This is a genomic window from Pseudomonas parafulva NBRC 16636 = DSM 17004 (genome assembly GCF_000730645.1).
Lineage (GTDB): Bacteria > Pseudomonadota > Gammaproteobacteria > Pseudomonadales > Pseudomonadaceae > Aquipseudomonas > Aquipseudomonas parafulva.
Window position 1 is genome coordinate 1 of record NZ_BBIU01000040.1, and the last position, 56,030, is coordinate 56,030.

Genomic DNA, 56,030 nt, shown 5'->3' on the forward strand with positions numbered 1-56,030 from the left:
GTGGGCTAGAAACTCCCCAGCCCCGTGATATCGTTCCCCATCACGTCACCCGCGCCCGCCAGAGACCTGCCGATGTCCAACAGCTGCCTGCACCCCGGTTTCATGATCGTCCATGGCAACCACCTCGACGACCTGCGAAGCTTGGTCGTGAGCTGGATGCGCCGTTATCCCCTGGCGCCGCTGGAGAATGAAATCGCCCTGGTGCAAAGCAATGGCATTGCCCAGTGGCTCAAGCTGGCCCTGGCAGAAGACCCGCTTGAAGACGACCAGGGCGGTTGTGGTATCGCCGCAGCCATTGACGTGCAGCTACCCGGCAGCTTCATGTGGCAGTTGTACCGCAGCGTGCTGGGCCGCGAGGAAATCCCCGAGGTTTCACTGCTCGACAAGTCACCCTTGACCTGGCGCCTGATGCGCCTGCTGCCAACGCTGGTGGAGCAACAGCACTTCGAGCCACTGCGGCGCTTTCTGACCGACGACAGCGACCTGCGCAAGCGTTATCAGCTGGCTGAGCGCCTGGCAGACCTGTTCGACCAGTACCAGGTTTACCGAGCCGACTGGCTCAAGGCCTGGGCTGCTGGCGACCACATCGTCATCACCGCCCGCGGCGAGCGCAAGCCACTGCCGGCGGGCAACCGTTGGCAGGCCGAGCTGTGGCGCGCGCTGCTGGAAGACGTCGGCCAGCAAGGCATGGCCCAGAGCCGCGCCGGTGTGCACCAGCGCTTCATCGAATGCATCGATCAGTTGCAGCAGGCACCTGCCGGGCTGCCACAACGGGTAATCGTGTTCGGTATTTCCTCGCTGCCCGCCCAGGCACTGGAGGCATTGGCCGGCCTGGCCAGGTTCAGCCAGGTCCTGCTGTGCGTGCACAACCCCTGCCGGCACCATTGGGCTGACATCGTTGCCGACAAGGACCTGTTGCGACACCAGTACAAGCGCCAGCAGCGCAAGCAAGGCATGCCCCTGCAACTGGACGATCAGTCGCTGCACCAGCACGCCCACCCGCTGTTGGCGGCTTGGGGCAAGCAAGGCCGCGACTACATCAACCTGCTCGACAGCTACGACGACCCCGGCAGCTATCAGGGCGTATTCAGCGACGGCCGCATCGACCTGTTCAGTGATGGCAACCCCGCCACAGTGCTCAACCAACTCCAGGACGACATCCTGGAACTGCGCCCGCTCGCTGAATCTCGCGCATTGTGGGGGCCGGTGGATCCAGTCAGTGATCGCTCGGTGCGCTTCCACATTGCCCACAGCCCGCAGCGTGAAGTGGAAATTCTTCACGATCAGCTGCTTGCCCGGTTCAGTGCCGATGCCACTTTGCGCCCGCGCGACGTGATCGTCATGCTGCCGGATATCGACACCTACGCGCCGCACATCCGCGCGGTGTTCGGCCAGTTGCCCCGCAAAGACCCCCGTCATATCCCCTTCACCCTGACCGACCAAGGCCAGCGTGGACGCGAGCCGCTGTTGATCGCCCTGGAGCACCTGCTGAAACTGCCGGAGAGCCGTTTCGCCGTGAGTGAGGTGCTCGACCTGCTGGATGTGCCGGCAGTGCGTGCCCGCTTTGGCATCCGCGAAGCTGACTTGCCCACCCTGCACCGCTGGATCGAGGGTGCAGGTATTCGTTGGGGGTTGAATGCTGAACAGCGGGCCAGCCTTGGTTTGCCCGGCGGCCTCGAGCAAAACTCCTGGCGCTTTGGCCTGCGCCGCATGCTGCTGGGTTATGCCGTGGGTATCGGGGAAGCGTGCGACGGCATTGAGCCCTACGACGAAATCGGTGGCCTGGACGCGGCGTTGATTGGCCCGCTGGTCGCCTTGCTCGATGCGCTTGAGGTTGCCTGCGAAGCGTTGGCCACGCCGGCTACCGTCGAGCAGTGGGGCGAGCGCCTGAATGCCCTGTTGCAGGTGTTTTTCGTTGCCGACGACGAACGTGACGAATTTCTGCTGATGCAGTTGCAGGACCTTCGCGAAACCTGGCTGCAGGTGTGTGAAACAGTGGGCCTGCAAGACCCGTTGCCGTTGACGGTAGTGCGTGAGGCTTGGTTGTCTGGGCTGGATGAAGGCAAGTTGTCCCAGCGCTTTCTGGCCGGCTCGGTAAATTTCTGCACCCTCATGCCCATGCGCGCCATCCCGTTTCGGGTGGTCTGCCTGCTGGGCATGAACGACGGTGACTACCCGCGTGCGCAGCAGCCGCTCGACTTCGACCTCATGGCCAGTGACTACCGCCCCGGTGATCGCTCCCGGCGCGAGGACGACCGCTACCTGCTGCTTGAGGCACTGCTTTCAGCCCGGGATCAGCTGTATGTCAGTTGGGTCGGGCGCAGCATTCGCGACAACAGCGAGCGCCCCGCTTCGGTACTCATCGGCCAGTTGCGTGATCACATTGCTGCCGGTTGGCGCCTGCCTGGCGCCGAGCAGCACGACCTGCAGACCGCAGGTGAGCAGTTGCTGCATGCCCTGACCCAGGAACACCCGCTGCAGCCATTCAGCCCGCGCTATTTCGAGCGCGGCAGCCCGCTGTTCAGCTATGCCCACGAGTGGCAGGTGCTGCATCAGCAGGCTCCTGTGGACAACCCGGCCGAAGCGCTGGAGCCATTCATCGATGATGAACCGCTCAGCCTGAACCAACTGAGTGACTTTCTGCGTCACCCGGTCAGGCACTTCTTCAGCCAGCGACTGAAGGTTTACTTTGAGGCGTTGGAAGCCCCAACACCGGACGAAGAGCCCTTTGTGCTCGATGCGTTGCAACGCTACGCCGCCAGCGAAAGCCTGCTGGGCGCAGCGCTGGCCGACCCGGCCAACGCGCAGCACGCCCTGCACACTCAGGCCCGACGCCTGCAGGCCTGCGGGCTGCTGCCGCTGGCAGGCTTTGGCCAGCTGTTGCAGGATGAATTGATCGAGCCGTTGCCCAACCTGCTGCAGCGTCACCAACAGCTCCTGGCCCGGTGGCCGACGCAGGTGGACGGGGCCTTGCCGGTGCATTTCGAGCAGGGGCCGCACCGCCTGGAAGGCTGGCTTGGCCGGGTGTTCCAGTCTGACGACCAGAGCCTGTTGAGCATCACTACCGTGCCCAATACCCTCAGCGCCGGGCGAAACAGCCTCAAGTGGCACCGCCTGATCGCGCCCTGGGTCACCCACCTGGCGGCGTGCGCCGCCGGGTATCCCTATCACAGCGCCCTGGTAGCCAGTGACCTGACCTTGCTACTGCCCCCGCTTGACCCGCAACAGGCCGCGCAACGGCTCGGCGAGCTGATGGTGGCTCGCCAGGCAGGCATGAGCGCGCCGTTGCCGGTTGCGCCGAAAACAGCCTTCGCCTGGCTGGGCCAGGACGACAGCGATAAAGCCCTGGCGGCGGCAGCCCGCGCCTATGAAGGCGATGAGCGCAACAGCGGTGGCGAGCGTGACGAGAGCGTCGCCCTGGTCCGTCAGTTCCGCGACTTTGCCGCGCTGACTGCTGACGAAACCTTCGAAGGCTGGTGTGAAGCCTTGTATCGCCCCCTGTTCGATGCCCCCTGGCAGACCCTGGGCAACCCGGAGACAGCCGCATGACCCAGGACCGCCCACTGGCCTTGACCTTCCCCCTGCACGGCAGCCAACTGATCGAGGCCAGCGCCGGCACCGGCAAGACCTTCACCATCTCTGCGCTGTACCTGCGCCTGATCCTTGGCCACGGTGGCGAGCACGGCTTTGCCCGCGAACTGCTGCCACCTCAGATCCTGGTGGTGACCTTCACCGACGCCGCTACCAAAGAACTGCGCGAGCGTATTCGTACGCGCCTGGCGGAGGCGGCGCGGTTTTTCCGGGGTGAACTGGTAGCCGCCGACCCGCTGCTGGTGCAACTGCGTGATGACTACCCGCAGGACGCCTGGCCCCGCTGCGCCGGGCGCCTGGAAATCGCCGTGCAATGGATGGACGAGGCCGCTGTCTCGACCATTCACGGCTGGTGCCAGCGTATGCTGCGTGAACACGCCTTTGACAGCGGTAGCCTGTTCACTCAGACCCTGGAAACCGACCACAGCGAGCTGCTGGGCCAGGTCATGCGCGACTACTGGCGGCGTTTCTGCTACGGCATGCAAACCCAGGCACTGGCCTGGGTGCGCAGCCATTGGGGCAGCCCTGATGCCTTGCTACCCCGCATCCGGCCCCTGTTCGGGCGGGTGCGCACCGAACCGTCAGGGCCTGACCCTGAGGCCCTGATCGACGCCGCGCTGCGTGAACGCGACGGGCAACTGGCCCAGCTGAAAGCGCCGTGGGCAGCCTGGGCCGAAGAGCTGCGGCAGGTTTGCCGTGATGCCCTGGCAGCCAAGCAGGTGGACGGGCGCAAGATGCAGGCCCGCTATTTCGAACCCTGGTTCGACAAACTCGCCCTTTGGGCCGCCGACCCGCAGTGCGTTGAGCTGGACCTGGGGACCGGCTTCACCCGCCTGACGCCTGCGGGCATGGCCGAAGCCTGGAAGGTCGGCGAGCCACCCACGCACCCGGCGCTGGACGCCATGCAGACCCTGCAGCAGAACCTGCAGGCCCTGGCCACCCCCGACGCCGCGTTGCTTGAGCACGCGGCGGGGTGGGTGGCTGCCAGGTTCGAGGTGGAGAAACGCCGCCGCGCCGAGATGGGCTTCGACGACATGCTGCTGCGCTTGCAGCACGCCTTGAACGGTGATGCCGGGGAACGCCTGGCCAGCCTGGTGCGCGAGCAGTTCCCGGTGGCGCTCATCGACGAGTTTCAAGATACCGACCCCGTGCAATACGGCATTTTCGAACGCATCTACCAGATCGGTGAAAACCGCGCCGAAACTGGCCTGTTCATGATCGGCGACCCCAAGCAGGCCATCTATGCCTTCCGCGGCGCCGATATCTACACCTACCTGGCTGCACGGCGCGCCACCCATGGGCGCTTGCACAGCCTGGACACCAACTACCGCTCCAGCAAGGCCATGGTCGCGGCGGTGAACCAGGTGTTTCTGCAGGCCGAAACCCGCGCGGCAGGGCGGGGCGCGTTTCTGTTCCGTGAAGCCGAGGACAACCCGTTGCCCTTCATTGCCGTGCGCGCCAAGGGCCGCAGCGAGCAACTGATGCTCGACGGGCAGCCGTGCGCCGCCTTGCAGTGCTGGCAACTGGCAAGTGATGCACCCGTTTCCGGGAGCCTTTACCGCAAGGAAATGGCAGCCAGTTGTGCCAGCCATATCGTCTCGCTGCTCAACGGCGGCCAGCAGGGTATGGCAGGCTTCCTGAACGCACAGGGCGAGCTGCGTCCCTGCCTGCCGTCAGACATCGCCATCCTCGTGCGTGATGGGCATGAGGCGCAGCTGGTGCGTGCAGAGCTCGCTGCACGGGGTGTGCGCAGCGTCTACCTCTCCGACAAGGACTCGGTGTTCAGCGCACAGGAGGCACACGACTTGCTGGCCTGGCTGAAAGCCTGTGCAGAGCCAGATTCGGAGCGCTTGCTCAAGGCGGCCCTGGCCAGCGTCACCCTCGGCCTGTCGCTCACCGCGCTGGACCGCCTCAACCAGGATGAGCGGGTTTGGGAAGACTGGGTCATGCGCTTTCGCGCTTACCGTGAAACCTGGCAGCGCCAGGGCGTGTTGCCGATGCTGCGGCACCTGCTGCACGACTTCGAGCTGCCGCGCACGCTCATCCGCCGCACTGACGGCGAGCGGGTGCTCACCAATCTGCTGCACCTGGCCGAGCTGCTGCAACAGGCAGCCGGTGAGCTGGACGGTGAGCAAGCGTTGGTCCGTCACCTGGCCGAGCAACTGGCCAATGCCGGCCAGGCGGGCGAGGAGCAGATTCTGCGCCTGGAGAGTGATGAGCAACTGGTCAAGGTGGTGACCATTCACAAGTCCAAGGGGCTGGAATATCCCCTGGTCTACCTGCCGTTCATCTGCACCAGCAAGCCGGTGGACGGTAGCCGCCTGCCGCTGGCCTGGCATGACGGCCACGGCAATGCCCACCTCACCCTTACCCCCGATGCGCAGCAGATCGAGCGCGCCGACGACGAGCGCCTGGCCGAGGACCTGCGGTTGCTGTACGTAGCCCTGACTCGCGCCCAGCATGCCTGCTGGCTGGGTGTCGCCGACCTCAAGCGCGGTAACCACAAGCGCTCACAGCTGCACCGGTCGGCCTTGGGTTACCTGTTGGGCGGGGGCGCTGAACTGGCTGATTCCCAGCAATTGACGGTATGGCTGCAAACACTGGCAGACACCAGCCCGCACATCACCTGCCCAGGCCTGCCAACGGCTGAAGCCCAGCATTACCGCATGCCCCACGCCCAGCGTGAGCTGGCGGCGGCGCGCACCCCGCGGCGCTCGGCAGCCGAGCACTGGTGGATCGCCTCCTACAGCGCCTTGCGCATCGGTGACCAGGCGTTGGGCGCCGACAGTTCCCAGGCCCAACAACTGCTGGATGACGAATGGGTTGATGCCACGGCCCTGCGCGAAGTGGCGGCAGGCAGTGGCGATATCCACCGTTTCCCCCGCGGTCCGAACCCGGGTACCTTCCTGCACGGGCTGCTGGAATGGGCGGGCCGTGAAGGCTTCGACAAGGTGGCCAGCGACGCCAGCCTGATCGAACGTACGGTCGGGCAACGCTGCAATCGCCGTGGCTGGGAAGGGTTCATACCCACATTGACCGAATGGCTGGCCCGCCTGCTGACCGAACCTTTGCCGCTGGCAGCAGGCGGCCTCAGCCTGACCCTGGGCCAACTGAGCCGCTACCAGGTAGAGATGGAGTTCTGGTTCGCCAGCCATCAGGTCGATGCGCAGCAGCTCGACCGCCTGGTAGCACACCATACCCACCCTGGGCAGCCGCGCCCGGCGGCTCAACCCACGCTGCTCAACGGGATGTTCAAGGGTTTCATCGACCTGGCGTTCGAGCTGGACGGGCGCTACTACGTCACCGACTACAAGTCCAACTGGCTGGGCCCGGATATCCAGGCCTATGACCACGCGGCCATGCAGCGCGCCATCCTCGAACACCGCTACGACCTCCAGTACGTCCTCTACCTGCTGGCTTTGCACCGCCAACTGCGGGCTCGGCTGGCGGACTACGACTACGACCGCCACATAGGCGGTGCGCTGTTCATTTTCCTGCGCGGGGCCAGCAGCAGCGGGCATGGCGTGTACCACACCCGGCCCCCGCGTGCGCTTATCGAAGGCCTTGATGCGCTGTTCCGGGGCGAGCATCCGCCCGTGCAGCAAGACCTGTTTGCCGGAGTCGAGCCATGAGCCGCACCTTGATGGACCTGTTACCCACGCCCCTGCAGGCCGAGCACTTGCTTGCACTGGCGCCCCAGCGCAACAGCAATGACCTGTTGCAACTGCTCGACCGTTGGGTGGAGCGCGGCTGGCTGCGTGCCCTGGACCGCGCGTTCGTGTCATTTCTCGAGGAGCGCGCGCCGGGCAGCGACCCACTGCTGTTGCTGGCCGCTGCCCTGGCCAGCCATCAACTGGGCCACGGGCATGTCTGCCTGGACCTGCAGCAGACCCTCGCCGAGCCAGACTTCGCGCTGTCGTTGCCACCCGAGGGCGATGCCCTAGTCGGGCCGTTGCTGTTGCCATCACAGTTGTTGGCCAACCTCGACCTGCACGCTTGGCGCCAGCGCATCGCCGCAAGCCCACTGGTTGCGGCCGGCAATGCGCCCGGCCAGCACACCCGGCCACTGGTGCTCAGCGGCGAGCGCCTGTACTTGCGCCGTTACTGGAGCTACGAACGGCGGATCGATCACAACCTGCGCCTGCGGCTGACCCAGGCAGAAGCCTTGCCCGCCGACTTGCCCGCTCGCCTCGCCCAGTTGTTCGAGGCGGGTGAGGCACCCGGGCAGGTTGACTGGCAGAAGCTGGCCTGTGCCCTGGCGACGCGGGCCGGTTTCAGCATCATCACCGGGGGGCCCGGCACCGGCAAGACCACCACGGTGGTGCGCCTGCTGGCCTTGCTGCAGGCGCCGGCGGTGGAGCAGGGCAGGCCGCTGCGCATCCGCCTGGCCGCCCCCACCGGCAAGGCTGCTGCGCGGCTTACCGAGTCCATTGGCCAGCAGGTCGAGCGCCTTCAGGTGAGTGATGAGGTGCGCGGGCATATCCCCACCGAGGTCAGCACCGTCCACCGCCTGCTGGGAAGCCGCCCTGGGTCGCGGCACTTCCGCCACCATGCTGGCAACCCGTTGCCGCTGGACGTGCTGGTGGTCGATGAGGCCTCCATGATCGACCTGGAGATGATGGCCAACTTGCTCGATGCCCTGCCGCCCAAGGCACGGCTGGTGCTGTTGGGGGACAAGGACCAGTTGGCGTCGGTAGAGGCGGGCGCGGTGCTCGGCGACCTGTGCCGGGATGCGGAGCAGGGCTGCTATTCCCCGGTCACCCAGGCATGGCTCGAAGGCATTGGCGGCCAGTCGCTGGCAGGCAGCGGCCTCACAAGCGGTGATGCCCACCGTCACCCACTGGCACAGCAGGTGGTGATGCTGCGGTTTTCCCGGCGTTTCGGCGAGGGTAGCGGCATTGGCCAGCTGGCACGGCTGGTCAACCGCCAGGACAGCGACGGCGCACGCAACCTGCTGGCCAAGCCCCCGGCCGATGTTCACAGCCTGGCCTTGAAACAGGAGCACGACCGCGGCCTCGACCGGCTGCTGCTCGATGGCCTCAACCTGGGCGTCGACGGCCCCCAGGGCTATCGAAGCTACCTGCGCACCCTCGGCCGCTATCGGCCGGCCCTGGGCACCGCATTCGATGACCCGGCCTGGGAACACTGGGCTGCCCGGGTACTGCATAGCTTCGAAGACTTCCAGCTGCTGTGCGCCGTGCGCCGGGGTGCCTGGGGTGTCGAGGGCCTCAACGAGCGTGTGGCGCGGGTGCTGCACACTGCCGGCCTGATCGACACCCAGCAGCCTTGGTACGAAGGCCGCCCGGTGCTGGTGACCCGCAATGACTACGGCCTGGGCCTGATGAACGGTGACATCGGCATCGCCCTGCGCCTGCCGGACGAGCAGGGTATGCCCCTGCTGCGTGTGGCGTTCCCGCGTAACGATGGCAGCGGTGGCGTGCGCTTCGTGCTGCCCAGCCGGCTGAACGAAGTGGAAACCGTGTTCGCCATGACCGTGCACAAATCCCAGGGTTCGGAGTTTGGCCATACCGCTCTGGTGCTACCCGATGCACTGAACCCGGTACTGACCAAAGAACTGGTGTACACCGGCATCACCCGGGCCAAGCATTGCTTCACCCTGGTCGAGCCACGCCAGGGGATCTTTGAAGAGGCGGTGGCGCGTAAGGTGCGGCGGATTTCCGGGTTGATGCTGGAAGAGGTTTAGGGCCAGACAAAGGTGCAGGCAATCGTCGGCGATGGGCTGCCACGCAGCCGCACCAACGCCCAGCGGTGCCACCCGCTCACTCCAGAAACTGACAAGTGTGCGTCTCCCCCAGCAACATTGAACGGTTCAGCTCTGTGACTTCACGGATGTAATCCCACAGCAGGGTAATACGCTTCAACTTGCGCAAGTCCTCCCGGCAGTACATCCAGAATTGCCGCGTCACCTCTACCTGCTCCGGCAGCACCGTGACCAGCCTTGGGTCTTGTGCGGCCAGAAAACACGGCAGAATTGCCATGCCACGGCCCTGCAAGGCCGCCGTGTACTGAGCGATCACGCTGGTGCTGCGCAGGTGCGCCGTGGCGCTGGGTATCAGGTTGGCCAGGTACAGCAGCTCCGAGCTGAACGCCAGGTCATCGACGTAGCTGATGAACGGGTGCCCCGCCAGGTCCGCTACCTGCCTTATCGGCGCGTGGCTGTCGAGGTAGGGCTGGGTGGCGTACAACCGCAAACGGTAGTCGCAAAGCTTGCAGCATACATAGGGCCCGTGCTCTGGTCGCTCCAGGGCGATGACGATATCCGCCTCGCGTTTGGACAGGCTGATGAAGTGCGGAAGCGGCAGGATGTCCACGGAGATCGCCGGGTAGGCCTCAACGAAGTGGCTGAGCTGGGGGGTGATGAAGAAGCTGCCGAAGCCTTCTGTACAGCCCATCCGCACATGCCCGGACAGCGCCACACCCGACCCCGATACCTGCTCGCACGCCATGTGCAGCGTGCTTTCGATGGTCTCTGCATAGCTCAGCAGGCGCTGGCCCTCCGCGGTCAGTACGAAGCCTGTGGTACGCGACTTCTCGAACAGCAAGGTGCCCAGCGCCCCCTCCAGTGAACTGATACGCCGGGACACCGTGGTGTAGTCCACACCCAGGCGTTTGGCGGCGCTGCTGGCTTTGCGGGTTCGGGCGACTTCAAGAAAGAACTTCAGGTCGTCCCAATTCAATGCGCTGAGGGATGTGAGGTCTTTTTGCATGATGATCCGGTTTTTTTGTGCGTTCTTGTTGGATGTTTGCACATCTATACTCGAAACATGCCTTTCAACGCCACCCCGCGTTTGCCCGGCGCTGGCGATCTCGTCCTGACAATAATTCCAAGGAGAACGCAGATGAATGCACCGCAATCCCCCGACCAGGCCAAAGTCGAGCAGGTAAAGCTGCTGATCGACGGGCAATGGGTGGCGTCCAGCACCGGGGAGTGGCGTGACGTCGTCAACCCGGCCACCCAGCAAGTGCTGGCACGTGTGCCGTTCGCCACGGTGCAGGAGGTTGACGCTGCGGTGGCAGCAGCCCAGCGCGCCTTCGTGAGCTGGCGTGACACCCCGATTGGTGCGCGCATGCGCATCATGCTCAAACTGCAGGCGCTGATCCGCGAGCACAGCAAGCGCATCGCCCAGGTGCTCAGCGCCGAACAGGGCAAAACCCTCGCCGATGCCGAGGGCGATATTTTCCGTGGGCTGGAGGTTGTGGAACACGCGGCGTCCATCGGTACGCTGCAGATGGGCGAGTTTGCCGAGAACGTGGCCGGCGGCGTGGATACGTACACGCTGCGCCAGCCGATCGGCGTGTGTGCGGGTATCACCCCGTTCAACTTCCCCGCCATGATCCCCCTGTGGATGTTCCCCATGGCCATCGTGTGCGGCAATACCTTCGTGCTCAAGCCTTCCGAGCAGGACCCGCTTTCCACCCTGTTGCTGGTGGAACTGGCGCTGGAAGCCGGTGTGCCGCCTGGCGTGCTCAACGTGGTGCATGGCGGCAAGCAGGTGGTGGACGCCATCTGCACGCACAAGGACATCAAGGCGATTTCGTTTGTGGGCTCAACCGAGGTGGGCACCCATGTGTACAACCTGGCCAGCCAGCACGGCAAGCGCGTGCAGTCGATGATGGGGGCGAAGAACCATGCGGTAGTGCTGCCTGACGCCAACCGCACGCAAACCGTCAATGCCTTGGTCGGCGCCGCATTTGGGGCAGCCGGGCAGCGTTGCATGGCCACGTCGGTGGCGGTGTTGGTGGGCAAGGCCCGGGAGTGGCTGCCGGACATCAAGGCGGCTGCCAGCAAGCTGAAGGTGAACGCCGGCAGCGAGCCTGGCACCGACGTCGGCCCTGTGGTTTCCAGGCGCGCCAAGGAGCGTGTGCTTGGCCTGATCGAAAGTGGCATCCGCGAGGGGGCGAAACTGGAGCTCGATGGCCGCGATGTGAAGGTGCCCGGTTACGAGCAGGGCAACTTCGTCGGCCCCACCCTGTTCTCCGGTGTCACCACCGACATGCAGGTGTACACCCAGGAGATCTTCGGCCCGGTGTTGGTGACCCTCGAGGTGGATACCCTCGACGAAGCCATCGCCCTGGTCAATGCCAACCCCTTCGGTAATGGCACCGGCCTGTTCACCCAAAGTGGCGCGGCTGCGCGCAAGTTCCAGAGCGAGATCGATGTCGGCCAGGTCGGCATCAACATCCCCATTCCGGTGCCTGTGCCTTTCTTCAGCTTTACCGGCTCGCGGGGCTCCAAGCTGGGAGACCTTGGCCCGTACGGCAAGCAGGTCGTGCAGTTCTACACTCAGACCAAGACCGTCACCGCGCGCTGGTTCGATGACGACAGTGTTAATGACGGTGTGAACACCACCATCAGCCTGCGCTAAGGAGTACCGCATGCGTATTGCATTCATCGGCTTGGGCAACATGGGGGCACCCATGGCCCGCAACCTGATCAAGGCCGGGCACGCGCTTGAACTGTTCGACCTGAACAAGGATGTGTTGGCAGAACTTGCCGCACTGGGTGGGCACATCAGCGCCTCGCCCAAGGAGGCAGCGGCTGCCGCCGAGCTGGTCATCACCATGCTACCGGCCGCTGCCCATGTGCGCAGCGTGTACCTGAACGAGGACGGCGTGCTGGCCGGTATCCGCCCAGGCACCCCTACGCTTGACTGCAGCACCATCGACCCACAAACGGCGCGCGAGGTGTGCAAGGCCGCAGCGGCCAAAGGTGTCGACATGGGGGATGCACCGGTCTCTGGTGGCACCGGGGGCGCGGCGGCGGGCACCTTGACCTTCATGGTCGGCGCCAGTGCTGAACTGTTCGCCACCCTCAAGCCGGTGCTGGAGCACATGGGCCGTAACATCGTGCATTGCGGCGATGTAGGTACCGGGCAGATCGCCAAGATCTGCAACAACCTGCTGCTGGGTATTTCGATGATCGGAGTTTCCGAGGCCATGGCCCTGGGCAACGCGCTGGGCATCGATACCCAGGTGCTGGCGGGGATCATCAACAGTTCCACAGGCCGGTGCTGGAGTTCGGACACCTATAACCCCTGGCCAGGCGTCATCGAGACTGCACCCGCGGCACGCGGCTACACCGGCGGCTTCGGTGCCGAGCTGATGCTCAAGGACCTGGGGCTGGCCACGGAAGCTGCGCGGCAGGCGCACCAGCCGGTGATTCTTGGCGCCGTCGCCCAGCAGTTGTACCAGGCCATGAGCTTGCGCGGGGAAGGTGGCAAAGATTTCTCTGCCATCGTCGAGGGGTACCGCAAGAAGGCTTGATGCAAGCAGTGGACTTTCTCGCGGGCCTGGCGCCCCTCCCTCTGTAACTGCGCACCGGAGGGAAGGGCGTGCGGGCCCCGCTTTTTTATCCCGGCCCTATCGCAGGGGGTAGCCCAAGCGGCTGCCCGTCACGCGAAGACGAAGTACTTGCGCACGGTTTCGACCACTTCCCACGTGCCTTTCATGCCTGGTTCGATCACGAACACATCACCAGCCTTGAGGTGCTTGGGCGCTTCACCTTCCGGGGTGATGATGCAGTAGCCATCGAGGAAGTGGCAGTACTCCCACTTGTCGTAGTTGACCTCGAACTTGCCCGGGGTGCAGATCCAGGTGCCCATGATCTTGCTGCCGTCGGCCGACAGGTAGGCATTGAGGTTCACGGTGTGCGGCTCGCCGCCGATACGTTTCCACTTGGTGGCGTCCACGACCGGCGTGGGGCAGGTTTCACGCAGCACGGTGATGAAATCGGACATGGCACAACTCCTGGTGACTGGTTGGATGACCCGTCACCATAGGGTGTATGGCCAGCGTGGAGTTGCCTGAACTCGACGTCGAGGTGCCTGGACGCGCTATGCCCTGCCGGTAGAGCATAAACCGGTTTCTTACTGACTGAGGCGATACGTCCTATAAAGCGGGAGGCCCCATCTGATGGTACTAACGCTGGGAATGCTGTGAAATTCACATCGTTTTTAGTGTGTATAATACACATTAGCTGTCGATGGGAGCGAGAATGCGCAGTCGAGAAGTCATCAAACTCATTGAGGCTGACGGGTGGTATCTGGTGGAAGTGAAGGGGAGTCATCAACAGTTTCGGCATCCTGTGAAGAAAGGCCGTGTAACTGTCCCGCATCCCAAAGCGGAGCTACCAAAAGGAACCGTGCATAGCATTCTGAAACAATCTGGCCTTACACCTACTCCAGGTGTGTCGAGCCACGCTAATGGAGACAATCAATGAAGTTTCCCGTCGTTTTGCACAAAGACCCCGAGTCGGAGTATGGAGTAGTCGTGCCGGATGTAGCCGGTTGCTTCTCCGCCGGTCCAACTGTCGCCAGAGCGCTTGAAGCTGTACAGGAAGCGCTGGCGCTTCATTTCGAAGGGCTTGTCGCCGACAACGAGCCATTACCGCAGCCGCAGGAAATTGATGTACATGTGGCTAACCCTGACTACCAAGGTGGAGTATGGGCCGTTGTGGATTTTGATGTGACGCCTTACTTGGGCAGGGCGGTCCGTTTCAATGCGACGCTGCCGGAGCACCTGCTTCAGCGTATCGATGAAAAAGTCAGGCACGATCATCGCTACGCTTCCCGTTCAGGCTTCCTCGCTTCTGCCGCCATGCGTGAACTTGCATCGTGAACCTGACCATCGACGGTGGCGCGGCTTATGCCCACCAATACCGCACAAAGTGAAAGAACACCGGCGCGGCAAAGCACACCGAGTCCATGCGGTCGAGCATGCCGCCGTGACCTTCGATCATGTGCCCCCAGTCCTTCACGCCACGGTCGCGCTTGATGGCCGACATGACCAGCCCGCCGAAGAAGCCCATGGCGTTCACGGCCAGGGCCATCAGCGCCGCCTGCCAGAAGTTGAACGGGGTAATCCAGCACAGCAAGGCGCCGATCAGTGTCGCCAGTGCCACACCACCGGCCAGGCCTTCCACCGTCTTGGACGGTGACAGGTTGGGCGCGACCTTGTGTTTGCCGAACAGTTTGCCGCACACGTACTGCAGCACGTCGCTGATCTGCACCACCAGGATCAGCCAGGCGATCAGCAACAGGTTGCGGCCCTCGTAGCCGGGGATATCGAGGGTCATCAGCGCGGGTACCGAGGACACGCAGTACACCGCGATCATCAGCCCCCACTGTACCTTTGACGCCCGCTCCAGGAAGCGCGTGGTGTCGCCGCCGAAGCTGGCCAGGATCGGCAGCAGCAGGAACAGGTAGACGGGGATGAAGATGCTGAACATGCCGTACCAGTCCATGGCAATCAGCACGTACTGCACCGGCAGCGCCACATAAAATGCCGCTACCAGTGCGGGGTAGTCACTGCGCCGGGTGGGGGTGAGGGTCATGAATTCGCGCAATGCATAGAACGACACCCCGTAGAACAGCACGATCACCCCGTACTTGCCGAACAAAAAGGCGATGCCGATCACCAGCACCATCACCCACCAGGCGTTGATACGGGCGTTGAGGTTATCGATGACCGCATGGGGCCCGGGGCCTGCGCGCCATTTCAGCAGGCGGCCGATCACGCTGGCGAGCAGCAGCAGGGCGCCAATGCCGGCGAACAACGAGAGGGTATTGTCGTGCATGTCAGGCATCCTTGGGTGCAAGGTTGAGCAGGGCCTGGCTGGCCCGATCGAGAAACGCCTGCTTGGTCTCATCGGCCTGCAGGTGCATGGGTTCACCGAAACTCAGCGTGCACAGCAACGGCAGCGGCAAAGCCCGGCCTTTGGGCATCACCCGGTTGAGGTTGGCAATCCAGACGGGTACCAGTTCGACCTGCGGGTGGGCGGCTGCCAGGTGGTAAAGCCCGCTTCTGAACGGCATCAAGGGCTCGTCGCCCAGGTTGCGGGTACCCTCGGGGAAAAAGATCAGCGAGTCGCCCTGGGCCACCGCATCCAGTACCGGTTGCAGCGGGTTGCCGCCGCCTTCGTCACGCTGGCGGTTGATCAATACGCCATTGAATACCTGCCGGATCAGGAAGTCGCGGATGCCGGGCTTGGTCCAGTAATCCGCGCCTGCTACCGGGCGTGCACGGCTGCGCAACGCCTGTGGCAACGAAGCCCAGAGCAGCACGAAGTCGCCGTGGCTGCTGTGGTTGGCAAAGTACAGGCGCTGAACGGGCTCCGGTGTGCAGCCCAGCCACAGGGCGCGAGCGCCGGTTATCAGGCGTGCAGCAGAAGTGATGACGTAGGCGGTAAGGTTGGCGAGCATGGGGTGATCATCATCCGTTGAAAGGCAGTATCAGCAAGGTAGCCAGGGCCACCATGATTTGCAGCGCCAGGCACACGCCCTGGCGACGTAGCAGGGCCAGCGCGGCCTTGCTGCGTTCGGGCCAGTTGCGGTGGTCAGGCGCCAGCGGTTTGAGCGAAAGCTCGATGAGCGCCCGGTCCAGCGCCAGGGTATCCGCTGCCAGGTCGTGGCTGTTGGCGAGGTGGGCGAACAATGCAGCATCCAGCCCGACGCGAATCGCCCAGTACTTGTGCAGCACACCCAGGGCGGTCAATACGGCGCAGGCCAGGGTGGCGAACGGGTGCACCGTGATACCGAGCATGGGCGCCATACCATAGGCAAGCGCCAACAGGGTAAGGCCGTCCGAGAAACGCTCCAGTTGGCTACCACGCTGTAGCAGGGTGGCAACGACCCAGAGGCTCATGATGGCTTCCGCAGGTGCGACAGGGCCAGATGGCGTGCTGCTTGGCGTATCAGGCCGGCTTCGCGCGTGGGGTTCATTCAACGTACCCGCTGTGCCAGGCTGACGCTGAAAATACCCCACTCATCGATACGCTGGGTGAGCTTGCGGAAACCGGCCGCCTCCACCAGCTGGTCCATTTCGGCCTGGCTGCGACGGCGCATTACCCAGGCCTGGCCTTCGCGGTGGCTGGTAAGGGCGCGGGCGATCATCTCCAGCTGTGGGTGCCAGGGCTGGCCGGTGTAGACCAGGTAGCTGCCCTCTTCCATCGCATCGGCCAGGCCGGCGAGTGAGTTGCCCACCAGCTGGTTGCTGGCGAACAGCTCATACAGGCCGGAAACCACAGCCAGGGTGGGCGGTTGTTCAAGCGAAGCCAGGCTCTGGCGATCAAACGCATCGCCCTGAACGAAGCGGGCAATGTCGGCCAGACCTTTCTGCTGGATCAACGCCGAACCTTGCTCCACGTTAAGGGGGCTGTAATCACGCAGCAGGATCGAGTCTGGCAATAGCTCCAGCTGCTGCAGCGCTTCCAGAATGTAGCGGCCGTGGCCAGCAGCGATATCGACGATGTGCACCGGGCGCTGAGCCTGATGCAAGCAGCTGATGGCCTGGCGTAGCAGCTCTTCGACGTGCAGCTTGCGCTGGCGAATACCGCGCCAGCCAATGGCATCGAGGTAGTTCTTGTCTATTTGGGCACCCAGCCAGCCTTTGCCGGAAGGCTCGTTGCGGTACACGTAATCCAGGGTGCTGCCAGAGTCGAACCCGGTGTCGAAGCCCAGCTTCACGCCTTCCGACAGCCCGCTGCCAAATCGCAGCCCCGCCCGGGTAGTGCGCCAGTACAGGTCACGCGGGGAGTTGCGCGGCAGCGGAGCGGCCAGGCTTTCAGCCTCGGCGCAGGTGGCGCCGGTCTTGTCCGCATCCAGCAGCGATGGCAGCGGGCAGGGGCTGGCGAAACAGTGCTCCACGAAGCGCTCGATGCGGCGCAAGGCATGTGCCCGGTCGCGTTCGCCCAAGGTGTCGTGGAAGAACCCGGGTAGCACGTGCATTTCCTTGCGGGTGCTGCCCAGGTTGTGGAAGAAGCGCTCCTGCGGCTGGCGCTCAACCACCAGATCGGCACCGGACACCAGCAGTTGAGTTGGTACCTGTATCGCCTGCGCATCGGCAACTACACGGTCGGCAGCGTCGTACAACCCCAACAGCATGGTCACCGAGATCGGCCGGCTGATGAGGGGGTCGGCGGTATACGACATCACCCGTTCCGGGTCATGGGTAAGCAACCCTGGCTTGACGTAACTGTTGACGAAAAAGTTGCCGCGCACAGCCTTGAGCAGTTTCAGGCCAAGGCGGGCGAAGGGCACGTACAGCTTGACCTTGAAAGCCGGTGAGGCCAGCACCAGGCAGCGCACCTTCGGCGCGTAATCATGCGCCCAGGTGGCGATCAGCACAGCGCCGACGCTCTGCGCCAACACCACAAGTTCCTGCGCGGCGATACCGTGGCTGGCGTGAATGTGCTCGATGAACGTCTGTACGTCGCGCACGCTGGTGGCAAAGCCCGGGCTATCACCGCGCGCACCTGGGGAAAGCCCATGGCCCCGGGCATCCCAGGCGAAGAAATCATAGCCCGGCATGTCCAGCTCATCAGCCAGGTGGGCCATGCGGCCGCCGTGTTCGTGGCCGCGGTGGAACATCACCACCGCCCGGCGCGGCTGGTACTCGTTGCGGGTTGCAGGCCAGTGGCGGTAGTGCAGCTCGACGCCATCATGGGTAGAGAAGTGCAGGGTTTGCGCTTGGCGCATGTTCGAAATCCTTTGCGACTGCAAGTTAGGCCTGGCGGGTTTCCGCGAGCCCGCGACGAACGCGGTTGTAAAGGGTATAGAGCGAGAGCACGAGGATGACCAGCAACAGGCCGTTGACCCAGGCAGCGGTAAGCAGCCCCACCGCCACCCCTGCGCCCAGCACGCCGAACGCAAAGGCGCGGTCGCTCTTGCCCATGGGGCCGTCATAGCGCCGCGAAGCCCCGGCCAGCGGGCCCATCACCCCGGCGTACTCGCTGACAGTGGCGAACAGCACCACCAGTACCACCAACACAGGTGACACGCCGGGCAGCAGGGCGAAGGGCAGGTACAGTGCAGCATCCGCGATCACGTCGCACAGCTCGTTCAGGTAGGCGCCCAGGGTGGATTGCTGGCCAAACTCCCGTGCCAGCATGCCGTCGATGGCATTCAGCGCCATGCGCACCAGCATCCATATCGGCACCAGCACGAACAGCCAGGTGACGTGGGGCACCGCGGCTAGCAGCAGGCCCAGCAGTACCGACAGCAGGGCGGCGGATACCGTGACCTGGTTGGCGGTTACGCCGCGATCATGAAGGCGCTGCACCGAGGGGCGCAGCAATGCCTGGAAACGGGGTTTGAGCTGGTAGATTGATGCCACTGGCAAATCCTTTTTCGAGTGGGCCGCATGGGCGTCATTTTGGGTGAGGCTGACACTGGGGTAAAGCCACCTACCTGACGGTGGAGGGTGGATGGCCTTCAGTGTAGGAAGTATCTGATTTGAGGGGCCTGCCGTTTGAAGTTCCTTCCTGGGTGTTAGGTTTTTGGGCCTAAACCAAGGGCAGGGAGCTGCGCGATGCGCGTGAACATTGAAGGCAGGGGCCAGGCAGTAGATGGCGACGTCACCACTACCGGTGCCGTTTGTATTGCCACCGGCACGGGTTACCTGGACAACTCGCGCAACGTGCTACGCGTCGGCGACCCGACCACGGCGTGCCCGGTTTGCAGGCAAGCAGGCGTGGTGGCCGAAGGGGCTGAAAGCTTTATCTCCGATGGCCAGCCTGTCGCCACGGATGGTTCATTGGTGATCTGCGGTTGCTCGCCTGGCAGCAACCGGGTCGTCGCACCGCTCTACGAGGGGCCGCCGAGCAGCCAGCCCGGTACTGCGGGTGGGCCAACTGCCTTGGCTGAGCCAGCGACTGTTTTCCGGGGGGACGGGTTTTCCCGAACCCTTGTCAGCGCGCTGCCCGGTACCCTTGAGCCGGGGTTCTATCTGGTTCCCCGGCGCATGTCGTTTGCGCAGGTCTTGCTGCAGCTCGCTGAACACGATGCCACCTTGCCCATCTCTCGCTTGAAATGGCTCAACCCCACTTATGCACAGGGCTTCAAGGCTGGGGAAATGTTCGTCATCGGCGACCCGGACAACGGCCATGCCTGCACCCGCGAGGAAGGGCAGCTGATGGCCGCCGCGCAGCACGCCAGGCGCGCACTGCAAGCGCTCGACATGGCCGAAGCCGATTTCATGATGGAGCACCAGGCGGAGATTGCAGGGTTACTCGAAAACGCCAGCCAGGCCATGGGCGTGGGCACAGATATGCTCAACCAAGGGCTGAAACAAGTAAGCGGGACCCTGTCGGCGATCGAACAGTTGCATCAGCAGGAGTTTGTCCGCCATGGCCATTTGAACAGCCCAGGCTTCTTTGCCGAGCGGCGGCGCCTTTTGCAGCAGTTGGACGGCCAGTTGAAGGCCGCGTTGCTAAATAAACAACTGAACTTGGGTAACTATGAGCGCCTGAAGAAGCGCCTGAATATCTCCACCAAAAGCCTGGTTCATCACTGGTCCAAAGCTGGCGGGCCGGGGCAGATACCCGGTTATGCGACGCACCTGGATAAGGTGGCACGGCTTAGCAAGTACCTTAAGGCGGGCGGGTATGCAGGAATTGGAATAGGTGGAGGGGCTTCGTATTTGAAAATTCAAGAGGTTTGCAGGGCTGGTGATTCTCGCGAATGTGAGCGTGTCAGGCTAGTAGAGGTAGGAAGCTTTATAGGCGGGACATTTGGTGGTACTGCGGGAGCCACTATTGCCACTCCCGCCGTCTTGTCCATATGTGGTGTAGTCGGATTTAGTACTGCAGGTGTTGGGGCAGCTTTATGTGGTATTGCAGGAGTTGGAGCAGCATCTTACTTAGGTGGCTGGATAGGTGAATTAATAGGTGAAGAGGGCGGTGAGATGCTATTCAGGGGGAGCAATGATTGACGTTGATTCATGGCCGTTGAAAGCGCAGCTTGCTTTCGTAGTATCACCCTTCTTGATAATCATCCTCGGGATGATCGTGAATGGATCTGTGATCTGGTCCCGTGATTTCAAGGTGCTAAACGAGGCTTTCAGGAATAACACGTATGTCGCAGGCGTCAGGGGTGTCATGGGGGACACCAGTATTCGGGCGCGTTGGTTCATAGCATGCACCGTAGCAGGGGCTGTTGTTTTCAAAAAATTCAACTGCCGTATCGGAGTGGTGAGTGAGTCTGAGGTGATGGGCGTTCCTGTACATTTGAGAAAGCGGCTGCGGGTAGCATATTGGCTGAATGCAGTCGGCTTTTCTTGGCTCGTATTAGTCTGTGCAGTGATCAAGTTGGGCAGGTTGCATTAATTCAGCCTGCGTTTCCACTTGGGAGCAGAGAAAAGCCTGCCTATGTGCGGGCGCAGGAGAACCAATAGTTGAATTGATTGATGAGGCGGCGCCAGATGAATTTTGAAGCGTGGCCACCATCTTGAAGTTAGTCTTCCTGCTGCCGCCCATTTTTCATCGGTCTAACATCCCTTCATATCAAGTCAGGGGCTGGTAAACCCAGCAGAGATAAAAAATTTCCCGCCCCGGCTGAGGTCTCGAATACTGATTGCGTCCTGGCTGGAAATCGTTGCCTTTTTATGGTTGGTCATAGGCTATTTCATCATCCGCTAAAAAGGGCTTTTCCCTATCAACGCCACCAACCCCGCCGCATACCCTGGCAACGCTGCAAAATCCCGTGCGCACATCAGCAACCGGCGGTTGGCCCAGGGTTCCTGTAAGCCAGCCCAATGCAATGGCAGCAAGCCCTGCCAGCGCTGTACCGCCGCCAGTGGCACAACGCCGACTCCCGCCCCGCCAGCAACCATGCGGATTACCCCGTCAAACCCCTCGGCCCTTACCCGTACCTGCATGCGCAGGCCGGCACGCAGTGCCAATTCTTCGAGGTACAACGCCAGGGCGCTGGCAGGCCCCAGGCCGACATAGCCGTAGGCCAGGCTGTCGATAAAGCGGGGTGCCGGCATCCGGGCCAGTGGGTGGCCCGGGGGCGTTACCAGCACCAGTGGATCGTCGCGAAAGGGCCGCGTCTGCAGGTGCTCCACCGGGGCGGCACTTGAGACTACGCCCAAGTCGGCAATGCCCTGGGTAATGGATTGCACAATGCGTAAACTCGGCATCTCCTGCACATCCACGCTCACCCCGGGGTGGGTTGCCAGGTAGCTGGCCAGCAGTTCCGGCAGGTATTCGGTGAGGGCTGCGGTGTTGCACAGCAAGCGCACCTGGCCCTGTTGCCCTTGGGCATACTGCGCCAGGTCGAACTGAAGGCGCTCCACCTGCTGGCCGATCAGCCGGGCGTGCTGCAACAAAGCCTGGCCGGCCGCCGTTGGCACAACGCCGCGGCGGTTGCGCTGCAGCAGCGGCACACCCAGCGAAGCCTCCATGGCGCGGATGCGTGCGCTGGCTGCGGGTAGCGACAGATGGCTCCGGCTGGCGCCCGCAGTGATGTTTCCACATTCCAGGGTGTGTTGAAACAGCCTGAGATCAACCAGCTCGAAGTGCATGTGGCTCTGTCCACGCAATAGTCTGGGTGAGTATATGGCAGATGTTCACACGGTCAGGCATCCGCCATCATCGACCCATGAATACAGTCTTCGCGTTTTACCAGGATATCGGCCCAGCCCTGTCGCTACTGGTGGTGCTGACATTTCTCATGGCTGGCGCAGTGAAAGGCGTGATCGGCCTGGGTTTGCCGACGGTGGCAATGGGGTTGCTGGGCCTGGCTATGCCCCCTGCGCAGGCAGCGGCCCTGCTTATCGTGCCTTCGACCCTGACCAATCTCTGGCAGCTGGCCAGTGGCGGACATCTGCGCACGTTGCTCGTGCGTTTGTGGCCCCTGCTGGCAATGACCTTCATTGGCACCCTGCTGGGCAGCGCCTGGCTGGGCATCGACAGCGGCCCCTGGGCCGTGCATGCCCTGGGCGCGGCCTTGCTGGTGTACGCCCTTTATGGCTTGGCCGGGCCGGGCTTCAGCCTGGCACCTTCCCGGGAGCGCTGGCTGGGGCCTATATGCGGGCTGATCACCGGGGTGGCCACGGCCGCTACCGGGGTGTTCGTGATGCCGGCGGTGCCGTACCTGCAAAGCCTGGGCCTGTGCCGTGAGCAGATGATCCAGGCATTGGGCTTGTCCTTCACGGTTTCCACTCTGGCATTGGCCATCGGCCTGGCCGGCCAGGATGCACTTGGTGGTCAGGCCCTGGGTGCCTCACTGCTGATGCTGGCGCCGGCGCTGCTGGGCATGCTCGCCGGGCAATGGCTGCGTCAGCGTATCAGCCCAGTGCTGTTCAAGCGGTGCTTCTTCATTGGCCTGGCCATGCTGGGTGGCCATCTGTTGCTCAACGGCTAGCAGACGATGGGCTAAGCATGTCTACCCGCTGGAACTCGAAATCCTGCGCCAGGTAGTCCATGCGCCGCTCAGCGAATGCAGTCATGTGGGGCAGCGCGGCGTGCACATCCAGCGCTGCTTTGTCAGCCCATACTTCGAAGAATACGAACAGGGTCGGGTCCTGCTGGTCGCGCAGCATATGGTACTCGATGCAGCCAGGTTCCCGGCGGCTGGGCTCCACAAAGGGCCTGAACAGGTTCTCGAAAGCATCGGCCATTTCCGGCCGCGTCTTGGCCTTGAGGATGAATGCGTATTGCTCGGTCATGAAGCGTCGCTCGTGTGAGGGAAGGGCAATGTTAAAGCAATAATAAAACCTGGATTGGTGCTTTTGGATCACATGTATTGTGCGGTAACGAGGCTGTTTGCTGCATCCCACGGCCTATAACCTGCGGCCTCAACTTTTCACTGAGCCGGTCGCCGGCTATCAGAGGCCCAGCATGAAGCACATCCTTTTGCTCAACGGCGGCAAACAGTTCGCCCATTCTCACGGTCAGCTCAACCAGACTCTTCATGATGCAGCGCTGGCCCATCTGGACCATGCCGGGTTCGCGGTGCAGCAGACCTTCATCGACGGCGGTTACGACGTGCCGGCCGAGGTAGAGAAGTTTCTCTGGGCCGATGTCGTCATCTACCAGATGCCAGGTTGGTGGATGGGCGCGCCCTGGACGGTGAAAAAGTACATCGACGACGTGTTCACGGAAGGCCATGGCAGCCTGTACGCCAACGATGGCCGCAGCCGCTCGGACACCTCGCGCACGTATGGCAGTGGTGGCCTGTTGCAAGGCAAGCAGTACATGCTGTCGCTTACCTGGAACGCACCGCAGCAGGCGTTCGATGCCGCAGACGATTTCTTCGAAGGCAAGGGTGTCGATGGGGTGTACTTCCCGTTTCACAAGGCCAACCAGTTTCTTGGCATGACCGGCCTGCCCACCTACCTGGCGGTGGACGTGATCAAGCGCCCGGACGTACCGGTTGCGCTGGCAGGTTACCTGGCGCATCTGGACAAGGTGTTCGGCAAGGCGATCTAATCCCGGCAGCTACCTGCCGCAGGCCTGAATGTGAAAACCCGATCCGAAGAGCTCCAGGTGTTCGTCGCTGTCATCGACTGCGGCTCCCTTTCCGCCGCCGCCGAACAGATCGGCCAGACCCCCTCGGCGGTCAGCCGCACCCTGGCACGCCTTGAGACCAAGTTGGGCACCACGCTGGTGAACCGAACCACACGGCGGATGGACCTCACCGAAGAGGGGCGCTTCTTTCTAGAGCGGGCGCGGCGGATACTGCAGCAAATGGACGACATGGAAGAACGCCTGGCGATCAACCGCCAGATGCCCACCGGGCGCCTGCGCATCAATGCGGCGGCGCCTTTCATGCTGCATGCCATCGTCCCGTGGGTTGGCGAGTTTCGTCAGCACTACCCTGGCATCGAGCTGGAGCTGAACACCGACGACCTGATCATCGACCTGCTGGAGCACAGCACGGATGTGGCGATACGGATCGGTGAGCTGGCCGACTCCAGCCTGCATGCCCGTAGCCTGGGCAGCAGCCCGGTACAGGTGCTGGCCAGCCCTGCCTACCTCGCCCGGCAGGGGGTGCCGCTGCGGGTCGAGGACCTGCCCAGCCACAGCCTGCTGGGCTTCAGCCAACCCGAATCACTCAACCGTTGGCCCCTGCGCCATGCCCAGGGGGAGCAGTGGGGCATTCGCCCGGCGCTCACGGCCTCCAGCGGCGAAACCCTGCGCCAGCTGGCCTTGGCGGGGGAAGGCATCGTCTGCCTCTCGCATTTCATGACCCACGACGACATCCGCGCCGGGCGCCTGCAGGTATTGCTGGCAGATGCCAACAACGGCTATCGCCAGCCCATCCATGCCGTCTATTACCGCAATACCCAGCTGGCCCTGCGCATCCAGTGTTTCCTTGATTTCATCCAGCGCAAACTGGAAAGGTACGCCAGCCCAGTTGCCTGATCACGACATGGCCTGCCCGCCGACGGCGAAACTGCCAGGTGCCGATTGCACACCGGCGGCCCTTCGGCCTTACTGACAACTCGACAAAAACCAACACCAAGGAAGTGTCATGCGTATTGTCCCGTTCCAGTACCTGGCCCTGGCCGCCGCGATTCTCAGCTGCTCTTCGGTGCATGCCGTTGTGTTGGAAGGCGGCGCCGTCGCTGCTCCCGATGAGTACGGTGCAAAGGTGGCCGCCGACATCCTGAAGAAAGGCGGTAATGCGGTGGATGCTGCGGTGGCTACCGCCTTTACCCTGGCCGTCACCTACCCGGAGGCCGGCAACATCGGCGGGGGTGGCTTCATGACCCTGTTCGTCGACGGCAAGCCCTACTTCCTCGATTACCGTGAAGTCGCCCCGCGGGCGGCCACGCGCAACATGTACCTGGATGACAAGGGCGAAGTCATCGAGAACCTGAGCCTGGTTGGCGCCCGCGCAGCAGGTGTGCCGGGGACGGTGATGGGGCTATGGGAGGCACACCACAAGTTCGGCAAATTGCCCTGGAGCGAGCTGCTGACCCCGGCCATCGGCTATGCCAAAAATGGTTTCAAGGTGGCGGAAAAACAGTACCAGTACCGCAACGATGCCCAAGGCATGTTCAAGACCGCCACCAACTTCAACGACTATTTCGGCAACATGAAGGTTGGTGAGCTGTTCAAGCAACCCGAAATGGCACACACCCTGGAACGCATTGCCGACAAGGGCGTGAGCGAGTTCTACCAAGGCAAGACCGCAGACCTGCTGGTGGCGCAGATGCAGGCCGACAAAGGGCTCATCACCAAGCAGGACCTGCAGGACTACAAGGCTGTCTGGCGTGAACCGATGGCCGTGAGCTGGCGCGGCAACGTGGTGTATACCGCGCCGCCGCCCAGCTCTGGCGGGGTCGCCCTGGCGCAGCTGTTGGGCATCAAGGAAGACCGTGCCGCCGATTTCAAAGGCGTGGCGCACAACTCCGCGCAGTACATCCACCTGCTGGCCGAAATCGAGAAGCGGGTGTTCGCCGACCGTGCCGATTACCTTGGCGACCCGGCCTTCACTCAGGTACCTGTGGACAAGCTGGTCGCCAAGGCCTACCTGGCCAAACGCGCCGCCCAGGTCAACCCGAAGGCCATTTCTGATACGGCGCAGGTCAAGCCCGGCCTCGAGCCGCACCAGACCACGCATTTTTCCATCGTCGACAAGCAGGGCAACGCCGTCAGCAACACCTACACCCTCAACCTGGACTACGGCAGTGGCGTCGTGGTCAAAGGTGCAGGCTTCCTGCTCAATGACGAAATGGACGACTTCAGCGCCAAGCCCGGTGCGGCCAACGCGTTCGGCGTGGTAGGCGGCGATGCCAATGCCATTGCCCCCGGCAAGCGCATGCTGTCGTCGATGAGCCCCAGCCTGATGACCCGCGACGGGAAGGTGGAGCTGGTGATCGGCACGCCGGGCGGTTCGCGGATCTTTACCTCGATCTTCCAGGTGATGAACAACCTGTACGACTACAACATGCCGCTGGAAAAGGCAGTGGCCGCGCAGCGCGTGCATCACCAGTTGCTGCCCAAGGACACGATCTACTACGACAGCTATGCCCCGTTGACCGGCCAGGTGGCCGATGACCTGAAGCAGATGGGGTACGTGCTTGAGGACCAAGGCTGGGAGATGGGCGACATCCAGGCGATCCGGGTAAACGGTGCCACGCTTGAAACCGCCTCCGACCCCCGCGGCCGCGGCGTGGGCCTACTGGTCAAGTAACCCCACGCCACGCCCGATCACACCCTGAACCGGCTCACCAACATCTGCAACTCCCCGCCGAGCCGCGCCAGCTCCACGCTGGACGCGGCCGTCTCATCGCTGGCTGCCGCCGTCTGCTCCGACACATCGCGCACATTCAGGATGCTGCGGCTGATCTCTTCCGCCACCGCACTTTGCTGCTCTGCGGCCGCTGCAATCTGCTGGTTCATCGACTGAATGCTCGACACCGTGCTGGTGATGCTCTCAAGCGACGACCCTGCCTTGCGCGCCAGTTCCACGCTGCTGTCGGTCAGCGAGCGGCTGCCCTGCATGGCATTGGCCACCTGCTGGGTGCCGTGCTGCAGGCTGGCGATCAGCTCTTCGATTTCTTCGGTGGATTTCTGCGTACGCTGGGCCAGGCCGCGCACCTCGTCGGCGACCACGGCAAAACCGCGGCCTGCCTCGCCGGCACGTGCCGCCTCGATGGCTGCGTTCAGCGCCAGCAGGTTGGTCTGTTCGGCAACCGACTTGATCACGTCCATTACACTGCCGATTTTCTGGCTTTCCTGCTGCAGCAGGTTCATGGCCTCTGTGGACCGGTGCATGTCATCGGCCAGGCGCTCGATCTGGCCAATCGCTTCACCGACCACGCGATCACCGGCACGGGCTTCGCCATCGGCCCCCGTGGCGGCGTGCGACGCCTGTTCGGCGTTGCGCGCCACTTCCTGAACGGTGGCAGCCATCTCGTGCATGGCGGTGGCCACCTGGTCGGTCTCGACCTTCTGGCTGTTGGCCCCTGCGCTGGTCTGCTCGGTCACTGCCGACAGCTCTTCGGCGGCGCTGGCAATTTGCGTGACGCCATCACGAATTCCGCCAATCAGCTCACGCAGGGTGGTACCCATGCGCGCGATGCCTTGCTGCAGTACACCCAGTTCATCGCGGCGGGTAACCCGCAGCTGCTCGGTAAGGTCGCCGCTGGCAATCCGCTCCACGGCCACCAGTGTGTCCTGCAACGGGCGAGTGATCTGGCGGGTGATCAGCACGGCCGCCAGCACACCGACCAGCAGCGCCAGCAACGTAGCCACGGCCTGCAGGGTGCGGGCCTGGCTGCTTTCGATGTCGCGACGCTCCAGCTGTATCTTGTACAGCGCATCACTGGTCTTGACGATGTCGGCACCTTCTACCGTCATTTCTGCCCGGGCGACGTTGATGGTGGCGACGGCGTCGCGGAACTGGCGCGCAGCGTCACGGAACGCCAACACGGCGCGCTCAAGCGGCTGCAAAGTGGCCCCCTGGCCAGGCAATTCCCGCTTGAGGGTGTCCACCTCGGCCAGTGCAGCGTCCAGCTGACGCAGCGCAGCCTGTTCGTTCTGTGCGGTGTTATCGGCAATGTAGCCGCGCACGTCGATGCGCACCTGCAACAGCTGCTGGCGGGTCTTGCTGATCAGTTGCTGTTGGGCCAGGCGCACGCTGTCGCCCTCGGCGCGTGCCATCACGGCCTGGCTCAATGCGTCCATGGCCTTGTCGGCCTGGGCAGAGGCGTTGTCCATGGCGGCGCGGGCAGTGCGGCCAGCGTCGTAGCCCTGGCGCATCTTGGCCAGCGAGACTTTGTAGGCGCTGATGGTTTCGCCCAGCTCGCCCAGCAACTTCACGTTTTCAGGGCTCTTGAAGGTATGCGCCAGGTAGGCCTGCTGCTTGCTGAATGTATCGAGCTTGGCCTGGGTATTGGCCGCTGCTGCGTCGTCACCGTTGGCGATCATGTATTGCAGCCGCGCGATGCGCAGGTCGGTCAGGTCCTTGTTCAGCTGGCTGATATCGCTCATCCAGTTGCTGCGGTCGATCAGGCTGCCCAGGCTGGTCCAGCCAGTCAGGGCCAGCACGCCGGTCAGGATAAGCACCAGGCCGAAGCCCAGGCCAAGTTTCAGGTTGACGCTGATGTTGGCAAACCAGCTGTTCATGCACGCACTCCAGAAGTTGTTTTCGCTCTCTTGATCTTCGTTCGCGAGGCGTTGTTGTTCTGGATGCCCGCTGAATCGTGCTGGGTGTATCGGCAGCGGAAGGGGAAGCTGAAACGCTTTTTCAGCAAAACCGTAACAGGCGCGGGATAAAGGGGCCGTTTGGCGGCCCCGGAAATCTCAAAGGTTGCGGGCGCTGAAGGTATCGCAGCTGTCTACTTCGCCCTGTGCGAAGCCGGCCTTGAACCAGCGCACCCGCTGCGCCGACGTGCCGTGGGTGAACGAGTCTGGAACCACGCGGCCCTGGCCCTGTTGCTGCAACCGGTCATCGCCAATGGCATTGGCCGCGTTCAGGGCCTCCTCCACATCACCCGGTTCCAGCCAGTTCAGGCGCTTCTGCGCCTGGTAGGCCCACACACCGGCCAGGCAGTCGGCCTGCAACTCCTGGCGCACCAGCAGGCCGTTGTCGCCTTCCATGCGCTGGCCGCTGCGACGGGCGGCATCCACCTTGGCCGAAACCCCCAGCAAGGTCTGCACGTGGTGGCCAATCTCGTGGGCGATCACGTAGGCCTGGGCAAAGTCACCTGCAGCGGCAAAGCGTGTTTCCATTTCACGGAAGAACGACATGTCCAGGTAAACGCGCTGGTCTGCCGGGCAATAGAACGGCCCGACCGCTGCCGAGGCAAAGCCACAGGCCGAATTGACCTGACCGCTGAACAGCACCAGTTTGGGGTCGCGGTACTGTTTGCCGGCCTGCGCGAACAGCGCCTGCCAGGTGTCCTCGGTATCGCCCAGGATGGACGCGACGAACTCGGCCTGCTGATCGTTGGCAGGTGGCGCCTTGCCAGAAGTGGCGGTGGGTGCTTGCTGCTGCATCTGGCCGGTCAGTTGGCCCAGGATCTGCAACGGGTCCTGGCCGGTCAGCCAGCCGATGCCCACGATCAGCAGGATGGCGCCGAGCCCCAGCCCTTTGCCGCCACCAAACCGCATCCCGCCGCCACCTGAGCCCCGGGCGTCGACCACATTGTCGCTACGTCGGCCTTTTCGCCATTCCATGAATGCTCTCCAGAGCCTGAAACAAGAAGATAAAGATTAGTCCACTGCACCGACAGGTGTCAGGCGCTTCTGTCATGCATAACCATTTGGTTAAGCCTCTTCGGCATGAATTCAATATTCATTGCATCCATGCTGCCTGAAACTGTAAGTCCGCCTGCCCCACCCAGGCGTTCCATAATTCCAAGAGAGGAAACCGGCATGCCCGCTCAGGACAACAGCCGCTTCGTGATCCGTGATCGCAACTGGCACCCCAAGGCCCTGACGCCTGACTACAAGACCTCGATCGCGCGCTCGCCGCGCCAGGCCTTGGTCAGCATCCCACAGTCGATCAGTGAAACCACCGGCCCTGATTTCTCCCACCTGGGCTTTGGCGCCCATGACCACGACCTGCTGCTGAACTTCAATAACGGCGGCTTGCCGATTGGGGAGCGCATCATCGTTGCCGGTCGCATTGTCGACCAGTATGGCAAGCCTGTGCCAAACACCCTGGTCGAAATGTGGCAGGCCAACGCCGGCGGCCGCTACCGCCACAAGAATGACCGCTACCTGGCGCCGCTCGACCCCAACTTCGGGGGTGTAGGCCGCTGCCTCACCGACCGCGACGGTTACTACAGCTTCCGCACCATCAAACCCGGCCCGTACCCCTGGCGCAATGGCCCGAACGACTGGCGTCCGGCGCACATTCACTTCGCCATCAGCGGGCCTTCGATCGCGACCAAACTGATCACCCAGCTGTATTTCGAGGGCGACCCGCTGATCCCGATGTGCCCGATCGTGAAGTCCATCGCCAACCCGCAAGCCGTGCAACAGTTGATCGCCAAGCTCGACATGAGCAACGCCAACCCGATGGATTGCCTGGCGTACCGCTTCGACATCGTGCTGCGTGGCCAGCGCAAGACCCACTTCGAAAACTGCTGAGGACCCCGCCATGCCAATCGAACTGCTGCCGGAAACCCCTTCGCAAACGGCCGGCCCCTATGTGCACATCGGCCTGGCCCTGGAAGCGGCCGGCAACCCCACCCGTGACCAGGAAATCTGGAACCGCCTGGCCAAGCCTGAGGCTGCCGGCGAACACATCGTGCTGATCGGCCACGTGTACGACGGCAACGGCCACCTGGTGCGCGATTCGTTCCTGGAGCTGTGGCAAGCCGATGCCAACGGCGACTACCAGGACGCCTACAACCTGGAGAACGCCTTCAACAGCTTCGGGCGCACCGCCACCACCTTCGACGCTGGCGAGTGGACGGCGCACACGGTCAAACCGGGCGTGGTCAACAATGCGGCAGGTGTGCCGATGGCGCCGCACATCAACCTCAGCCTGTTTGCCCGCGGCATCAATATCCACCTGCACACCCGCCTGTATTTCGACGATGAGGCCGAGGCCAACGCCAAATGCCCGGTGCTCAACCTGATCGAGCAGCCCCAGCGGCGGGAAACCCTGATTGCCAAGCGCTGCGAAGTGGAGGGGAAGACGGCCTATCGCTTCGATATCCGTATTCAGGGGGAAGGGGAGACGGTGTTCTTCGACTTCTAAGTGAAGGGGCGCTCGCTCCGTCCAGGCCAAGGTAATGCCTTGACGGAGCGGCCCCTCAAGCAGCCTGGTAATCAGCTGTTTACAGGCTTCAGGTCGAACGCATCGGCCTGGTACTGGAAGAGCAGGCAATCGGCTGCCGCAGTGCACCCGCTTTCGTGTACCAGGTCCGCCGGTAGCTTGTAGTACGACCCCGCCTGGAATTCGCTGCGTTGGCCATCGATCACTGCGTAAAACGTGCCGTGCAGCACAACTGTCGGCAGCGCCTGGCTGTGCTGGTGCAGGCCATTGTCGGTCCCTTTTCTGAACCTGACATAGGCCGAATAAGGCCCGGTGCCAAAGATATCGCCCTCTACGTTCGCGTAACTGACGGCGCCCTGGGTATTGGGCACCGCTTGCCATGCAAGGGCGCTGCTGTCGGGTACTGACACGGTTTTTTCTGCCGCATTGATGCCTGTTGCCAGGGTTGCGAGCGCCATGCCCGCGACTATTTTCTGTAATGCCTTCATGTGAAATTCCTTCGCTGGATAACCCTACAGCCAAGGCTAAAGTAACGCCATTCACACAGATACGGCCCTGCATGGCCAAGACCTGTGCTTATTTTGCACAGATCAAGCTTGCCACCGGGGTTGGGCGTAATAAGCCTGCACATACTCCAGCAGCGCCCGCACCTTGGGTGCCAGGTAGCGGCTTTGCGGGTAGACAGCGTAAAGGTTGCGCGCGGGCAACTTCCAGCCTTCAAGTACTGGCACCAGACGCCCGTCGAGCAGCGCATCGTGCACGATGAAGCGGTCGAAACTGGCAATGCCCAACCCGCCGATTGCAGCAGCGCGCAGGGCCATTGGTGAGTTGGCACTCAGGCGCCTGGGCATGACGATGTCGTGTTGCTCGCCATCCGCGCGGGTGAGCTGCAACCGCTGAGGGTGCGCAAGGTTGCTGTAGCCGAGCAGTGCATGGCTACTCAGCGTGCCCGGTGAGCTGGGCGCACCATGGCGTTTGAGGTAACCGGGGGCCGCGACCAGCATTACCTCGCTGGGCGCCAGCCGGCGAGCCACCAGGCTGGAGTCCGGCAACTGATCGGTGATCCGCAGGCACACATCGACTTCATCTTCGAGCATGTCGATAAAGCGATCGCTGCAATTGAGCTCCACCTGCAGGCATGGGTGTCGTTCCACAAAGTCAGCCAGCCAGCGCCCCAGTTCCAGCTCGCCGAAGGCGGTTGGCACACTCAGGCGCAGGGTGCCTGTGGGTTGCTGCTGATGCTCGGAGAGCTCAAGCGTCATCGCTTGGACCTGCTCAAGGATAGAGACGCAGTGGCGATAAAAAAGTGTGCCCGCTTCGGTCAGGTGCAGGCGGCGGGTGGTGCGGGCAAGCAGTTGTGTGCCCAGTTGGCGCTCCAGCTGCTTCACCTGGCGTGAGAGTACGGTGTGGGACTGGCCTGTACAGCTGGCCGCGGCGCTGAAGCTGCCGAGGTCGACGACCCGGCGAAAGGTGTGCATGGCGGCCAACTGGTCCATCTTCACGGGCTCCTGACAGGGCCGGTGGGCCGTAACGGCCCAACCGGCTGAGGGATCAGCGCCGAACCAGCAATACGCCGCTTTCCATGTGGTGGGTGTAGGGGAACTGGTCGAACAACGCACAGCGTTCGATCCGGTGCGTATCGTGCAACTGGGCGATGTTTTGCGCCAGGGTTTCCGGGTTGCAGGAGATGTACAGGATGCGCTCGAAGCGCCGGGTGAGCTCGCAAGTATCCGGGTCCATGCCGGCACGCGGCGGGTCGACGAACACGGTGCCGAACCTGTAGCTGCCCAGGTCGATGCCTTCCAGCCGGCGGAACGGCCGCACGCCGTTCAATGCCTGGGTCAGTTCCTCTGCCGACAGCCGCACCAGGCGCACGTTGTCCACAGCGTTTTCGTCCAGGTTGCTCAGCGCGGCATTCACCGACGTCTTGCTGATTTCGGTCGCCAGCACCTGGCGGGCGCGGGTGGCCAGCGGCAGGGTAAAGTTGCCGTTGCCGCAATACAGCTCCAGCAGGTCGTCCTCACGTTCGCCCATGGCGTCGAACGCCCAGCCGAGCATCTTCTGGTTCACCGCGCCATTGGGTTGGGTGAAGGCCCCCTCGGGCTGGCGATAGCTGAACAGCCGGCCCGCCACATCGAGCTCCTCCACCGCGTAGTCGCGGCCGATGACCAGGCGCTTGCCCTTGGAGCGGCCGATGATGCTGACGCCCAACTCATCGGCAAGCTGCCGGGCGGCCACTTCCCAGACAGCGTCCAGCGGGCGGTGGTAGCACAACGTGATCATCGCGTCGCCGGCCAGCGTGGTCAGGAACTCGACCTGGAACAGGCGGTTGCCCAGTGCCTCGTTGCCCTGCCACGCAGCCTTCAGCCGAGGCATCAGGGCATTGATGGGGCGGCTGGCGATTGGGAAATCGTCGATCAGAATCGCCTTGTGCTTGTCCCCGGGCGCAAACATGGCGTAGTGGCGCTGGCCGTCCTCGCGCCACAGGCGGAACTCGGCGCGCAGGCGGTAGTGCTCGCGCGGTGAATCGAAAACGGCAGGCTCCGGCGCGCTGAAAGGCGCCAGCAGCTCGCGCAGCCGGGCTACCTTGGCGTCCAGCTGGCTGGCGTAGGAGGAGGGGTCGAAAGCGGCACTCATGCGTTGAACCAGCCCAGCTTGATGACGAACAGAATGGAAAGGATGACCAGCGCCGCATTCAGGTCGCGGTGGCGGCCACTGATCAGCTTGATGGCTGTCCAGGCGATGAAGCCGAAGGCGATCCCATTGGCAATCGAGTAGGTCAGCGGCATGGCCAGGGCGGTGACCACCACCGGCGCGGCTTCGGTAACGTCATCCCAGTTGATTTCTGCCAGGCCCGAGGCCATCAGCACGGCAACGAACAGCAGGGCCGGCGCCGTGGCGAAGGCCGGTACGCTGCCGGCCAGCGGGGCGAAGAACAGCGCCAGCAGGAACAGCACGGCGACCACGATGGCCGTCAGGCCGGTGCGGCCACCTGCGCTCACGCCAGCGGCAGATTCGATGTAGCTGGTGGTGGTGGAAGTGCCCAGCAACGAACCGGCCATGGCGGCGGTGCTGTCGGCGATCAGGGCGCGGCCCATCTTCGGCATGTGCCCATCCTTGCCCATCAGCCCAGCGCGCTTGGCCACGCCGATCAGGGTGCCGGAATTATCGAACAGGTCGACGAACAGGAAGGCGAAGATCACGCTCACCAGCCCCACGTCCAGGGCGCCGGCGATGTCCAGCTGCAGGAAGGTAGGGGCCAGCGAAGGCGGCATGGAGACGATCCCGCCAAAGGGTGTGACGCCCATTGCAATGGCTGCCACGGTAACCGCCAGGATGCCGATCAGCACCGCGCCGCGCACCTTCAGCGCCTCCAGCCCCACAATCAGGAAGAAACCGAGGGTGGCCAGAATCGGCGCGGGCTGGCGCAAGTCACCCAGGCCCACCAGCGTGGCTGGGTTATCCACCACAATCCCCGCGTTATGCAGGGCGATCAGTGCCAGGAACAGCCCGATGCCCGCAGCGATGGCTGAGCGCAGGGGTAGCGGAATGCTGTTGACGATCCACTCGCGGATGCGAAAGATCGACAACAGGAAGAACATCACCGCCGACAGGAACACCGCGCCCAGGGCTACCTGCCAGGTGTGGCCCATGTGCAGCACCACGGTGTAGGTGAAGAAGGCGTTCAGGCCCATGCCCGGCGCCAGGGCGATCGGGTAGTTGGCGATCAGGCCCATGGTGGTGGAGCCGATGGCGGCCGCCAGGCAGGTGGCGACGAACAGCGCACCCTTGTCCATGCCGGTCTCGCCGAGGATGCTCGGGTTGACGAACAGGATGTAGGCCATGGCCAGGAAGGTGGTGACGCCCGCCAGTATCTCGGTGCGCACATTGGTGTTGTGTGCTTTTAGTTGAAACAGCCTTTCCAGCATGCCCGCTCCCCGAGGCGCCCCCGGCGCCATGAATGTATCGACCCCATCAGCAAAGCACAGACCGTACCGGTTGCCGTGGTTTTGCGTGGGGTGGAAAAAAGCCGCGCATCATACCAGCATGCCAGGCGGGGGCCTATGGCCGTTGGGGAAAGGGTTTAGCACGGCGTGTGCCCGCGATGGGGCCGGACCAGGCCAACCCTTCAGCCCTCGTGCAAGCGATCCCGCTTGGCCAGTGTCGGGAATAGTTTTATCCACACCCCCGTCACCACCAGGGTGCCCACACCCCCGAGCACCACGGCAGGCACTGTGCCAAACCAGTGCGCGGTGACCCCGGATTCGAACTCGCCGAGCTGATTCGAGGCACCGATGAACAGCCCATTGACTGCGCTGACACGTCCGCGCATCTCGTCCGGCGTCTCCAACTGCACGAACGCCCCGCGGATCACCATGCTGATCATGTCGGCAGCCCCAAGCACCACCAGCACCGCCAGCGAGAACCAGAACGAGGTGGACAGGCCGAACGCGATGGTGGCCACGCCGAACACGCCCACCGCCGTGAACATGGTCCGCCCCACCTTGCGCTCGAACGGGAACCGGGCCAGCCACACCGACATCAGCAAGGCGCCCACCGCTGGCGCTGAGCGCAGCAGCCCCAGGCCCATTGGCCCGGTCAGCAGGATGTCCTTGGCGAACACCGGCAGCAGTGCCGTTGCCCCGCCCAACAGCACGGCGAACAGGTCCAGCGAAATGGCGCCGAGGATGTCTGGCCGGCTGCGGATGAAGCGGATGCCTGCCAGCAACGACTCAAGGCTGGCGCGCCCGCGCTGGGCCACCTGGCCACGGGCCTGCAGGCTCAGGGTCAGCACGCAGGCGATGGCATACAGGGCGACCGTTGGCCCGTAAACCCAAATGCTGCCAAAGGCATAGAGAAAACCGCCCACGGCAGGCGCCACGATGGTTGCCGACTGGGTTGCCGATGCCGAGGCTGCCACGGCCCGTGGGAACAACCCGGCCGGTACAACGTTGGGCAGCAAGGCCTGTGTGGCGGGCATCTCGAACGAGCGGGTGGCCCCCAGCAGGAAGGCCAGGGCGAAGATCAGTTCGCGGGTGACATTGTCGGTAGCGCTGCCCACCGCGAGGGCCAGGGCGATCAGCCCCTGCAGGCTCTGGCAAAGGGCCGCCACCTTGCGCCGGTCATAACGGTCGGCCACATGGCCGGTGTGCAACATGAACAGTACCCGGGGTGCGAACTCCACCAGGCCCACCAGCCCCAGGTCCAACACGTTGCCCGTTAACTGGTAGAGGTGCCAGCCAATGGCCACGGTGAGCATCTGGAAACCGCTGGCGGTAAACACCCTGGCCAGCCAGAAGGCCAGAAAAGGGCGGTGATGGCGCAACAACTGCGGCGCAGAATCAGACATCGGAACCCTTGGCCTCGGCGCGTGGGGAAGCCTGCAGCCTATCATCTGTTTGTAACAAATGGTTGCTGTTTGCACGCCCGGGCATTTTTACGCCGCATTGGGAACCGGGGTGGGGCAACCGGTCACGCGGCAAACCACCACACGGCCAGTTGGGCCTTTCGGGGCTATGCTTGCAGGCATATCGTTGATCTGGGTCAATCGTTGCAATCGTAACGATCCCGCAACGGTTCGGCCTTCTGGCCGTAATCCCTGCACATCGAACAGAACAATTCCAACGCGCCGTACTCGACTACGTGGGGGCAGTGGGGCGACGGTGCCACCGGCCCGATCGCCGGATTACCTGAAGAGGAAGCATTATGTTCGGTCTAGAGGCTCTGGATCTCGCCCGGATCCAGTTCGCGTTTACCGTATCCTTTCACATCCTGTTCCCGGCCATCACCATTGGCCTGGCAAGCTACCTGGCCGTGCTCGAAGGCCTTTGGCTGAAGACCGACAAACAGGTCTACCGGGACCTCTATCACTTCTGGTCGAAGATCTTTGCTGTCAACTTCGGCATGGGGGTGGTGTCTGGCCTGGTCATGGCCTACCAGTTCGGCACCAACTGGAGCCGGTTCTCCGAGTTCGCAGGTTCGGTCACCGGGCCGTTGCTCACCTACGAAGTCCTCACCGCGTTCTTCCTTGAAGCAGGCTTTCTGGGCGTAATGCTGTTTGGCTGGAACCGGGTAGGGCGTGGCCTGCACTTTTTCGCCACCTGCATGGTGGCGCTCGGTACGCTGGTGTCCACATTCTGGATCCTGGCCTCCAACAGCTGGATGCAGACCCCCCAGGGCCACGAAATCATCGATGGCCGCGTCATACCGGTGGACTGGCTGGCGATCATCTTCAACCCCTCGTTCCCGTTCCGCCTGATGCACATGGCCACGGCAGCCTTTGTCGCCACCGCCTTCTTCGTCGGTGCGTCGGCGGCCTGGCACCTGCTGCGCGGGCGCGACAACCCCTCGGTGCGCAAGATGCTGTCGATGGCCATGTGGATGGCCCTGATCGTGGCGCCCGTGCAGGCGCTGATCGGCGACTTCCACGGCCTGAACACGCTCAAGCACCAGCCGGTAAAAATTGCCGCCATCGAAGGCCACTGGGAGAACAAGCCGGGCGAGGCAACGCCGTTGATCCTGTTCGGCATCCCTGACATGCAGGCTGAAACCACCCGCTTCAAGCTCGAGATACCCGTACTCGGCAGCCTCATCCTCACCCACAGCCTGGACCAGCAGGTACCGGCGATGAAGGAATTCCCGCCCGAGGACCGGCCCAACTCCACCATCATCTTCTGGTCGTTCCGCATCATGGTGGCGCTCGGCATGCTCATGATTGCGGCCGGCCTGTGGAGCCTGTGGCTGCGCAAGGGTGGCAAGCTGTACACCTCGCGCCCGTTCCTGCATTTCGTCACCTGGATGGGGCCGTCTGGGTTGCTGGCGATTCTTGCCGGCTGGTTCACTACGGAAATCGGTCGCCAGCCCTGGGTGGTGTATGGGGTCATGCGCACCGCCGACGGTGTGTCCAACCACAGCTACACCCAGCTGGGCTTCACCCTGGTGGCCTTCGTGGTGGTGTATTTCGCCCTGTTCGGCACCGGCTTTGCCTACATGATGCGCCTGGTGCGCAAAGGGCCGCATACCGGTGAAGGGGATCAGCCGCGCCCGGGTGGGCCAGGCCAGCAACGTACGCCAGCACGGCCGTTGTCCGCCGCCGACGACAGCAGCGATGCTGCCACTGCAGACCTGAGCAAGGGGAACTGAGCCATGGGTATCGATCTTCCACTGATCTGGGCTGTCATCATCATCTTCGGCGTGATGATGTACGTGGTGATGGACGGCTTTGACCTCGGCATCGGCATGCTCTTCCCTTTCGTCAAAGGTGAGCGTGACCGGGACGTGATGATGAACACCGTTGCCCCCGTGTGGGACGGTAATGAAACCTGGCTGGTACTGGGAGGTGCCGGGTTGTTCGGTGCCTTCCCGATGGCGTACGCCGTGGTCCTCGAAGCCCTGTACCTGCCGTTGATGCTGATGCTGATCGGCCTGATTTTCCGCGGCGTGGCGTTCGAGTTCCGCTTCAAGGCCAGCGCCCAGCGCCGGCATCTGTGGGACAAGGCTTTCATCGGCGGCTCGCTGGTGGCCACGTTCTTCCAGGGGGTAGCGCTGGGTGCCTTCATTGAAGGTTTCAAGGTGGTGGACCGCCATTTCGCCGGCGGTACGCTGGACTGGCTGACACCCTTCAGCCTGTTCTGTGGCCTGGGACTGATCGTGGCGTACTCGCTGCTGGGCTGCACCTGGCTGATCATGAAGACCGAAGGGCCGCTGCAGGAGCAGATGCACAACCTTGGCCGCCCGTTGGCCCTGGTGCTGCTGGCGGTGATCGGCATCGTCAGCCTGTGGACACCGGTGGCTTATCCACAGATCGCCGAGCGCTGGTTCAGCATGCCCAACCTGATCTGGTTCATGCCGGTACCGGTGCTGGTGCTGGTGACCTTCTACGGGCTGTTCAAGGCAGTGGCGCGCAGCGCGAATTACGCGCCATTCCTGCTGACCCTGGTGTTGATCTTCCTTGGCTACAGCGGCCTGGGCATCAGCCTTTGGCCGAACATCATCCCGCCGTCCATCTCCATCTGGGAGGCCGCCGCGCCGCCGCAGAGCCAAGGCTTCATGCTGGTCGGCACCTTGTTCATCCTGCCTTTCATCCTGGGTTACACCTTCTGGAGCTACTACGTGTTCCGCGGCAAGGTGACTCACGATCAGGGCTATCACTAGGAGGCTGAAAAATGACCAGTAACCAGGGTGCGGAGCAGAAGAAACCCTTGTGGCAGCGCCTGGGCTGGCTGCTGCTCATCTGGGCGATGAGCGTGGCGGCACTGGGTGTGGCGGCCTGGGTGATGCGGCTGTTCATGAGCGCAGCCGGGCTGACCACCCACTGAGCGTTAGCGGGGCTGCCAGGCAGCCCCGGCACTTTTATTTGCGCGCTTTGAGCACGACGAACTTGGGCGTTGCCGCCACCTGTTCCACACCGCGGAACAGGCGGGCAAGCTTGCTGTGGTAGCCCAGGTGGCGGTTACCCACGATATATAGCGCGCCACCCACTACCAGCGCTTCGCGGGCCTGCTGGAACATGCGCCAGGCCAGGAAATCACCCACCACCTGCTGCTGGTGAAACGGTGGGTTGCACAGCACAACGTCCAGGGATTGCTTCTCGACCCCTGCCAGGCCATCGCCCGCCAGGAACGTGGCCGGGCGCTCGCCCAGGGCTGCCTGCCAGTTTTCTTGCGCGGACTGCACGGCCATGTAGGACTCATCGACCAAGGTGTAGTGCGCGTCCGGGTTGGCCATGGCGCTGGCAATGGCCAGCACCCCGTTGCCACACCCCAGGTCTGCTACCCGGGCGCTGCCCAGGTTCCCAGGCAGGTGAGGCAAGAACGCCCGGGTGCCGATATCCAGCCCCTCTCGGCAAAACACGTTGGCATGGTTGACCAGCTCCAGCGCCGGTGCCTCCAGGCGGTAACGGCTGGGGTACGGTGAGCAGGCGAGCGGTTGCTGTGCGGGGGTTGCCGTCAGCAGCCGGGCTTTTTTCTGCGCCAGTGAGGCCTGTACTGGGCCGATGTATTTTTCCATCAGCTCGCCGGCTGCACGCGGCAGGTGCTTGATCATGGCGCCGGCCATCACCTGCGCACCCGCGGCGAGGTGGCCTTGCAGGCGAATCAGCTGCTCTTCAAGCAATGCCAGGGTCTTGGGGACACGGATCAGCACGCGGTCGAATTCACCTTGCCAATGCTCGCTGGCCGGTATGAACGGCACGCTGTCGAATGACAAGCCACGACGCACCAGGTTCTTGCCCAATGCGAGGTGTGCCAGGTGTGAATCGCCACTGCTGACCACCTGCACATGGCCGGCCAGGCTGGCCGCCAGGGCGCCAAAACTGTCATTGAGCACCAGCACTCGCCAGCCAGCCTGGGGCACCTGCTGGTGCAACTGCTCAAGCAGGTATTCGTCGGCGGCGTCGAACGCCTGCAGTGGGTCATTGGCCTGCTCGGGCTGGCGGATCAGGTCGAGGGCAGCAAAAGGGGTGGTCAACAGGGGCATGGCGTCTGGCTCGGGTACGAATCTGCCCGTTGCGGTTCGCCGCGGGCTTTGCCGGGCGATTCTACAGCGCTTTGCCGAAGGTCGCAGGCTCGAACGTCAGATCCAGCCGCGCAGGGCAGCAATGGCCACGGCGCCAGCCTTGTTGGCCGCGTTGGTTTTGGTGATCACGCTGCGAATGTGAAAATTGACCGTGCTTTGCGACAGGGACAGGATGCAGGCCACGTCGGCGGCGGTTTTGCCGGCGGCGGACCACTTCAATACCTCAAGCTCCCGCTCGCTCATTTTCGGTTGAGGCGGGCAAAGTGCATCCAGATGATGCTCGGAGAGTACCGCATGCAGGGTGTGGCACATCCACTGGACGCTACCCGCCTTGTCGTACAGTTCAGCCGTTTCAATTCTGCCTGCGGGCCTGGCCACGCTCATTTGGCTTTCGTTGTGCTGCAAGTCGTGAAGTGACTGTGTCCAGCCGTGCCGAAGGCCATGCTGGCATGCCGCCTCGCGCACATGAGGGGCTTCTTTGTAGAGTTCGTCAGTCCACAGTACGGGTGTGGTGGAGGTGTGGCTGGCGATGCTGGCGCTGTCCTGCTTGTAAAAGTCTTCATCCTGGTAGCACAGGATCCAGTCGCTCGGGTAATTGCTATAGAGGTAAAAATGCGGGGTTTGCGTGGCGATCTGTATGCGCAGGTTCAAGCCGAGGTAGTCGAAGTCAAGATCCTGGGTAAGGTGCACAGCGATATCGAACAGTTTCCGCGGGTGGCGCTCGCTCACAAAGGCGTGAAGATGCTCTGGCTTCCAGTGAAACATCTGAAGTCTCCAGTGGGCATCGGAGCCCAATCCGTATGGGTGCCGGTTTGAGTGTAGGAAACGTTTCAGCCCATCGTTGGTACATTTGGCTATAGCAGGCGGGCTTTTCTGTGACGGAATGTGCCGCGAACGGCACTAGGCCCCACAAAGCAGTGGTTTTTATCCAGACTACTTTGCGCGACACTGTATGGACCCCGTATTTGGAGCCCGACATGACCGCCAGCGCTGAGAAATTCACTCGTCAGACCCTGCTCGATGTTCAGCGGTTGACGCCGAACCTGTTCAGCCTGCGAGTCACGCGCGATGCGGGCTTTCGCTTCCGCTCGGGTCAGTTTGCCCGCCTGGGGGTGAGCAAGGCCGATGGCAGTGTGGTGTGGCGAGCCTATTCGATGGTCAGCGCGCCGCACGACGAGTACCTCGACTTCTTCTCCATCGTAGTACCCGGTGGCGAATTCACAAGCGAGCTGAGCCGCCTGGGTGCAGGCGACACGCTGTTGATAGACCGCCAGGCATTCGGGTTCCTGACGCTTGACCGCTTCACCGGCGGGCGCGACCTGTGGCTGTTGGCAACCGGCACAGGCATTGCGCCGTTCATGTCGATCCTGCAGGACTTCGAAGCCTGGGAGCGTTTCGACAACATCAAGCTGGTGTATTCGGTACGCGAGGCCAAAGAGCTGGCATACGTCGATGAAATCAACGCCCTTGAGCAGCGTGATTACCTGGCGGAGTACGCCGGCAAACTGCAGTTCATTCCTGTAGTCACCCGCGAGCAGCACCCCGGCGCCCTGACCCAGCGCATCACCACCCTGATCGAGAACGGTGAGCTGGAGCGGGCAGCGGGGTTGGCGCTGTCCCCCGAGCACTCGCGCATCATGCTGTGCGGCAACCCTGAGATGATTGATGAGACGCGCAAGGTGCTCAAGGCGCGCGACCTGCAGTTGAGCCTGAGCAAGCGCCCTGGCCAGGTTGCGGTGGAAACCTACTGGTAATTACTGCCTGCGAACGGCGGGCGCCGCTCGCAGGGTACTGCCTCAGGGGCGGTTTTTAAGCAGGTCGCGGATTTCGGTAAGCAGCGTTTCTTCAGGCGACGGAGCAGGCGGCACGCTTGGCGCCACGGCTTCTTCGCGCTTGAGGCGGTTGATGGCCTTCACACCCATGAAGATGGCGAAGGCGATAATCACGAAGTCGATGACGGTCTGGATGAACTTGCCATAAGCCAGCACCACCGCCGGGATATCGCCCTGGGCAGCTTTCAGGGTGATGGCCAGGTCGCTGAAATCGACACCGCCGATCAACAGCCCCAGTGGCGGCATGACCACATCCCCAACGAAGGACGAGACGATCTTGCCGAAGGCCGCGCCGATGATGATACCGACCGCCATGTCGACGACGTTGCCTTTGACCGCGAAGGCCTTGAACTCACTGATCATGCCCATGTATCTATTCCTTTGTAACAAATGGTGAGGTAAACGCAGTGTAAGCCACTTAAACGCTTCATGCGCTGCATTCAGGGGTAGTGACTACTGTCGCAACGAATAGTTTTGTCGCATCCCAGGCCCGCCAGGGCACGTTCGCTACGTTATCATTCAGGCTTTTTACCCGGAGACACTCCCCATGGCCAAGGCCAAGCGCATGTATGGTTGCACCGAGTGCGGCGCGACCTTCCCCAAATGGGCTGGGCAATGTGGCGAATGCGGGGCCTGGAACACCCTGGTCGAAACCATGATCGAAAGCGGTGGTGCGGCAGCGCCAAGCAGCGGGCGTGCAGGCTGGACCGGGCAGCAGGCGCAGATCAAGACCCTGGCCGAAGTCAGCGTCGAAGAGATCCCGCGCTTCACCACCAGCAGTACCGAACTGGACCGCGTGTTGGGTGGCGGGCTGGTGGACGGCTCGGTGGTGCTGATTGGCGGTGACCCGGGTATCGGCAAGTCGACCATCCTGTTGCAGACCTTGTGCAACATCGCGGTGGGCATGCCTGCGCTGTATGTCACCGGCGAAGAGTCCCAGCAGCAGGTGGCCATGCGCTCGCGGCGCCTGGGGCTGCCCCAGGACAAGCTCAAGGTCATGACCGAAACCTGCATCGAAACCATCATTGCCACGGCGCGCCAGGAAAAACCGCGGGTGATGGTAATCGACTCGATCCAGACCATCTTCACCGAGCAGTTGCAGTCGGCGCCGGGCGGTGTGGCCCAGGTGCGTGAAAGTACTGCATTGCTGGTGCGCTACGCCAAACAGAGCGGCACGGCCATTTTCCTGGTGGGCCATGTGACCAAGGAAGGCTCGCTGGCAGGCCCGCGGGTGCTGGAGCACATGGTCGACACGGTGCTGTATTTCGAGGGCGAGTCCGACGGCCGCCTGCGCCTGTTGCGGGCGGTTAAGAACCGCTTTGGCGCGGTCAACGAACTGGGCGTTTTCGGCATGACCGACCGCGGCCTGAAGGAAGTGTCCAACCCATCGGCGATTTTCCTCAACCGCACCCAGGAAGAAGTACCCGGCAGTGTGGTGATGGCGACCTGGGAGGGGACGCGGCCGATGCTGGTGGAAGTGCAGGCGCTGGTGGATGACAGCCACCTGGCCAACCCGCGCCGGGTCACGTTGGGGTTGGACCAGAACCGCCTGGCTATGCTGCTGGCGGTGCTGCACCGGCATGGGGGTATTCCGACCCATGACCAGGACGTGTTCCTCAACGTGGTCGGCGGGGTCAAGGTGCTGGAAACCGCATCAGACCTGGCCTTGCTGGCGGCGGTAATGTCCAGCCTGCGCAACCGGCCGTTGGCCCATGGCCTGCTGGTATTCGGTGAAATCGGCCTGTCGGGCGAGGTGCGGCCGGTGCCCAGCGGGCAGGAGCGCCTGAAAGAGGCGGCCAAGCATGGCTTCAAGCGTGCGATCGTGCCCAAGGGCAATGCCCCCAAGGAGGCACCGGCCGGGCTGCAGGTCATTGCGGTCACCCGGCTGGAGCAGGCGCTGGATGCGCTGTTTGAATAATGGCGCCCTCAGCGGCAGAGGTTAGTGCTCGGCCACCGCTGCTCGCTTTACCGCCTCGTTGCCGTGTTCGTCCACCACCCGCATCGGCACCTCATTGCCTTCGGCGTCGAACAGCTTGCCGTCCTTGAAGTAGTCGCCATCACGCAGCGCAGAAATGTCCGAATACTGGATGGTGCGCTCGTAGGCGGCGGCGAACACCGACTGTTGGTCCGAGTTGCCCGTGGTGAAGTGGTTGAAGATCAGGTTCAGCAAAATGGCCATGATCGCCGCCGAGCTGATGCCGGAGTGGAAGATGGTTTCGAACCAGTTGGGGAAGTGGTGATAGAACGTGGGTGCCGCGATCGGGATCATGCCGAAGCCCAGTGATGCAGCAACAATGATCAGGTTCACATTGTTCTTGTAGCTGACCTTCGACAGCGTGCGGATGCCACTGGCGGCCACGGTGCCGAACAGCACGATACCCGCACCACCCAGTACCGGCGTGGGCACGGCGGCAATCACCCGCCCCATGATTGGCAGCAGGCCAAGCACCACCAGAATCACACCGCCGGTGGCCACTACGTAGCGGCTGCGCACGCCTGTCACCGCCACCAGGCCAACGTTCTGGGCGAAGGCGCTCTGGGTGAATGAGCCGAAGATCGGCGCCAGGATGCTCGATGCCATGTCGGCACGCAGGCCGTTGCCCAGGCGCTTGGAGTCGACCTTGGTGTCGATGATTTCACCCACGGCCAGAATGTCCGCCGAGGTTTCCACCAGGGTCACCATGATCACGATGCACATCGACAGGATGGCGGCGACGTGGAATTCAGGCATGCCGAAGTGAAACGGGGTAGGGAAGGCGAACACCGGGCCTTCGGTAACCTTGCCGAAGTCAGCCATGCCCAGGGCCCAGGCGATCAACGTGCCCACTACCATCGCCAGCAAGATCGACAACCGCGAAATGGTCGCGCTGCCCAGCTTGCTCAGCAGCAGCACAATGGCGAAGGTCAGGGCGGCCAGGCCGATATTGGCCACGCTGCCGAACTCCGGGGAGGCGCTGTTGCCGCCCATCACCCAGCGCGCGGCCACCGGCATCAGGGTCAGGCCGATGGTGGTGATGACAATGCCCGTCACCAGTGGCGGGAAAAACTTGGTGATGCGCGAGAACACCGGGGTAATCAGAAAGCCGATCAGCGAGGCCGCCATCACCGCGCCCAGCACACCGGGCAGGCCACCGCCGCCCTCGCTGCTGAGAATGGCGCCCATGGTCGCCACACCGGCAAACGACACCCCCTGCACCAGCGGCAACTGGCAGCCGAAAAACGGCAGCCCAAGGGTTTGCAGCAGGGTCGCCAGGCCACCGGCAAACAGGGAGGCGGCGATCAGCATGCCGATCTCGGCAGGGTTGAGGCCTGCTGCCTGGCCAAGGATCAGCGGCACCGCGACGATGCCCCCGTACATGGTCAGCACATGCTGCAGCCCATAGGCCAGGTTCGCACCCAGGCCGAGGTTTTCGTCCTCCGGACGCGGGGTGGGAGACGTGCTAGGGGACGTGGTCATTGAGCAGGCTCTCTGTTTATTGTTGTGTGGCTACTGTAGACATTTCAGTCCATAGATTGCCACACAAATTGTATACAATATTTAGATCCAAGCGCGCGGGCAGGTGCCTGCTAAGCGCCTGTAACCCAATGCAGGAGCCGTACCAATACGCTGAATGCGGGCCTAGAGGGGTGTGTACAAATACAGCCCAACCGCAGCCAAAGCTGTCTAGACGGACAGGAAAGTCAGCCCGAGGGGGATGTTAGCTAGCTAAGAGATTTTATTATTCGATCAGTTGTCGCAGTTCGCGCATCATTTCGGTGCCGTCGGCCAGGTTCAATTCCACAAGACGGTGCAGGTGGCTCATCGAATCGAGGTCGATGTACAGGCAGACAAAGCCCAGCCGATCTGGCTCTTCATGGCGCAGTTCCACTTGCATATGTACCCGCTCTTCGGGGCCCAGGTGGATGATGGCGTCGAAATCCTGAGTGAGGTCGGCGCTCCAGTTGGCAGGGCGCTGTACCAGCAGGCCTTTGAGTGACAAGTCCAGCAGGGTGGCTGGCCAGCGCTGCTGGCCCTGGCACAGTTCAGTGGGCGCATCGAAATCGATGCGCAGGAAGCGGCGGCGTTCAGGGGGGTTGCTCATGATGCAGGCCTCGCATGACATCCGGAGTCGAATGAATTCTGCCTGGTCGGCTTAGTGCGCAATCCTTTCGGAAAGGCTCTATTCCCAAGCAAGTGTGGCAATGCGCGATGACTCGCCCTAGACTCGATGGGCGGTCTTTCCAATCCACCAGCTGGAATCAAACCATGAACAACAATAATAGCCTGCTACGCCACCTACCGTGGCTGGCGCTGGCAGTCCTGGGAGCCTGCGCACTGGGCGTGGTCGCCCTGCGTCGCGGCGAGGCGATCAACGCCTTGTGGATCGTGGTCGCGGCAGTGGCCATCTACCTGGTTGCCTATCGCTACTACAGCCTGTTCATCGCCACCAAGGTGATGCAACTCGACCCGCGCCGTGCCACACCGGCGGTGCTCAACAACGATGGCCTGGACTACGTCCCCACCAACAAACACATCCTGTTCGGCCACCACTTTGCCGCCATCGCGGGCGCAGGCCCCCTGGTCGGCCCGGTACTGGCCGCGCAGATGGGCTACCTGCCCGGTACCCTGTGGCTGATTGCCGGCGTGGTGCTGGCCGGTGCCGTGCAGGACTTCATGGTCCTGTTCATGTCCACCCGCCGCAATGGCCGCTCGCTGGGCGACATGGTCCGCGAAGAAATGGGCCGTATCCCGGGCACAATCGCCCTGTTCGGCTGTTTCCTGATCATGATCATCATCCTGGCGGTGCTGGCGCTGATCGTGGTCAAGGCCCTGGCCGAAAGCCCCTGGGGCATGTTCACGGTCATGGCGACCATTCCGATCGCGATGTTCATGGGCATTTACATGCGCTACATCCGCCCGGGCCGCATTGGCGAGATCTCCATTATCGGCGTGGTGCTGCTGTTGCTGTCCATCTGGCTGGGCGGGCAGATCGCCGCCGACCCGGTATGGGGCCCGGCGTTCACCTTCACCGGCGTGCAGATCACCTGGATGCTGGTGGGCTACGGCTTCGTTGCAGCCGTGCTGCCGGTGTGGCTGGTACTGGCACCGCGTGACTACCTGTCCACCTTCCTCAAGATCGGCACCATCGTCGGGCTTGCCATCGGCATCCTGATCATTGCGCCCGAGCTGAAGATGCCGGCCCTGACCCAGTTCACCGACGGCACGGGCCCGGTGTGGAAGGGCACCCTGTTCCCGTTCCTGTTCATCACCATTGCCTGTGGTGCGGTGTCGGGCTTCCATGCGCTGATCTCCTCGGGCACCACGCCCAAGCTGCTGGATAACGAAACCAACGCGCGTTACATCGGCTACGGCGGCATGCTGATGGAGTCGTTCGTGGCGATCATGGCCATGGTCGCGGCCTCGGTGATCGAGCCGGGCGTGTATTTCGCCATGAACAGCCCGGCCGCCGTGGTCGGTGCCGACGCGGTTTCGGTGGCGCAGACAGTCAGCAGCTGGGGCTTCCTGATTACGCCGGAACACCTGGAAGCCGTCGCCCGTGACATTGGCGAACACACTATCCTGGCCCGTGCCGGCGGTGCGCCAACCCTGGCGGTGGGTATCGCGCAAATCCTGCACCAGGTGTTGCCGGGCGAGAACACCATGGCGTTCTGGTACCACTTCGCCATTTTGTTTGAGGCGCTGTTCATCCTTACCGCAGTGGATGCCGGTACCCGTGCCGGGCGCTTCATGCTGCAGGACCTGCTGGGCAGCTTCGTGCCGGCGCTCAAGCGCACCGAATCGTGGGGCGCCAACCTGTTGGCTACCGCAGGTTGCGTGGCGATGTGGGGCTACCTGCTGTACCAGGGCGTGATCGACCCACTGGGCGGTATCAACACGCTGTGGCCGCTGTTCGGTATCTCCAACCAGATGCTGGCCGGTATTGCCCTGATGCTCGGCACCGTGGTGCTGATCAAGATGAAGCGCCAGCGCTATATCTGGGTCACCCTGTTGCCGGCAGCGTGGCTGCTGATCTGCACCACCGCTGCGGGCCTGATCAAGCTGTTCGACCCGAACCCGGCCGTGGGCTTCCTGGCCTTGGCCAAGAAGTACAGCACCGCGCTGGACGCCGGCCAGGTACTGGCCCCGGCCAAGGACATCGGGCAAATGCAGCACGTGATCTACAACGCCTACACCAACGCCGGGCTGACCATCCTGTTCCTGGTGGTGGTGTTCAGCATTCTGTTCTTCGCGATCAAGGTGGGGTATGCCGCCTGGGGCCGCAAGGAACGGACCGACAAGGAAACCCCGTTCCAGGCTTTGCCTGACGCTTGAGAGGACTGCTGCGATGTTCAACGACCTGGGTCGACTGGGGAAATACCTGGGGCAGGCAGCCCGCCTGATGGTCGGCATGCCCGACTACGACAACTATGTCGAACACATGCAGAAGACGCACCCCGACAAGCCGGTGATGAGCTACGAGGCGTTCTTCCGTGAACGCCAGGAAGCCCGTTACGGAGGCAAGTCCGGGCCCAAATGCTGTTGAACCCCAGGCGTTGACCTGTACTGGCCTCATCGTCGGCTTGCCGGCGATGAGGCCCTTTGTTTTTCCGCTCAGGAGATTTTCTGCGTGCAGACGCCCATTCCCGTCACCGTCCTCACCGGCTTCCTTGGCGCTGGCAAGACGACCTTGCTCAAGCACATGCTCAAGGCCGAACACGGCCTGAAGCTTGCGGTCATCGAAAACGAATTCAGCGAGGCCGGCATTGACAGCCAGCTGCTCGGTGACCAGCCGGTACAGGTGATGACCCTGGCCAATGGCTGCGTCTGCTGCAGCATTCATGGCGACCTCACCCGTGCCCTGTACCTGTTGCTGGAGCGGCTGGATGCCGGCGAGATCGCGTTCGACCGCCTGGTGATCGAGTGCACCGGCCTTGCCGACCCGGCACCGGTTGCGCAAACCTTTTTCGTCGACGAGGAATTGCGTGAGCGTTACATCCTCGACGGCATCATCACCCTGGTGGACGCGGCCCATGCCGAATTGCACCTTACCCAGGCCATCGCCCAGGCCCAGGTCGGCTTTGCGGATCGCCTGCTGCTGAGCAAAACCGACCTGGTCGAGCCGGACGCCGTGCTGGCGCTGCGCGAGCGGCTTGGCCGCATCAATGGGCGGGCGGCCATTCATGTGGTGGAGCACGGCCGCATTTCCCTGGCCGAGCTGCTGGATGTACGTGGCTTCAACCTCAACCCGGACCTGGGCGCCAACCTCAAGCCTGCCCTGCGCCCGGTGCTCAAGCCGGCCACGCCGGACCGTATCGCCACCTTGGTGCTGCGCACCGATACGGCGCTGGACATCGACCGCCTCAGCGACTTCATGAACGGCCTGCTGGAAACCCATGGCAAGCAGTTGCTGCGCTACAAAGGGGTGCTCAACATCGCCGGGGAGCCACGCAAGCTGGTGTTCCAGGGCGTGCTCAAGCTCTATGGCTTTGACTGGGATGCCGAGTGGGCCGAGGGCGAGGCCCGCGAGAGCGTGATGGTGTTCATTGCCGACGACCTGCCCGAGGCTACGATCCGGGCTGGCTTCGAGGCGCTGACTGCGGCGTAGCACCCGTGGCCGGGGCCCCGAACCACTGGGGCCATGAACTGCGGTGACGGGTGTGCTCCTCGATACAGGGGATCAGGCGTTCGGCCAGCACCGCGGTCTGCTGCACGGCCTTGGCTGTGCGGTATTTCACGCTGTGGATGCACTCGCGGTCGCCGAATTCGCAGCGGTTCAGTGCCGTGCCGCCGCAGGGGCCATTGGCCAGGCCCTTTGGGCAGGTTTCCGGGCAGATATACAGTGTGTCCTCAAGGCGGCAGCGGCCACAGGTGTCGCAGCCCAGCAGCGGGCGCTTCACCGCGCGTTCTGCCGTGTGCAACACTTGAGCGCCCAGGCGTGTGGACCACACCGGCTGCCGTACCGCCCAGCCGAAAGCCTGGCTCAGGCCATTGCGACGGCTGAACAGCAGTGAGTGCATGCCGTGCATCAGGTGGTAGCGCGCCTGCTGCGTGAGGGTGGCGGTCACCCGCGACTCCCCCTGGCGCCACGCGGCCTGTGGCGGGTGGAACGTAACGGCAGGCAGGCCTGGCATCTGCCAACTGGCCTGCCAGGCGGGTGCCCACTGCGCCATGTCGGTTACCTGGGCCTGCCAGTGCTCCAGCCGCGCCTCCAGCGCCAGCAACTGGCTGATCTCGTGAATGCCCGACAGGTGCACACCGGCATAGCCCATCAGCTTCACGCCAATCACCTGCAAGGCCAGCCGGTCGACGCTGCGGGCCTGGGCAAAGGCCTTGGATTGCGCTGCCTCGGCTTCAAGCATGTGCCGCATGGACGGTGTGACGGTAACCCCGGCGACGTGATCGAGCATGTTCGCCCGGCCTCGGGTCAGGCTCATCAGGCAGGCCAGTAGCGGTTTCGGCGCAGGCTGGCGGCGCACCCAGTGCATGGCCTCCTGGTGCTTGGCCGCATCGAAGCCCAGTTGCAGCGTGAAAAAGTCGGCCCCTGCCGCGAGCTTTTTCTCGGCCTTGAAGTACTGCGCCGCCCCTTCTTCCTCACAGTACTTGAACGGGTTGAGCGCGGCGCCCAGTAACCAGTGTGGGTACGCCTGACGCGCCATTTGCAGCGCCGCGACCGACTCCAGGTAGCGCACCGGGCGCTCGCCTGGCTGATGCCCAGGCAGGCGGTCGCCCGTCAGTACCAGCAACTGATGCAGGCCGGCCGCGTCCATGCGCTGCAATTGGGCGAGCAGGTGGTGCCGCTCCCGGTCCTTGCCAGAAAAGTGCGGCAGTGCGGGTACCGGGTTGCTGAACGAGGCCAGGGCGTCGAGCGGGGACATGTCCAGAGGGCTGCCGACCCGGTCACCGATAGCGACGGTCATCGGCCAGCCGCACAGGTGCCCGCGGGCCAAGATCGCATCCATGGCCGCGAAACGCTCAGCCGAAGGCTTCGGGACGAATTCCATCACGCAGACGAAGCGCTGTTCGCGCAATGCGGTTTTCAGCACGTTCATGGGGCCGGGCACCTGAGGAAACAGGCTGACATTGTGCGGCAGATGCACCTCGCGGTCATGTCCGGTTGCGTACGGCGGTGATCTGTTTGAGACACCGGTTTTGCCTGCGCCGGTCATGACGGTGCCATCTGTATTGCGCGGGCCATCATGAGCATTTTTTGGATTCATCTCAAATTTAATGAGTTTGTCTCAAGCATCCCCTGCCCGGACAATTCCCCCATTCTTTTGATACCTCGAGGGGCAAGACATGGCACTGGCGCACAACCTGGGCTTCCCACGCATCAGCGACGATCGCGAACTGCGTGCCCGCCATTGGCAGGCGCAGAAAGAAGCCGGTATCGAGCTGCTGCCCGTCGGGGATACCGCCTGGTACTACCAGCACCCTGGCGTCGTCGACGCCCAGGCCTCCGTGCTCGCTGGGCATCTGGAACCGCTTTTCCAGGAGGTGACAGAAGCCATCGCTCTGGGCCATGCGGTCAAGCCGGTGCTGGTAGGCCCTTTGACGCTGCTGTGGCAGGGCGAAGAAAACGGCCTCGACACACTGGAACGGCTCGACCGCCTGCTGCCTGAATATGACCAGGCCCTCAACCAGCTTGCCGTATTGGGGGTGGAATGGGTGCAGATCGATGAGCCCATTCTTGCCCTTGAACTGCCCCAAGCCTGGAAAAACGCCTACGAGCGTGTCTACAACATCCTCCAGCGGGCGCCCTTGAAAAAACTGATCGCCACCTGCTCCGGTGCCTTGGGCGGCAACCTGGGCCTGGCGGCGAACCTGCCGGTCGATGGGCTTCACATCGACCTCGTGCAGGCGCCTGAACAGTACCTGAGCGTGCTCGACCGCCTGCCCGCCTACAAGGTGCTGTCGCTGGGGTTGGTTGATGGCCGCCAGGCATCACCTGGCGACCTGGCGCAGCTTCAGGATGTGCTGCGCGATGCCCATGACAGGCTGGGCGAGCGGCTCTGGCTGGCACCCTCGTGCTCGCTGCTGGACAACCCGCTGGAGCAGGCTGTACACAAATGCCGGCAGGTGGGGGCGTTGGTACATGCGGTGAACACGTCCCACACCCCTACACCTCGCTAGTGCCTACCGGCGTTCAAGGGCCAGGGCTACCCCTTGGCCGCCGCCGATGCACAGCGTCGCCAGCCCTTTGCGGGCATCGCGTTTGATCATCTCGTGCAGCAAGGTCACCAGTACCCGGCACCCGGATGCGCCAATCGGGTGGCCAAGGGCAATGGCGCCGCCATTCACATTCACCCGCGCCGCATCCCATTCAAGCGCCTTGCCTACCGCCAGCGCCTGGGCCGCGAAGGCCTCGTTGGCTTCGATCAGGTCCAGGTCGGCCAGCTGCCAGCCAGCCTTTTCCAGGCAACGCTGGGTGGCCGACACTGGGCCGATACCCATGATCGCCGGGTCTACGCCCGCGCTGGCGTAGGCCGCCACCCTGGCCAGCACCGGCAGGCCCAGCGCCTCGGCTTTGGTTGCGCTCATCAGCAACACCGCTGCGGCACCATCATTCAGGCTGGACGCATTGCCTGCCGTGACGCTGCCATCCTTCTTGAAGGCCGGGCGCAGTTTGCCCAGCGACTCAGCCGTGGTACCCGCGCGAGGCTGTTCGTCACGGGCGAATACCGTGGGGTCGCCCTTTTTCTGCGGCAGCACGATCGGGGTGATTTCATCATCGAAGCGGCCCGCCTCGATGGCGGCCAAGGCCTTGCGCTGGGATTCGGCAGCAAAGGCGTCCTGCTGTTCGCGGTTCAGGCCATAACGTTCCACCAGGTTCTCAGCCGTGATGCCCATGTGGTAGTCGTTGAAGGCGTCCCACAAACCATCGGTGATCATGCTGTCGAGCAGTTGGCCATGCCCCATGCGCTGGCCTGTGCGGGCCGAGGGCATCACATAGGGCGCCAGGCTCATGTTTTCCTGGCCACCGGCAACCACCACGTCGGCGTCACCGCAACGGATGGCCTGGGCGGCCAGGTGCAAGGCCTTCAGGCCCGACCCGCATACCTTGTTCAAGGTCAGTGCCGGCACGCTGTAGGGCAGGCCAGCCCTGACCGCCGCCTGGCGCGCCGGGTTCTGCCCTGCGCCCGCGGTGAGTACCTGGCCCAGGATCACCTCGTCGACCTGCGCAGGGTCCAGCCCGGTCTGCTCCAGCAGGCGCTTGATCACGGCGGCGCCTAGGTCCACGGCAGGGACGGCCGCCAGTGCGCCCTGGAAACTGCCGATGGCGGTGCGGGTTGCGGCAACGATGACCACGTCGTTCATGTTGTTGTTCTCCGTGCGGGTGCGTTAAACACCCAGCATCGTCTGCCTGGGCTCATTTGTTAAGTTTGATTTTCTTGTGGATTGATAGCCAAACCCAATCAATCCGCGGGGCCCCCGACGCTTGCGCCCAGCCTGGTTTCGCACCAGCAGTGCGCCTCGGGTTTTGAATCGCCCCGTTCACCCCTTAATATGTGCCGCATCATCTGCGGGGGGAGTCTCACCCTCTGTTAAACGAGAGCGCCAAGGTGTGGCGCTTTCCCGGCATCAACCTGACGAGGTACAGACATTGGCCATCATTCATCCCAAGGTCCGCGGTTTCATCTGCACCACGACTCACCCGAAGGGCTGCGAGCTCAACGTTCGTGATCAGATCGAAGCCACCCGTAAGCTGGGCGTGCGCGAGGATGGTCCGAAGAAGGTCCTGGTAATCGGTGCGTCCAGTGGCTACGGCCTGGCGGCGCGCATTACCGCAGCCTTTGGCTTCAAGGCCGACACACTCGGTGTGTTCTTCGAAAAGCCAGGCACCGAAACCAAGCCAGGCACCGCCGGCTGGTACAACGCCGCTGCCTTCGACAAGTTTGCCAAGGCCGACGGCCTGTACAGCAAGTCGATCAACGGTGACGCCTTCTCTGATGAAGCGCGGGCCAAGGTCATCGAGCTGATCAAGAACGACATGGGTGGCAAGGTTGACCTGGTCATCTATTCGCTGGCCTCGCCTGTGCGCAAACTGCCACAGACCGGCGAGCTGGTGCGTTCTGCGCTCAAGCCGATCGGCCAGCCGTACAAGTCGACCGCCATCGACACCAACAAGGACACCATCATCGAGGCCAGCATCGAGCCGGCCACCGAGCAGGAAATCGCTGATACCGTCACCGTCATGGGTGGCCAGGACTGGCAGCTGTGGATCGATGCCCTGGCCGGTGCCGACGTGTTGGCCGAAGGCGCCCGCACCGTGGCGTTCAGCTACATCGGCACCGAGATCACCTGGCCGATCTACTGGCACGGTGCGCTGGGCCAGGCCAAGCAGGACCTGGACGCAACCGCCCTGCGCCTGGACCAGAAGCTGGCCGGTGAAATCAAGGGTGGCGCCAACGTGGCCGTGCTCAAGTCGGTAGTGACCCAGGCAAGCTCGGCCATCCCGGTCATGCCGCTGTACCTGTCGATGGTGTTCAAGATCATGCAGGAGAAGGGTGTGCACGAAGGCACCCAGGATCAGCTGGACCGCATGTTCCGCGACCGCCTGTACCGCACCGACGGTGCGCCGGCAGCGGTGGACGAAAAGGCGCGCCTGCGCCTGGACGACTGGGAACTGCGTGACGATGTGCAGGATGCCTGCAAGGCCATGTGGCCACAGGTGACCACCGAGAACCTGTTCGAGCTGACCGATTATGCCGGTTACAAGAAGCAGTTCCTCAACCTGTTCGGCTTCGAGCGCGCTGACGTCAACTACGACGAAGACGTGGCAACCGATGTGAAGTTCGACTGCATCGAGCTGTAACCCGCTTCGGCCCGCCTTGGCGCCCTCGCAGTGCAGTCACTGCGAAGGCAACAAGGCGGGGCCGGCCTGCTTCACGCTTTGCGCGTGAGGGGCTGCGCCGCAAAGGTGACGCCCGCCAGGCCATGTTTGATCAGTGCCCGGATGTTGCCGTGGTCGCTGCCTTCCGGGGTGGCTACTACGTCGCGGTAATGCTCGCCAAATGCCAGCAACGCTTCCTGATCGCTCAACCCTTCCAGCAGTGCCAGGCCCAGCGTCTTGCAGGAGCCTTCGTTCTGCCCGGCTGCGCTGTGCAGGCCACCGTTGTCGAATGCCTGGGGCTGGTAGTCATAGTGTTCGGCAACAAACGCCAGGGTGTCGGCGAAAGCGTGTTGGCCGCTGGCCAGGCCGGTGCGCAGGGTGTTCAGGTCAGTCACGGGGTTTTCCTTGTTCGAACGCGGCCTGTTGTTCGGCGCTGGCTTCTTTCTGGTAGTGGGCTTTCCATTCGGCGTAGGGCATGCCGTACACCACCTCGCGGGCATCATCCAGGCTCAGGTCAACCTGGCGCTCATCGGCTGCGGCCTTGTACCACTTGGACAGGCAGTTGCGGCAGAAACCGGACAGGTTCATCAGGTCGATGTTCTGCACGTCGGTGCGCGCGCGCAGGTGTTCGACCAGGCGCCGGAAGGCGGCGGCTTCAAGTTCGAGCTGTTGCTGTGGGGTCATGGGGCTTCTCTCAGATCATGCGGTTCTTCAGGTGGCGGCCACCGTTGATGACCACCTGGCTGCCGGTGCTGTACTGGCTGGCCAGCAGGTACTTGACCGTTTCGATCAAG

50 protein-coding genes (1 of these 50 running past the window's edge) are annotated in these 56,030 nt (G+C 63.1%); 24 read left to right on the forward strand and 26 right to left on the reverse strand.

The annotated features are described in order from the left end of the window. Window positions 1–72: 72 nt before the first annotated feature. Genes recC through recD form a run of 3 tightly spaced genes read left to right on the forward strand, consistent with a single transcriptional unit; the run spans window position 73 to window position 9,295 of the window. Window positions 73–3,549: an exodeoxyribonuclease V subunit gamma gene (recC, locus tag PPA02S_RS20405; protein ID WP_028633354.1), complete on the forward strand. Its 3,477-nt coding sequence runs from the start codon at window positions 73–75 to the stop codon at window positions 3,547–3,549. Beyond that, window positions 3,546–7,223: an exodeoxyribonuclease V subunit beta gene (recB, locus tag PPA02S_RS20410; protein WP_028633353.1), complete on the forward strand. Its 3,678-nt coding sequence runs from the start codon at window positions 3,546–3,548 to the stop codon at window positions 7,221–7,223. Before recC ends, recB begins: the two co-directional genes overlap by 4 nt. Beyond that, window positions 7,220–9,295 carry an exodeoxyribonuclease V subunit alpha gene (gene recD / locus PPA02S_RS20415; RefSeq protein WP_028633352.1) on the forward strand — a complete coding sequence of 692 codons (2,076 nt, stop codon included), beginning with the start codon at window positions 7,220–7,222 and terminating at the stop codon, window positions 9,293–9,295. The genes recB and recD overlap by 4 nt, the downstream gene beginning before the upstream one ends. A 76-nt stretch (window positions 9,296–9,371) precedes the next feature. Here recD and PPA02S_RS20420 read toward each other — a convergent pair whose 3' ends face one another. Further along, window positions 9,372–10,319: a LysR family transcriptional regulator gene (locus PPA02S_RS20420; RefSeq protein ID WP_028633351.1), complete on the reverse strand. Its 948-nt coding sequence runs from the start codon at window positions 10,317–10,319 to the stop codon at window positions 9,372–9,374. A 132-nt stretch (window positions 10,320–10,451) separates the two neighbouring features. Between PPA02S_RS20420 and PPA02S_RS20425 the strand changes: the two genes are divergently transcribed. Together PPA02S_RS20425 and mmsB are read left to right on the forward strand one after the other, a co-directional pair. Further along, complete coding sequence (locus PPA02S_RS20425; protein WP_028633350.1) at window positions 10,452–11,978, forward strand: CoA-acylating methylmalonate-semialdehyde dehydrogenase; 1,527 nt, start codon at window positions 10,452–10,454, stop codon at window positions 11,976–11,978. A 10-nt stretch (window positions 11,979–11,988) separates the two neighbouring features. Continuing rightward, entirely contained in the window at window positions 11,989–12,876 is an 888-nt protein-coding gene (gene mmsB / locus PPA02S_RS20430) for a 3-hydroxyisobutyrate dehydrogenase (protein ID WP_028633349.1), read from the forward strand. 128 nt (window positions 12,877–13,004) lie between these two features. Here the strand turns inward: mmsB and PPA02S_RS20435 are convergent, their stop codons facing one another. Then, complete coding sequence (locus PPA02S_RS20435) at window positions 13,005–13,349, reverse strand: cupin domain-containing protein (protein ID WP_028633348.1); 345 nt, start codon at window positions 13,347–13,349, stop codon at window positions 13,005–13,007. A gap of 257 nt (window positions 13,350–13,606) precedes the next feature. Between PPA02S_RS20435 and PPA02S_RS22880 the strand changes: the two genes are divergently transcribed. Continuing rightward, the gene (locus PPA02S_RS22880) at window positions 13,607–13,831 is read left to right on the forward strand and encodes a type II toxin-antitoxin system HicA family toxin (protein WP_080667837.1); all 225 of its coding nucleotides are present in this window, start codon (window positions 13,607–13,609) and stop codon (window positions 13,829–13,831) included. After that, window positions 13,828–14,229 carry a type II toxin-antitoxin system HicB family antitoxin gene (locus PPA02S_RS20440; protein WP_028633347.1) on the forward strand — a complete coding sequence of 134 codons (402 nt, stop codon included), beginning with the start codon at window positions 13,828–13,830 and terminating at the stop codon, window positions 14,227–14,229. The genes PPA02S_RS22880 and PPA02S_RS20440 overlap by 4 nt, the downstream gene beginning before the upstream one ends. Before the next feature lie 25 nt (window positions 14,230–14,254). Here PPA02S_RS20440 and PPA02S_RS20445 read toward each other — a convergent pair whose 3' ends face one another. The 5 genes from PPA02S_RS20445 to PPA02S_RS20465 form a co-directional block, all read right to left on the reverse strand. Then, window positions 14,255–15,187 (reverse strand): phosphatidate cytidylyltransferase, encoded by a 933-nt coding sequence (locus PPA02S_RS20445; protein WP_028633346.1) that lies wholly within the window; start codon window positions 15,185–15,187, stop codon window positions 14,255–14,257. 1 nt (window position 15,188) lies between these two features. Beyond that, window positions 15,189–15,812, reverse strand: a complete 624-nt coding sequence (locus PPA02S_RS20450) for a lysophospholipid acyltransferase family protein (RefSeq protein ID WP_028633345.1) — start codon at window positions 15,810–15,812, stop codon at window positions 15,189–15,191. Between the two features lie 10 nt (window positions 15,813–15,822). Further along, on the reverse strand, window positions 15,823–16,254 hold the full coding sequence (locus PPA02S_RS20455) for a hypothetical protein (RefSeq protein ID WP_028633344.1): 432 nt from the start codon (window positions 16,252–16,254) through the stop codon (window positions 15,823–15,825). A 77-nt stretch (window positions 16,255–16,331) separates the two neighbouring features. Next, window positions 16,332–18,086, reverse strand: a complete 1,755-nt coding sequence (locus tag PPA02S_RS20460) for a bifunctional alpha/beta hydrolase/class I SAM-dependent methyltransferase (RefSeq protein WP_028633343.1) — start codon at window positions 18,084–18,086, stop codon at window positions 16,332–16,334. Window positions 18,087–18,111: 25 nt separating this feature from the next. After that, window positions 18,112–18,723: a CDP-alcohol phosphatidyltransferase family protein gene (locus PPA02S_RS20465; RefSeq protein ID WP_028633342.1), complete on the reverse strand. Its 612-nt coding sequence runs from the start codon at window positions 18,721–18,723 to the stop codon at window positions 18,112–18,114. 195 nt (window positions 18,724–18,918) lie between these two features. On the opposite strand from PPA02S_RS20465, the gene PPA02S_RS20470 reads away from it, so the two are divergent. Next, a complete protein-coding gene (locus PPA02S_RS20470) occupies window positions 18,919–20,319 on the forward strand; it encodes a PAAR domain-containing protein (RefSeq protein WP_028633341.1) in 1,401 nt (466 codons plus the stop codon). Between the two features lie 702 nt (window positions 20,320–21,021). On the opposite strand, the gene PPA02S_RS20480 is transcribed toward PPA02S_RS20470, so the two are convergent. After that, the gene (locus tag PPA02S_RS20480) at window positions 21,022–21,912 is read right to left on the reverse strand and encodes a LysR family transcriptional regulator (protein ID WP_028633339.1); all 891 of its coding nucleotides are present in this window, start codon (window positions 21,910–21,912) and stop codon (window positions 21,022–21,024) included. Window positions 21,913–21,989: 77 nt separating this feature from the next. On the opposite strand from PPA02S_RS20480, the gene PPA02S_RS20485 reads away from it, so the two are divergent. Then, a complete protein-coding gene (locus tag PPA02S_RS20485) occupies window positions 21,990–22,754 on the forward strand; it encodes a sulfite exporter TauE/SafE family protein (protein ID WP_028633338.1) in 765 nt (254 codons plus the stop codon). Here the strand turns inward: PPA02S_RS20485 and PPA02S_RS20490 are convergent. Continuing rightward, window positions 22,744–23,058: a putative quinol monooxygenase gene (locus PPA02S_RS20490; RefSeq protein ID WP_028633337.1), complete on the reverse strand. Its 315-nt coding sequence runs from the start codon at window positions 23,056–23,058 to the stop codon at window positions 22,744–22,746. The genes PPA02S_RS20485 and PPA02S_RS20490 overlap by 11 nt on opposite strands. Window positions 23,059–23,230: 172 nt before the next feature. Here PPA02S_RS20490 and mdaB point away from each other — a divergent pair, with 172 nt between their 5' ends. The 3 genes from mdaB to ggt all read left to right on the forward strand — a co-directional run bounded on the left by mdaB (window position 23,231) and on the right by ggt (window position 26,534). Beyond that, a complete protein-coding gene (gene mdaB / locus PPA02S_RS20495) occupies window positions 23,231–23,821 on the forward strand; it encodes an NADPH:quinone oxidoreductase MdaB (RefSeq protein WP_028633336.1) in 591 nt (196 codons plus the stop codon). 30 nt (window positions 23,822–23,851) lie between these two features. After that, window positions 23,852–24,757: a LysR family transcriptional regulator gene (locus PPA02S_RS20500; RefSeq protein WP_028633335.1), complete on the forward strand. Its 906-nt coding sequence runs from the start codon at window positions 23,852–23,854 to the stop codon at window positions 24,755–24,757. A gap of 109 nt (window positions 24,758–24,866) precedes the next feature. Beyond that, window positions 24,867–26,534: a gamma-glutamyltransferase gene (gene ggt / locus PPA02S_RS20505; protein ID WP_028633334.1), complete on the forward strand. Its 1,668-nt coding sequence runs from the start codon at window positions 24,867–24,869 to the stop codon at window positions 26,532–26,534. A 17-nt stretch (window positions 26,535–26,551) separates the two neighbouring features. On the opposite strand, the gene PPA02S_RS20510 is transcribed toward ggt, so the two are convergent. Both PPA02S_RS20510 and ypfJ read right to left on the reverse strand, forming a co-directional pair. After that, on the reverse strand, window positions 26,552–28,471 hold the full coding sequence (locus tag PPA02S_RS20510; protein ID WP_028633333.1) for a HAMP domain-containing methyl-accepting chemotaxis protein: 1,920 nt from the start codon (window positions 28,469–28,471) through the stop codon (window positions 26,552–26,554). A 177-nt stretch (window positions 28,472–28,648) separates the two neighbouring features. After that, entirely contained in the window at window positions 28,649–29,524 is an 876-nt protein-coding gene (gene ypfJ / locus PPA02S_RS20515; protein WP_028633332.1) for a KPN_02809 family neutral zinc metallopeptidase, read from the reverse strand. 198 nt (window positions 29,525–29,722) lie between these two features. Between ypfJ and pcaH the strand changes: the two genes are divergently transcribed. Together pcaH and pcaG are read left to right on the forward strand one after the other, a co-directional pair. After that, window positions 29,723–30,442 carry a protocatechuate 3,4-dioxygenase subunit beta gene (pcaH, locus tag PPA02S_RS20520; RefSeq protein WP_024087742.1) on the forward strand — a complete coding sequence of 240 codons (720 nt, stop codon included), beginning with the start codon at window positions 29,723–29,725 and terminating at the stop codon, window positions 30,440–30,442. 10 nt (window positions 30,443–30,452) lie between these two features. Beyond that, a complete protein-coding gene (gene pcaG / locus PPA02S_RS20525; protein ID WP_028633331.1) occupies window positions 30,453–31,058 on the forward strand; it encodes a protocatechuate 3,4-dioxygenase subunit alpha in 606 nt (201 codons plus the stop codon). Window positions 31,059–31,129: 71 nt separating this feature from the next. Here pcaG and PPA02S_RS20530 read toward each other — a convergent pair whose 3' ends face one another. The 5 genes from PPA02S_RS20530 to PPA02S_RS20550 form a co-directional block, all read right to left on the reverse strand. After that, window positions 31,130–31,564, reverse strand: coding sequence for a cupin domain-containing protein (locus PPA02S_RS20530; RefSeq protein WP_028633330.1), 435 nt, complete (start codon window positions 31,562–31,564; stop codon window positions 31,130–31,132). A gap of 102 nt (window positions 31,565–31,666) precedes the next feature. Further along, entirely contained in the window at window positions 31,667–32,572 is a 906-nt protein-coding gene (locus PPA02S_RS20535; protein WP_028633329.1) for a LysR family transcriptional regulator, read from the reverse strand. Between the two features lie 55 nt (window positions 32,573–32,627). Further along, window positions 32,628–33,713, reverse strand: coding sequence for a tRNA (uridine(54)-C5)-methyltransferase TrmA (gene trmA / locus PPA02S_RS20540; protein WP_028633328.1), 1,086 nt, complete (start codon window positions 33,711–33,713; stop codon window positions 32,628–32,630). Continuing rightward, window positions 33,710–35,005: an NCS2 family permease gene (locus PPA02S_RS20545; protein ID WP_028633327.1), complete on the reverse strand. Its 1,296-nt coding sequence runs from the start codon at window positions 35,003–35,005 to the stop codon at window positions 33,710–33,712. Before PPA02S_RS20545 ends, trmA begins: the two co-directional genes overlap by 4 nt. A 200-nt stretch (window positions 35,006–35,205) precedes the next feature. Beyond that, window positions 35,206–36,426, reverse strand: coding sequence for an MFS transporter (locus PPA02S_RS20550; RefSeq protein WP_028633326.1), 1,221 nt, complete (start codon window positions 36,424–36,426; stop codon window positions 35,206–35,208). 356 nt (window positions 36,427–36,782) lie between these two features. On the opposite strand from PPA02S_RS20550, the gene PPA02S_RS20555 reads away from it, so the two are divergent. The 3 genes from PPA02S_RS20555 to PPA02S_RS20565 are packed head-to-tail and all read left to right on the forward strand — an operon-like array spanning window position 36,783 to window position 39,394. Next, a complete protein-coding gene (locus PPA02S_RS20555; protein WP_028633325.1) occupies window positions 36,783–38,219 on the forward strand; it encodes a cytochrome ubiquinol oxidase subunit I in 1,437 nt (478 codons plus the stop codon). A 3-nt stretch (window positions 38,220–38,222) separates the two neighbouring features. After that, window positions 38,223–39,230, forward strand: coding sequence for a cytochrome d ubiquinol oxidase subunit II (gene cydB, locus PPA02S_RS20560; RefSeq protein ID WP_028633324.1), 1,008 nt, complete (start codon window positions 38,223–38,225; stop codon window positions 39,228–39,230). Between the two features lie 11 nt (window positions 39,231–39,241). Next, window positions 39,242–39,394: a DUF2474 domain-containing protein gene (locus tag PPA02S_RS20565; protein WP_033727993.1), complete on the forward strand. Its 153-nt coding sequence runs from the start codon at window positions 39,242–39,244 to the stop codon at window positions 39,392–39,394. Between the two features lie 34 nt (window positions 39,395–39,428). Here the strand turns inward: PPA02S_RS20565 and PPA02S_RS20570 are convergent, their stop codons facing one another. Together PPA02S_RS20570 and PPA02S_RS20575 are read right to left on the reverse strand one after the other, a co-directional pair. Further along, on the reverse strand, window positions 39,429–40,553 hold the full coding sequence (locus tag PPA02S_RS20570) for a methyltransferase (protein WP_028633323.1): 1,125 nt from the start codon (window positions 40,551–40,553) through the stop codon (window positions 39,429–39,431). A 96-nt stretch (window positions 40,554–40,649) separates the two neighbouring features. Then, window positions 40,650–41,357, reverse strand: coding sequence for an autoinducer binding domain-containing protein (locus PPA02S_RS20575; protein ID WP_028633322.1), 708 nt, complete (start codon window positions 41,355–41,357; stop codon window positions 40,650–40,652). Window positions 41,358–41,569: 212 nt separating this feature from the next. Here PPA02S_RS20575 and PPA02S_RS20580 point away from each other — a divergent pair, with 212 nt between their 5' ends. Continuing rightward, window positions 41,570–42,346 carry a ferredoxin--NADP reductase gene (locus PPA02S_RS20580; RefSeq protein WP_028633321.1) on the forward strand — a complete coding sequence of 259 codons (777 nt, stop codon included), beginning with the start codon at window positions 41,570–41,572 and terminating at the stop codon, window positions 42,344–42,346. 42 nt (window positions 42,347–42,388) lie between these two features. Here the strand turns inward: PPA02S_RS20580 and mscL are convergent, their stop codons facing one another. Further along, complete coding sequence (gene mscL / locus PPA02S_RS20585; RefSeq protein ID WP_028633320.1) at window positions 42,389–42,793, reverse strand: large-conductance mechanosensitive channel protein MscL; 405 nt, start codon at window positions 42,791–42,793, stop codon at window positions 42,389–42,391. 178 nt (window positions 42,794–42,971) lie between these two features. Between mscL and radA the strand changes: the two genes are divergently transcribed. Continuing rightward, entirely contained in the window at window positions 42,972–44,342 is a 1,371-nt protein-coding gene (gene radA / locus PPA02S_RS20590; RefSeq protein WP_028633319.1) for a DNA repair protein RadA, read from the forward strand. A 21-nt stretch (window positions 44,343–44,363) separates the two neighbouring features. On the opposite strand, the gene PPA02S_RS20595 is transcribed toward radA, so the two are convergent. Both PPA02S_RS20595 and PPA02S_RS20600 read right to left on the reverse strand, forming a co-directional pair. Then, window positions 44,364–45,881 (reverse strand): nucleobase:cation symporter-2 family protein, encoded by a 1,518-nt coding sequence (locus tag PPA02S_RS20595; RefSeq protein WP_028633318.1) that lies wholly within the window; start codon window positions 45,879–45,881, stop codon window positions 44,364–44,366. A 262-nt stretch (window positions 45,882–46,143) separates the two neighbouring features. Further along, window positions 46,144–46,506, reverse strand: coding sequence for a PilZ domain-containing protein (locus tag PPA02S_RS20600; RefSeq protein WP_028633317.1), 363 nt, complete (start codon window positions 46,504–46,506; stop codon window positions 46,144–46,146). A 164-nt stretch (window positions 46,507–46,670) separates the two neighbouring features. On the opposite strand from PPA02S_RS20600, the gene PPA02S_RS20605 reads away from it, so the two are divergent. From PPA02S_RS20605 to yjiA, 3 genes are all read left to right on the forward strand, one after another. Continuing rightward, window positions 46,671–48,737 (forward strand): carbon starvation CstA family protein, encoded by a 2,067-nt coding sequence (locus tag PPA02S_RS20605; protein ID WP_028633316.1) that lies wholly within the window; start codon window positions 46,671–46,673, stop codon window positions 48,735–48,737. Window positions 48,738–48,750: 13 nt separating this feature from the next. Next, window positions 48,751–48,948 carry a YbdD/YjiX family protein gene (locus tag PPA02S_RS20610; RefSeq protein WP_003251633.1) on the forward strand — a complete coding sequence of 66 codons (198 nt, stop codon included), beginning with the start codon at window positions 48,751–48,753 and terminating at the stop codon, window positions 48,946–48,948. Window positions 48,949–49,032: 84 nt separating this feature from the next. Next, complete coding sequence (gene yjiA, locus PPA02S_RS20615) at window positions 49,033–50,010, forward strand: GTPase (protein WP_028633315.1); 978 nt, start codon at window positions 49,033–49,035, stop codon at window positions 50,008–50,010. Here yjiA and PPA02S_RS20620 read toward each other — a convergent pair. Further along, a complete protein-coding gene (locus tag PPA02S_RS20620) occupies window positions 49,970–51,454 on the reverse strand; it encodes a methylenetetrahydrofolate reductase C-terminal domain-containing protein (RefSeq protein ID WP_028633314.1) in 1,485 nt (494 codons plus the stop codon). The genes yjiA and PPA02S_RS20620 overlap by 41 nt on opposite strands. A gap of 247 nt (window positions 51,455–51,701) precedes the next feature. Here PPA02S_RS20620 and PPA02S_RS20625 point away from each other — a divergent pair, with 247 nt between their 5' ends. Further along, complete coding sequence (locus PPA02S_RS20625) at window positions 51,702–52,535, forward strand: 5-methyltetrahydropteroyltriglutamate--homocysteine methyltransferase (RefSeq protein WP_028633313.1); 834 nt, start codon at window positions 51,702–51,704, stop codon at window positions 52,533–52,535. A 3-nt stretch (window positions 52,536–52,538) separates the two neighbouring features. On the opposite strand, the gene PPA02S_RS20630 is transcribed toward PPA02S_RS20625, so the two are convergent. Beyond that, window positions 52,539–53,720: an acetyl-CoA C-acetyltransferase gene (locus PPA02S_RS20630; RefSeq protein ID WP_028633312.1), complete on the reverse strand. Its 1,182-nt coding sequence runs from the start codon at window positions 53,718–53,720 to the stop codon at window positions 52,539–52,541. A gap of 286 nt (window positions 53,721–54,006) precedes the next feature. Between PPA02S_RS20630 and fabV the strand changes: the two genes are divergently transcribed. Beyond that, complete coding sequence (gene fabV / locus PPA02S_RS20635; protein WP_028633311.1) at window positions 54,007–55,218, forward strand: enoyl-ACP reductase FabV; 1,212 nt, start codon at window positions 54,007–54,009, stop codon at window positions 55,216–55,218. 71 nt (window positions 55,219–55,289) lie between these two features. On the opposite strand, the gene PPA02S_RS20640 is transcribed toward fabV, so the two are convergent. The 3 genes in view from PPA02S_RS20640 to folM are tightly spaced (at most 10 nt apart) and all read right to left on the reverse strand, a layout consistent with a single transcriptional unit that may run on beyond the window. Beyond that, window positions 55,290–55,631 carry a HopJ type III effector protein gene (locus tag PPA02S_RS20640; protein WP_028633310.1) on the reverse strand — a complete coding sequence of 114 codons (342 nt, stop codon included), beginning with the start codon at window positions 55,629–55,631 and terminating at the stop codon, window positions 55,290–55,292. Next, window positions 55,624–55,920 (reverse strand): DUF1244 domain-containing protein, encoded by a 297-nt coding sequence (locus PPA02S_RS20645; protein ID WP_028633309.1) that lies wholly within the window; start codon window positions 55,918–55,920, stop codon window positions 55,624–55,626. Before PPA02S_RS20645 ends, PPA02S_RS20640 begins: the two co-directional genes overlap by 8 nt. A 10-nt stretch (window positions 55,921–55,930) precedes the next feature. Beyond that, window positions 55,931–56,030 carry the 3' end of a dihydromonapterin reductase gene (gene folM, locus PPA02S_RS20650; protein WP_028633308.1) on the reverse strand. Its footprint extends 638 nt past the window's final position, so only the last 100 of its 738 coding nucleotides appear in the window; the start codon falls outside the window, past its right edge — the gene reads right to left on this strand; its stop codon occupies window positions 55,931–55,933.

Excerpts from the sequence above, each read along its gene's own strand:
- PPA02S_RS20510 (WP_028633333.1), bottom strand. The coding sequence starts at position 28,471 with ATGAACAGCTGGTTTGCCAACATCAGCGTCAACCTGAAACTTGGCCTG.
- PPA02S_RS20630 (WP_028633312.1), bottom strand. The coding sequence starts at position 53,720 with ATGAACGACGTGGTCATCGTTGCCGCAACCCGCACCGCCATCGGCAGT.
- PPA02S_RS22880 (WP_080667837.1), top strand. The coding sequence starts at position 13,607 with ATGCGCAGTCGAGAAGTCATCAAACTCATTGAGGCTGACGGGTGGTAT.
- PPA02S_RS20555 (WP_028633325.1), top strand. The coding sequence starts at position 36,783 with ATGTTCGGTCTAGAGGCTCTGGATCTCGCCCGGATCCAGTTCGCGTTT.
- PPA02S_RS20470 (WP_028633341.1), top strand. The coding sequence starts at position 18,919 with ATGCGCGTGAACATTGAAGGCAGGGGCCAGGCAGTAGATGGCGACGTC.
- PPA02S_RS20625 (WP_028633313.1), top strand. The coding sequence starts at position 51,702 with ATGGCACTGGCGCACAACCTGGGCTTCCCACGCATCAGCGACGATCGC.
- cydB (WP_028633324.1), top strand. The coding sequence starts at position 38,223 with ATGGGTATCGATCTTCCACTGATCTGGGCTGTCATCATCATCTTCGGC.
- PPA02S_RS20600 (WP_028633317.1), bottom strand. The coding sequence starts at position 46,506 with ATGAGCAACCCCCCTGAACGCCGCCGCTTCCTGCGCATCGATTTCGAT.
- PPA02S_RS20440 (WP_028633347.1), top strand. The coding sequence starts at position 13,828 with ATGAAGTTTCCCGTCGTTTTGCACAAAGACCCCGAGTCGGAGTATGGA.
- recC (WP_028633354.1), top strand. The coding sequence starts at position 73 with ATGTCCAACAGCTGCCTGCACCCCGGTTTCATGATCGTCCATGGCAAC.
- mdaB (WP_028633336.1), top strand. The coding sequence starts at position 23,231 with ATGAAGCACATCCTTTTGCTCAACGGCGGCAAACAGTTCGCCCATTCT.
- PPA02S_RS20575 (WP_028633322.1), bottom strand. The coding sequence starts at position 41,357 with ATGTTTCACTGGAAGCCAGAGCATCTTCACGCCTTTGTGAGCGAGCGC.
- radA (WP_028633319.1), top strand. The coding sequence starts at position 42,972 with ATGGCCAAGGCCAAGCGCATGTATGGTTGCACCGAGTGCGGCGCGACC.
- PPA02S_RS20550 (WP_028633326.1), bottom strand. The coding sequence starts at position 36,426 with ATGTCTGATTCTGCGCCGCAGTTGTTGCGCCATCACCGCCCTTTTCTG.
- PPA02S_RS20580 (WP_028633321.1), top strand. The coding sequence starts at position 41,570 with ATGACCGCCAGCGCTGAGAAATTCACTCGTCAGACCCTGCTCGATGTT.
- PPA02S_RS20455 (WP_028633344.1), bottom strand. The coding sequence starts at position 16,254 with ATGAGCCTCTGGGTCGTTGCCACCCTGCTACAGCGTGGTAGCCAACTG.
- PPA02S_RS20595 (WP_028633318.1), bottom strand. The coding sequence starts at position 45,881 with ATGACCACGTCCCCTAGCACGTCTCCCACCCCGCGTCCGGAGGACGAA.
- PPA02S_RS20605 (WP_028633316.1), top strand. The coding sequence starts at position 46,671 with ATGAACAACAATAATAGCCTGCTACGCCACCTACCGTGGCTGGCGCTG.
- PPA02S_RS20570 (WP_028633323.1), bottom strand. The coding sequence starts at position 40,553 with ATGCCCCTGTTGACCACCCCTTTTGCTGCCCTCGACCTGATCCGCCAG.
- PPA02S_RS20535 (WP_028633329.1), bottom strand. The coding sequence starts at position 32,572 with ATGGACCAGTTGGCCGCCATGCACACCTTTCGCCGGGTCGTCGACCTC.
- PPA02S_RS20460 (WP_028633343.1), bottom strand. The coding sequence starts at position 18,086 with ATGCGCCAAGCGCAAACCCTGCACTTCTCTACCCATGATGGCGTCGAG.
- ggt (WP_028633334.1), top strand. The coding sequence starts at position 24,867 with ATGCGTATTGTCCCGTTCCAGTACCTGGCCCTGGCCGCCGCGATTCTC.
- PPA02S_RS20450 (WP_028633345.1), bottom strand. The coding sequence starts at position 15,812 with ATGCTCGCCAACCTTACCGCCTACGTCATCACTTCTGCTGCACGCCTG.
- PPA02S_RS20530 (WP_028633330.1), bottom strand. The coding sequence starts at position 31,564 with ATGAAGGCATTACAGAAAATAGTCGCGGGCATGGCGCTCGCAACCCTG.
- PPA02S_RS20425 (WP_028633350.1), top strand. The coding sequence starts at position 10,452 with ATGAATGCACCGCAATCCCCCGACCAGGCCAAAGTCGAGCAGGTAAAG.
- PPA02S_RS20445 (WP_028633346.1), bottom strand. The coding sequence starts at position 15,187 with ATGCACGACAATACCCTCTCGTTGTTCGCCGGCATTGGCGCCCTGCTG.
- ypfJ (WP_028633332.1), bottom strand. The coding sequence starts at position 29,524 with ATGGAATGGCGAAAAGGCCGACGTAGCGACAATGTGGTCGACGCCCGG.
- PPA02S_RS20435 (WP_028633348.1), bottom strand. The coding sequence starts at position 13,349 with ATGTCCGATTTCATCACCGTGCTGCGTGAAACCTGCCCCACGCCGGTC.
- PPA02S_RS20620 (WP_028633314.1), bottom strand. The coding sequence starts at position 51,454 with ATGAACGTGCTGAAAACCGCATTGCGCGAACAGCGCTTCGTCTGCGTG.
- mmsB (WP_028633349.1), top strand. The coding sequence starts at position 11,989 with ATGCGTATTGCATTCATCGGCTTGGGCAACATGGGGGCACCCATGGCC.
- recD (WP_028633352.1), top strand. The coding sequence starts at position 7,220 with ATGAGCCGCACCTTGATGGACCTGTTACCCACGCCCCTGCAGGCCGAG.
- pcaG (WP_028633331.1), top strand. The coding sequence starts at position 30,453 with ATGCCAATCGAACTGCTGCCGGAAACCCCTTCGCAAACGGCCGGCCCC.
- PPA02S_RS20610 (WP_003251633.1), top strand. The coding sequence starts at position 48,751 with ATGTTCAACGACCTGGGTCGACTGGGGAAATACCTGGGGCAGGCAGCC.
- mscL (WP_028633320.1), bottom strand. The coding sequence starts at position 42,793 with ATGGGCATGATCAGTGAGTTCAAGGCCTTCGCGGTCAAAGGCAACGTC.
- pcaH (WP_024087742.1), top strand. The coding sequence starts at position 29,723 with ATGCCCGCTCAGGACAACAGCCGCTTCGTGATCCGTGATCGCAACTGG.
- PPA02S_RS20565 (WP_033727993.1), top strand. The coding sequence starts at position 39,242 with ATGACCAGTAACCAGGGTGCGGAGCAGAAGAAACCCTTGTGGCAGCGC.
- PPA02S_RS20645 (WP_028633309.1), bottom strand. The coding sequence starts at position 55,920 with ATGACCCCACAGCAACAGCTCGAACTTGAAGCCGCCGCCTTCCGGCGC.
- PPA02S_RS20485 (WP_028633338.1), top strand. The coding sequence starts at position 21,990 with ATGAATACAGTCTTCGCGTTTTACCAGGATATCGGCCCAGCCCTGTCG.
- PPA02S_RS20480 (WP_028633339.1), bottom strand. The coding sequence starts at position 21,912 with ATGCACTTCGAGCTGGTTGATCTCAGGCTGTTTCAACACACCCTGGAA.
- trmA (WP_028633328.1), bottom strand. The coding sequence starts at position 33,713 with ATGAGTGCCGCTTTCGACCCCTCCTCCTACGCCAGCCAGCTGGACGCC.
- PPA02S_RS20490 (WP_028633337.1), bottom strand. The coding sequence starts at position 23,058 with ATGACCGAGCAATACGCATTCATCCTCAAGGCCAAGACGCGGCCGGAA.
- PPA02S_RS20545 (WP_028633327.1), bottom strand. The coding sequence starts at position 35,005 with ATGCTGGAAAGGCTGTTTCAACTAAAAGCACACAACACCAATGTGCGC.
- PPA02S_RS20420 (WP_028633351.1), bottom strand. The coding sequence starts at position 10,319 with ATGCAAAAAGACCTCACATCCCTCAGCGCATTGAATTGGGACGACCTG.
- recB (WP_028633353.1), top strand. The coding sequence starts at position 3,546 with ATGACCCAGGACCGCCCACTGGCCTTGACCTTCCCCCTGCACGGCAGC.